Raw genomic sequence first — 57,671 nt, 5'->3', positions numbered from 1 at the left:
TCAAAATAGTTTTATTAAGATGTTTCGTTCTATAGAATCATTTGAATACAGAGGAGATGGCTCACTTAGAGCATGGATTACCCGTATTGCTGTAAACGAGTCTCTGAAGCATATCAAACAGAAAGGAGACTTTAAGTCTTCCGTTGAGGTAGAAGATCTTCCCGATCTTCCCAATGAAGAAGAACCGGACTTTGAGGAAATTCCGAAAGAAGATATTATGAAGTTAATTCATTCTCTTCCAGATGGATATAGAGCTGTTTTCAACCTGTATGTGTTTGAACAGAAAAGTCATAAGGAAATTGCATTGCTGCTGGGAATTGCAGAAAATTCTTCAGCATCACAGTTTCATCGTGCAAAAGGGGTGCTGGTTCAGAAAATAAAGGAATTTAAAATGTCAAAAAAAGCACAATATGAATAACGAATGGCTCGATAACCTGCGAAGCAGAATGGAGAACCATGAAGATGAGGTTCCGGAAGGATTGTGGGATGACATCAGGGATGAATTGTTCTCAGAAGATAGTGAAAATAAACCTACAGGCTTTATTCCTACAATTGATGCTGAAAATAAAGAAGAAAAGATAAAAGAAATAAATGCAGGAAGCAAATCCTGGTTGTACCGTATTGGTGGTATTGCTGCAGCAGCTGTTTTAATCTTTATGATGATGAAAATAGTACCGGAAGAAAACCAGAACAGGCATGTACAGAATCCATCGGATTTTAATAAAAATAAAGATACAAGTCTGCCTTTGAACAATATAGAACAAGAAAAGAGTGGAAAGATTTGGAAAAACTCAAAGGCAGATATTTCTTTAGAACAGAATGATTTTAATACAATAGGTCATTTTGCTAAAAATATAAAGCAGACAACATCTGAAAAGACAGGAGGAAAAGAACCCGGAAATGATGAAAAAGTTCAAGATGTTATACAAGCAGATAAGTTAGAGCAGACGATCTTGATTCCAGATGAAAATAAAACCAAAGAAAAGCCTTTGGCGAATGATAATGTAAAGAATGAAGAGGGAGAAAAGAAAGTAAATGAAGTGGAGAAAGAGCTGCCGGAAAAATATGCAGATAATACCAAAACCAAGCATATAAAATCTAAATCTGAAAAGAAATGGATGTTAAGTATGCTTACAGGAAATGCATCATCCAATTCCGCAGAGCAGCAGTTTCATGGTTATGCCTCTGTAGATGGAAAACCTATGAGTTTTGAGCAGGTATGGACTGCTTCCAGCTATGTAGAAGATCCTTTGACCCAAATATTATTGGCCAATCAGAGTAAGCCGGTAGAAGCAAGGATCAGGCATAAAGTACCGGTAACATTTGGGCTGTCAGTATACTATAATCTAGGCAAAAGATGGGGTATAGGAACAGGAATAAATTATACAAAACTTGCTTCTGAGCTTCATTCAGGAAGTGATGATAATTATATTAAAGGAGAGCAGAAGGTTCACTATATCGGAATTCCTGTTCAGATTAATTATAATGTGATTCAGAAAGGAAGATTTACGGGATATGTTACAGGAGGAGCTTTGGTAGAAAAGCCCATATCCGGAAGTATTACAACAAGTTATGTAGTAAATGATGAAGTAAAAGAAATTTCAGAAGAAAAATTGGATCATAAACCACTGTCGTTTTCAGTAAATACAGCAGTAGGGCTTCAGATGAAGTTGGTCAAAAGGTTGGGGGTTTATGCGGAACCGGGAATTGGATATCATTTTAAGAATGAAAACTCTCCTAACACAATTTATAAGGAAAAACCCCTGCATTTTAATGTAAAATTCGGGATCAGATTGTTGATTGATTAATGCTGATGACTTTACAATAGAAATCAACTTAAATGTCAATATATATGAAAACAAAACTGATTTTTTTAACATTTTTATTGTTTAACCTTCTGAATATAAAGGCGCAGTGTAATCCTGTCATTACCAGCCCAAGATTAGGGGCCATGTTCGCAGATAAGATCCTGTTCTGTGAAAATGAAGATGAAATACTTTCCACTACCCAAACCTATTCAACCTATCAATGGTATAAACAGGAATGGACCTGGCAAAGCCCTAATAATAATCCTTGGGAAGCAATTCCAGGGGCTACCTCACAACAATTGACCATTAATGGAAATGACCAGTTGTATTATTTTAAGGTAGCAGTTACACAAGGTGATTGTGCTGCGGAAAGTGCTGCAGTGATGGCAGATGGATATGTGTATGGCTTACCTGCTATGATGTCCACTTTTGTTCCGGGAACTTATGAGATTGTAGATGGTGGAATAGTGCATGTATGCAATGAGGCTCCTGTGAAGTTTGATAATGTATTTCCCGTAGTATATGGTCCTCATACATGGTTCAAATGTGTTCCAACAACTACGGCTCCTTTTACCGGGGATCCTTGCGTGATTCCTAATGTGACGGGAGATACCTATACTGCTTCTGAACCGGGAGAATATGGTTTTTATGCCTGTACGGAATATTGTCCTAATCAGTGCCAAATGCTAGACCCTTTTGCTTTCGTAAAATTAGAATATAGTAATTGGGAGTTTTGTGGAAACTTAGGAACAGGAGAAGTGAAGCGTAAAGAAAATAAATTAAATATATACCCGAATCCTACGGCGCAGTTTCTTTATATAGGAAAAGAATCTGAGGAGTATAAAGAGGTTGCTATTATGGATATGTCCGGAAAACTGGTTCTTCAGAAAAAGGACCATCAATACAAGCAAGGCATTGATGTAAGCCATTTAGTTCCCGGAAATTATATCATCGTTTCCAAAAGCACCAAAGGAGAGGTCTATAGAAATAAATTTATAAAGAAATAAAGGATTAAATAATCTTTTCGTTAGTTTTTAATAGTGGTTAAATCGGCACAATCTGTTTTGTGCCGATTTTATTTTGGAAAACAAAACCAGACCCAATGATGAGCCTGGTAAAAAACAATGATGTTAGTTGGTTATTTTTATTTCTAAAGTCTTCCGAGAAGGACATTCAAATTATAGCATACGATTTTTGCGGTTGGTCTCTAGGTCTGAGGCTGTAATCTCAATTCCGGATCTTTGAAGTTTAAATCGTAAGACATCATTTTTAGTCACAATGCCATGACGGTAAAACTGTTCCGCCTGTTGAATAAGGTTATCAACTGCTGTGAGATTCTGCTGTACAATTTTTTGGCTTTGAGAAATTTTGTACAGGTCAAAATACATCTGAATCGCAGTGTAAATCACCTCATCCTCAGTAAGAGTCACATTGGTTTTCGCAATTTCAGAAAGGAGTAGGGTAGACTGCCTTGCATACTTCAGTTTAAAACCATTGAAAACAGTTTCGTTAAGCGAAGCATTTCCTACATAAGATTCGGCACTTTTAGGGAGTACCCAGTCAAGAGATCCCAGTTTGATATGGTTGGCGATATTTTCCGTATGAGAAAATGTTCCGCTAACGCTTCCCGTAGGAAGAGACAGGTCTTTGGCCTGGTTATATTTATTGATGGCAAGATCTACAGAAGCTCTTTTCATTTTCAGGGCATTGCTGTTTGAAAGTGCCATTTCTACCGTTTGATTTAAGGTAAGCAAACGAGTTTGTGCATTTCCGGGAATACTCAACGCTGTACCAAGACATAGCAGGAGAGATTTCCAGAGAAGTGGATTGATTAATGTTTTCATTTGTTGTAAGACATAGCTCCGCCAGGCAGGCATTGAGCTTGCTTTAAGAGGTTAGTTATGATGAATAAGATTTAGTGTGTTTCGTGATTGTATGGAAGAACCAATACCGGAGTAGTAGAGTGGCGGATGATGTATTCTGCGGTACTGCCACTGATGAGATGATCTAATCCGGTTCTTCCATGGGTGCCTATAATTAATAGGTCTGCGCTGTTGTCAGCCATAAACTGAATGATTTGTTCCTGCGGATCACCATTAAGAATTGTCGTTGAATGTTCTATCAAACTAAATTTTTCGGTAACCTGCTTAATTTTAGCCATTTGCTTTTCCATCGAGTCATCATTTTCTATCGAAGTATTGGCTAGTGAGGCATTAAGAATGGCTGTATTATTTCTTACAAGAAGGAGCTTCACGGTAGCATTAAAAAAGATGGCCAGTTCAAAGCCCCGGGAAGCAATTCGTGGAGAAAAGAGACTTTCATCCAGGGCGATGACAATAGATTGAATGTTCATAGTTTATATTTAAATCGTGTTGCAAAATTCCGTTATCCAAGGAATAAAAACTTTGACCTGGGTTAAAAAACGATCCTATGATGATTGTTTTTTATGCAATCCAGCCTGATCTTCCGATTCACCAGCCTTCCAATAAGATACAGCATGCAGCGCGCGGGAATCAAGAGTTGTATCAGCTTTGAAATAATCACGAAGTTCTTTTACCGTAGAATATTCCGCAGCTACATACACATATTTTCTTTGCTCATCTTCAGGAAATTTAAACTGTTTGGCCGCTTCTACAAGCTGGCTTCCTTTTTCCGGTGTTGGATTATAAAGCCATTCAATATCTACATTGGCTGCAGAGCAGGAAAGTATTTCATCGTCTTTTCCGAATGTTTCCATCAATACTTTAACGTTTACTCCTTCAGGCAGCTGTTCTACAATTGCGCAGATAACGGGTAGGGCAGTGGCATCACCTACCAACAGATAAGAATCTGCTTCAGGAACTAAAGGTCTTGTACTTTCTTTCATTCCTATCCCTAAAAAATCACCTTCCTGTACGTTTAACGCCCATGCTGATGCAGGTCCGTTGTCTCCGTGTGCTACAAAATCAATGCTCAGTTCTCTGTTTTCAAGATCAATTTTTCGGTTAGTATAGGTTCTTACAATTTCCTGTGCATCTGTCTCATCTACAGGGATAAATATCTTGTTATTTGAACCCGATTTTACATTAGCGAGCATTTCTGCCTGATTGTCATTAATATTGAAAATAACCCTGATAAAATGGGGGGTGAGATACTCTTTATGTTTCACATGAAACACTGAACGTATTTTTTTTGTTTCGGTTGAATTCATTGTGGTTAAATTTTATTGTAAAACATTTTCTGCTAATAAGTTATCCGAAGTGTGCATTTGTCTGTATTCGATGATATCTTCTATGGATAAAACCATTAAATCATGCTTTAATGCAAATACTACAATCTGTGGAAATCTGGACATGGTTCCGTCATCATTCATCAGTTCACATAAAACAGATATCGGTTTTAATCCAGCTAATCGCATCAGATCTATACTCCCTTCCGTATGCCCGTTTCTTCCTAAGACACCATCGTTGTGTGCTCTTAAAGGAAATATATGCCCGGGACGAACCAGGTCTTCTGGTTGGGCATTTTCAGCAAAAGCTGCTTTTACCGTTGCAATTCTGTCGGACGCTGACAATCCTGTTGTAGCACCTTTTCTGGCATCTATAGATACTGTAAAAGGAGTCTGGTATGGACTGGAATTATCTGTTACCATATAAGAAAGCTCTAATTCATCAGCTTTTTCATGGGTAAGACAAAGGCAGACTACACCGCTGCAATACCGGATCATCTGGATCATATCTTCTTCATTCATGTGTTCTGCGGAGAAAATAAGATCACCTTCATTCTCTCTGTCTTCATTGTCAATTAGCAAAACACCTTTGCCAACTTGTAGGTCTTCTATTGCGTTTTCAACTCTTGTTTTGGAATCTGCGCCAAATATTTTTAACATATTTTCCATAAGTAAATATTTAAATTGTATATAATAATCAATGACTATCTGTCTGTTGTTAGTGCTGTAATAGCCAGGTATTCGTATTTCTTATTCTGTATTTCAAATTGGTGATGCAAAGTTGGACATGCCGGAAATGAAAAACTTTGATTTAGGTTAAAAAAGTAAGCTCAATCTTAATTTTTATACTCTAATGTTTCCATTTCATGATAAACAGTAGTGGCCCAAAAGTCTAGTTCCCACTCTTTTTTACGGATTACTTCAAGTGAATATTCACCTATATAATAATTTTTAATAAGTTCTTTCCGTTGGAATTCTATAAGCTGAAGTTCAATATTGAAGTAGGTTTTTCTCCATTCAATCCGGTCAATAGGTTCGGAATTTCCGGATTGATACAGTTCTGTTTCTTCTTTCTTTAATTTTTCAATCATTCCGGAAACAATACCCTCGGTGATTGAGTGATCATTTTTTTTGTTTTCCAGAAAGGAAAGTGATTGATCAATTAATAAGATGTTCAATTCTTTTTCGTTCTTTTTCTCTTCTTCAGCAGGTTTTATAAGCTTTATCAAATGGGGCAACGTAAACCCCTGAATGAGTAATGTGAAAATAATTACCACAAATGTTATAAATAAAATGGTGCTTCTTTGGGAAATCAGGACTCCGTCATTATCTTCTAAAGGCATGGCGAGTGCAGCAGCTAATGATACAACACCCCGCATTCCGGACCACGATAAAATGATATATTCCTTTTTGGCCTGTGAAAAGAATCCTGTTTCTTTTTTGATTTTATTTCCTGAAAATAAAGGAAATGTAAAGATCATAAACAGCCTGATAATGATAAGGATTCCAAAAATGAGAAGGCTATACAGAATTAATATCGGAAGTTCAGAGTGAGGAATGTCTGCAATAATCTGGGGAAGCTGCATCCCCAGAATCAGGAAGACTAAGCCATTCAGAACAAAGACAATAACATCCCAGAAGTGGCTCATCTGTATTCTGCTGCTAGCACTGAAAAGTGAAAAGGAATTCCATGAAAGAAACATGCCTAAAACAACAACAGCAAGAACTCCGGAGCATTCTAAATGTTCAGCCATACTGTATGTGGCAAATGGTAATAAAATAATGACAAAGGTTTCTGCATTGCTGTTTCCGTTCAGAAATCTATGCAGTTTCAGAAATATATATCCTATAACAAGGGCAACAACAATTCCGCCTAAGCTAATGGTTACAAATTGAAATCCTGCGTTCCAGAAAGAAAAAGTTCCGCTTACAATAGCAATCAAAGCACATTTATAAGCAATAAGCGCTGAAGCATCATTCAAAAGACTTTCTCCTTCAAGGATGGTAACCAGCTTTTTAGGTAATGGAAGTCCTTTGGTTATACTGGTAGCAGCTACAGCGTCTGGTGGTGAAATAATAGCTCCTAAAATGAAAGCTAACGGCCATGATAAACCCGGAATGATACTGTAAGCAATGATGGCAATAATAGTTGTTGTCAGAAAGACCAATCCTACTGCTAAAAGTGATATTTTGGAAAATTCTTTTTTGAATTCGGGAATAGATGTATTCCATGCTGCATCAAATAATATGGGTGGTAAAACCACATAAAAGATCATCTCCGGGCTCATATCTATGGAAGGAATCAACCTTGTAAGACTTAAAATAAGCCCTGCTGATAAAAGTAAAAGCGGAAGTGCTAATTTGAGCCTTTCTTTTACTGAAATAATGACGATGAGAATGATAGAGATCCATATAATTTTTTCAAGTTCTGCCATAAGTTTCTTTATTGTGCGGCAAAATTATTGTGCTGACAAAAGCAAAACTTTGATCTGGATCAAAAAACGATGAATCTGAGAAAATATAATTTTAGGAAAAGTATAAAAGTTTTATAATCATTTGTTTATTGGTAATGTTGTACACGACTAGGGTTGCTATAATTTACTTTTGATCCTCATCATTTCAACATTTCTTTTTTTAAACAATATGTCATAAGAAAATAGAAACTTCCTTATGACAGTATATAATGATATTGAATGGGTGTAATTATTCGAGAATATATATTTTCTTATTTTTTATACTGATAACAATTTTATTACCTAACCAATTGATGCTTGTTTTACCCTCATAGATTAAATTTTCTACAAACATTACATTTTGGTCTTTTAAGGTAGCGTATTCATTTGAAATTTGGGAAATGCTGCCTTTGTAGATTTTTGTTTTCACAGATTTATTGAATTCACTTTCTTTTTCAATAACCTGCATATTTTTGGTATCGAGGTTAAGGGTGGAGATTAATTTATCGCTGAACCAGAATGAGTTACTGCCTGCTCCGGAGTCTAGTAATACTTTTATTTTGTATTTATTATTTAAGGTGACATAGGTAAAGATATCTACTGTATCATCCTGTTGTGTAGAAAGAAAAATATCAATTGATTTTGAATAAGATTGGGGAGCCTTGTCAGAAAAACTTATTTCCTGAGCCTTGAAGTCAATCACAAGATCTTGTTTTTCAAATGTTTTTAATGAAATCAATCCGTCAATTCCGGGTATTTTCATATCTACGGTTGAGAAAGGGATATTTTTAAAGCTATTTTTTCCTAGGATGGTTTCCTTGCTTGTAAAAAGAGGAATATCAATACGTTCTCCGGTTGCTCTGAAGCCTGTGAAGAAATTATAAGAAGATGGTTTTTGAGGGAATTTAGCTGCAAAATCATTAAAAAAAAGATTGATTCCAGCTCCGGTATCCAGTATGAAATTTCCTTCTACCCCTTCTATTTTTGCAGGAACAATAATGTGGCCCGAAGGTAAGGTTTTGAATGGTACATTTTGAGAAAATGCCTGAGTCGTCATTGATAATAAAAATGCGAAAAATATCTTTTTCATAATCTTATAATTTAATTTATATTGCTTCTGAGAGCACATCTTGCTGCTCAATATTTCCTTTATCTAATTTAAAAATGTGATCTGCCAATTCAAGAGTTTCTAATCTGTGAGAAACAATAATAATGATAGATCCGGGGAAAAGGAGACGAATGGTTTTAATAATTTCATTCTCCAGTTTTGCATCCAATGATGCTGTAGATTCATCAAATATAAATACAGATGGAGATCTGTTAATTGCTCTTGCAATAGATAGGCGCTGCTTCTGTCCGTCTGAAAATGTTCCGCCACTGAAAGAAATGAGGCTGTCTGGCCCTTTTTCCAATTTTTTTATAGCATCTTCCAGTTGAACATATTTTATGATTTCATCAAGCTCAAACCTGCTATTATCAGTTCCATACTGGATATTATTGCGTATGGTATCATGAAATAATTGGTTTTCTTTTTCTATCAGGCAATATTCGTTCTGCCAATACGTATTTTCTTTGATATTCTCATTGTTGATTAATATCTGACCTTCCGTTGGCTCTGCAAAGCCACATAACAAATTAATGATAGATGACTTTCCACTTCCGCTCTTTCCACTCAGGATGTAGGTTTTTCCATAGTCGAAAGATAAGTTTATTTCTTTTAAAATATCTGTTCCAGAATGATTAATAGATATGTTTTGGAAGATAATTTCATGAATGCTTTGTCTCTCAGGTTCTAATGATTCGTGTACATCCTTTTTTGTTTCATCAAAATACTCTGAGACCCTTTTCATTGAAATAAGTGATTTCGAGAATTGATTATGAGTGGATACAATCTCAACAGTAGGAGTAAACAATCTGTTAAGGTATTGTATGAAAGCAATAAGAGCTCCTACACTCATCGTATTTTGAAAAACTTGATATCCACCATAAGACAACACTAAGACGGGGGCTAAGGACATGAGCAGGGAAGATGCACCGGTATTGAGACCGCTTACAAATGTACCTCTTGAATGTTTTCCAACGAGATCACTATGCTGTTTTTTGATATTAAGCATCTCAAAATGGTTGGTTCCATAGCTTTTAATCACTCTGATATTCTTTATTCTTTCTACAAGATAATTATTGAGATGTCCTTCCAAATGTTGTATTCCTTTAAAATTCTTTTTTATGTGAGGGGCAAAAGCCTTAATCACCAGAACAACGGCAGGAAGTAGGATGAGACTTAATAATGTAAGTTTGTAATCCAGTATAAAAAGCATTATGACTACTCCTATCAGAATAATGATGTTTTTTATTGATCTGATGAGTAATGAAGAAATTGTCAGCTGAATATTATCCACATCATTCATCAGGGTAAATACCAATTCTCCAACTTTTGAGTTCTTAAAGAAAGATACATCTTTATTTAAAATATTGGCAAATGCTTCTTCCCGGATGTCTGAAGAGATCTTCTTGCTTACAGTGGTAGACATTACATCAGAAATCAAAGAGAAAATGACCTGAAGAACATATATTCCTACCAATACTCCTATTAACACCACAAGGTCCTGATAACTTCCCTTAGGAAATACATCATCAATGATGACTTTCAGCATATAAGGGGTTACCAATGTGCCGGCACTTGAAATAATCATCAACACAAAAAGAATAATTTCTTCTTTAACGTAAGGATTGATATATTTTAAAAACCTTTTTAGCAGTTCTTTTTGTGAATTCATATTAATTAAATTTTGATTAATAATTTTCACAGATGCTATCGGAATTTTTAGTTAGAACTATACTCATCTACTTTTTTTCTCATGATTGAGTGCATAGATAAATAATCCCCTTTTCCGTAAGCTGTGAAAAAAACAGGTATTTTTTTGATTCCGTCCATTTTACAGAACTTTTCTATAGCAGAATCTTTGAATGCACCCGTAATCCAGGTTTGTAAGGACTGAGATACAGCAATCAATTGAGACGTTTGAGAGAAGTGACCTGCTTCTAATAATACAACTTTAAAGTTTCTCGGAGTTTTATATTTCCATGCTAAAACTTCAAGATTAGCAGCGAAAAAGATTCCAAATGAACATTTACCACCGAAAAACTGACCCGCTAAACATTCTCTTAGATCCTGATAAGAAAACTCATCGGTTACCTTACATAAAGAATGGGTTTCAGGCTCATACCAATAAACTCCTTTTTCAACTCCTTCAACATTGAATACCGTAATATAAGGCTCAATAATTTGTAAACTTCCTCCTGAAGGGCTGCTTCTTCTTCTAAAAGGTTTGTATTCTTCTTCTTCACCGTGAATATAACCGAAGGTGTAAAAAAGCATATTGCTCAACTGTTCAAGACTTGCTTCTGTATCTTGAAATTCTCTGATTGTTTTTCTCCTTTTTAAGGTATCATAAAAGTCTGTTTGTATAGAAGTAGGTTCTGGTAGTTTGTATACCGTTTCATAGTCTTCTACCTGGCCTCTTCTTGGAAACTCCTGTTTCTTTACTCTTTTGCAAATATCAAGATACTGGCTGGCCCATTCTTCTTCTGTAGAATCTGACATTGATAAAGAGGTATCTTTAGTAATGTAGTTGAACATATGAGCATAATAATGCAAGTAAGGTTCTTCCAGATTGTTGTTTTCGGTAAGAACATCAGCCGTAATAAGATCATTGATAATGGCATTCTCTGCAGTAGGGTGCTCTTCAGTTTGCGAGTAATCAATAAGTGTTTTAAGGTATTCTTTTCTTACACTGTACTCTTTTTTGTCTTTATAATTAAATAAAATGGGCTCGTTGTTTTTAAAGTATACAAAGAAATTATGTGAGATATTCATGATATTAAAGTTTTATTAAAGAAGGAGTGATTAATCATGAGTGAAAAATCACTCCTTCTGTTGGTGTTATTGTTGAGGATAATCTGGTAGGTAAGTACACATCACGTTAATGTCGAAAAAATCGTGATTAATAGGATTTTCTATTTTAGTCATTGTTAAATTTTTTTGATTTTAGTATTTAGTTTAGTTAATTTTTTACTGTAATTATCCACAGATAAGGTTGAAATCAAAAAAATCGTTGTCGATAGGTTTGTCTACTTGAGTCATGTTTTAAGTTTTTGAATTTAATAATTGTTTTAAAAGTTCCTTTGTTCTGTTGTAATTATTTACAGATCAGGTTGAAATCGAAGAAATCGTTGTCGATAGGTTTATCTACTTGAGTCATTTCTTAAAGTATTAGAGGTTAATAATTGTTTTAAAAGTTCCTTTGTTCTGTTGTAATTATCCACAGATAAGGTTGAAATCGAAGAAATCGTTGTCGATAGGTTTGTCTACTTGAGTCATTTCTTAAAGTATTAGAGGTTAATAATTGTTTTAAAAGTTCCTTTGCTCTGTTGTAATTATTTACAGATAAGGTTGAAATCGAAGAAATCGTTGTCGATAGGTTTATCTACTTGAGTCATTTCTTAAAGTATTAGAAGTTAATAATTGTTTTAAAAGTTCCTTTGCTCTGTTGTAATTATTTACAGATAAGGTTGAAATCGAAGAAATCGTTGTCGATAGGTTTATCTACTTGAGTCATTTCTTAAAGTATTAGAGGTTAATAATTGTTTTTTAAAGTCCTTTGCTCTGTTGTAATTATTTACAGATCAGGTTGAAATCGAAGAAATCGTTGTCGATAGGTTTGTCTACTTGAGTCATTTCTTAAAGTATTAGAGGTTAATAATTGTTTTAAAAGTCCTTTTGCTTCGTGTTGATTATCCACAGATAAGGTTGAAATCGAAGAAATCGTTGTCGATAGGTTTGTCTACTTGAGTCATTTCTTAAAGTATTAGAGGTTAATAATTGTTTTAAAAGTCCTTTTGCTTAGTGTTGATTATCCACAGATAAGGTTGAAGTCGAAGAAATCGTTGTCGATAGGTTTATCTACTTGAGTCATTTCTTAAAGTATTAGAGGTTAATAATTGTTTTAAAAGTTCCTTTGCTCTGTTGTAATTATTTACAGATAAGGTTGAAATCGAAGAAATCGTTGTCGATAGGTTTGTCTACTTGAGTCATTTCTTAAAGTATTAGAGGTTAATAATTGTTTTAAAAGTCCTTTTGCTTCGTGTTGATTATCCACAGATCAGATTGAAATCAAAGAAATCGTTGTCGATAGGTTTGTCTACTTGAGTCATTTCTTAAAGTATTAGAAGTTAATAATTGTTTTAAAAGTTCCTTTGCTCTGTTGTAATTATTTACAGATAAGGTTGAAATCGAAGAAATCGTTGTCGATAGGTTTATCTACTTGAGTCATTTCTTAAAGTATTAGAGGTTAATAATTGTTTTTTAAAGTCCTTTGCTCTGTTGTAATTATTTACAGATCAGGTTGAAATCGAAGAAATCGTTGTCGATAGGTTTATCTACTTGAGTCATTTCTTAAAGTATTAGAGGTTAATAATTGTTTTAAAAGTTCCTTTGTTCTGTTGTAATTATTTACAGATCAGGTTGAAGTCGAAGAAATCGTTGTCGATAGGTTTATCTACTTGAGTCATTTCTTAAAGTATTAGAGGTTAATAATTGTTTTAAAAGTTCCTTTGTTCTGTTGTAATTATTTACAGATCAGGTTGAAATCGAAGAAATCGTTGTCGATAGGTTTGTCTACTTGAGTCATTTCTTAAAGTATTAGATGTTAATAATTGTTTTAAAAGTTCCTTTGTTCTGTTGTAATTATTTACAGATCAGGTTGAAATCAAAGAAATCGTTGTCGATAGGTTTGTCTACTTGAGTCATTTCTTAAAGTATTTATGGTTAATATTAATTTGTTCGGTCTACTTCTTCCAGTTTTATTTGTTTGTTGTTTCCTTTTACTTTACTGTTTCCAAATTGATAAGTAACACTGATGTTAAAGGTTCTTGCATCATAATAATTATCAGAATACGTATAGTAATTGGTGTAATGAGCTTTTCCTCTGAATTTCATTCCTTTTAAGATATCCTGGATGGTCATGTTTACTTGTAATTTCTTTTCAAAAAGAGAAACTCTAAGTCCCGATGAAAGGTTGTATATGTTTTCAAAATCAAAGTTTCCTTTGGTGTGAGGTAAAAAATTCAGGAAGTTTAAAAGAAAAGAAAACGTCTTGCTTGAATTCAGATGAACAGTATTGTTCACAGAATAATATAAAGAGTTTGAACTCAATCCTTTTACCTGATCAATAATTCCCTTGGATTCTACATAGGCATAATTTACAGAAGCATACATATCCCATCTTTTGAAAAATGTGTTGGAATAGGTTGCATTGATTCCTAAACTGTTTTCATCATAATTATTGAGATATTTTACAACTCGATTGGTGCCTTCAAGGTCAACTACCTGCCCGAAATTATCAGTACTCATTTGATAATATGCCGTTACAGATAACTTATTGTTAAAGATGTATCCAAGTTCAAAGTTATTACTGAAAGATGGCTTTAGGTAAGGGTTTCCAATTACATAAGCATACGGATCCAAATAAATAGTGGTCGGGTTTAGCGCTCTTGCACTAGGACGTGTAATTCTTTTAGAATAGCTTAGGGTAAGTATATTCTTTTTATTTGCTTTATAAGTAAGATAAAGACTTGGGAACCACTTTCCATAGGTATTGTTTACCTCTGTGCTGTTGCGTGCCACTCCATTCAGAACCGTATATTCATATCTAAGGCCGGCCTTACCCTCCAGTTTTTCTGTGAATGACTTAGAAAATGTTATATAAGAAGCCCAATTATCTTCGTTATAATCAAAAAAATTACTTCTATTGTTGTCATACATTGGTATATCATTATTATTAATAAAGAAATCTAGCCCGGTATTGGTGTTAAAATGGGTATACTTTCCACCAATTTCTCCAACAAATGATTTGAAAGGAAGGTATAAATCCACTTGACCAGAATAGATTTTGTATCTATAGTTTGAATTGATCTGGTAATTTATACTGTTGGCATTAGATTCAGATGCTAAGGAAAAAGGATTATCGTTTCGACTATCAAAAAGATTTCCGCCCAAATATAATTTTTTGCCTAAGCTGTCTAATTTTCTCTCAAAATAAATATTCAACTGATTGTTCTTTGTCTTACTTATATTATAAGAATTTGAAACCACTGTAGAATCAAGAACATTTCCTTGATAATATTTTGATAAATTTTTGGAATCACCATCTGTATCCGTGTCTGAGAAATTGTAGATAGCTCCAACAGATGTTTTATCATTGATTTTATAGTCAATACTATAATTGATATTGTATCCCTTATTTTTATCCAGTCTGTTGTTTTGTGTTTTCAAAATATTCCCGGCATAAATAGATAGGTCCTCAGTAGTTGTCTTTTCATTGTCGAATTGGGACACTCTTAAAGATGTATTAACCTTTTTAGACTGATAATTCAATGAACCATTATTGGAATAACCATTTCTGGATCTCCTCAGATAGCTGGTGGAGATATTTCCACTAAAGCCCATGCTTGAATTCTGTTTCAAAACAATATTGATGATTCCACTGTTTCCCTGAGCTTCATATTTTGCAGGTGGAGTAGTGATGACTTCAATTCTCTCAATATTTTCAGATCGGATGGTCTTCAGGTAAGAAACAAGTTCTTTTCCAGAAAGATTTACAGGTCTGTCATTAATCATAATAGAAACTGCACTTTTACCTATAATTTCTATATTTCCTTCGTCATCCGCTTTTACCATTGGAGTTGCTGCTAATACATCTAATCCGTCTACCCCTTTTGATGCAATAGAATTCTCTGTATTGAATACAAAACGGTCTATTTTTCTTTCAAAAGTTTTCTTCTTATTAACAACCAAAACTACTTCCTTAATTCCGGATACTTTTTCTTTTTCTATGGCTATAGAAATGTTTTGTGAAGCATTATTCAATAAAAATTCCTTAGAAGAATTAGTATATCCACTTGCAGAGGTAATCACATTATAAGTTCCGTGATTAAGTCCTTGTGTGCTGAAAGCTCCATTCTCATCAGTAATCTTTTCTGCAATAACATTGGTCTTACTATCAGAAGAATATATTTTTACTAACGCAAAAGGAACGGATTGCCCTCTTGTATCGGTCACTTTACCATTAAGCATATTCTGTGCATTTATTGCTGTTGCACTAAGAAGTGCGATACACAGGAAACTTGATTTTTTCATTATTTTCTGATTTCTATGCCTCAAAATTATAAAGCACAGAAAGAGAAAAGAATTATTTTCGACGAGATGGATGTTTTATCAGATGAAAATTAAAAAAAAACCGTTAAAGGCGTTCATCGATTAAATAGAGGGATAAAGGTTTTATTATTTAAAAGAATTAAGTGATAGAGGGAGTTAAAGAGTGGTTTCTAAAGTCAATGAATGGTAAAGCGTAGTAAATTTATGATGGGAATATTCCTGCGTTATATTTACTTACTCCATGTTCTGGCTATTTCTAGTTGATTTTGTCTGAATTTCTAATGAGGTGCAGGCTGTCAGATAATAAAAAGGTGTTTTAGATCTGGCTTGTGAAATATTCAATACTCCTATTTTATTAATTATTCAATAATGAAAAGACTCTATATTTATTCTAAAGTATTCATATCGACTAGGTTTCTTTCCTGTTTTTTGCGATATTTATAAAAATGTTTAATGATGAAATTGAATTTTAATAAATTATTTTTACCCTTGATGGTATTCTGTACGCTATGGGTGTATGCTCAAAAAAATGCTGAAAATATTGATGGGGTGTACCAAACAAAGGGTGGTGCTTTAGCAATCAATAAAAATAAAACGTTTCTGATCATAGCTTATGGTACTTTGATAAAAGGGACATGGATTATTGAAAAAAATCTTCTTTATGTGAAGCCTAAAAACCCTGCCAATTGTAATAACTAATAATTAAAAAGATTTTGAATACCTGCTTTTCTTAAAGTTCTCTTTTTATACGTCAAGTTTTGTCGTAGCCTGTATTGATATTTGTAATAACAAAATAACAAAATATGAATACAATAGAACAAAACGATCCATTTACGGGTGAATGGACAGTCTTTTTAGAATCTTCTGTTACTTATAATGGAGTACCCATTACTCTTGCGATGTGTGATGATATTATATACAAGAGTATAAACAATGTATTTTATAGAAGGGTTTTAATTAAAGATACAGTAAATGTAAAATGGTTTGGTGCTGTAGGTGATTCTGTAGCCAATGACACATTATCATTTCAGAAATCTGTAGATTTTTTAAGTACAATAGGTGGTGGTAAACTATTTATACCAAGTGGCAGCTATGCCGTTGATCATATTGATTTTAGGACTAAAGCTTACTCAAATATTGAGATTATAGGAAATAATTCGACACTAATAGGATTAACAAAACATAGAGCCTCTGTAGATGCAGCAGATGGAATTTTTGCTTTTGAAGCTTGTGTATCTAATCAATCAGATGACTCAAACTCAATAAAAAATATTAAAATTAGCGGGCTCAATTTTTTCACATTGAATATTAAACCCCCAACACCAGAACCAGAACCAGGACAAGAGCCAGAACCAGAACCAAAAGTTGATGAGCTTTCTCATCACATTGCAGCACATGGGGTAAGTGATTTTACTGTTGAAAACTGTACATTTACAGGGTTTTTTGGAGATGGAATTGCTATATGTAGAGGCTTGTTTCAGGATGGATATAGAAATGCCTATAATAAAAATGTTACTATAAAAAACTGTAAATTCGATGGGGACAACAAATTTAATCGACAAGCTATTTCAATTTACCATTGTGATAGATTTATAATCGATAACTGTGATTTCTATAGAACGACTGAAGTTGGAATGCCTGGTGCAATAGATATAGAATCCGACGATCCCAATTTAACGATTACCACTAATGGATTAATAACTAACTGTTATTTTAATGATATAGGAGGTATGGGAGCAATTTGTATTTTTTCAAAAAACAGATCTATTATTGATTTTCAACAGAATGAAAGATTAAATTATCAAAGCTTTAAAATTGATAATTGTAAATTTGAAGACGTTCATACCCCATTAACAGTGTATGGTAATTATGAGCCATTAACAAATGATGATAAGGATGATAATGGAGTGTATAGTATAGTATTTCAAAACTCAAATGTTTTAAAGGCCAAAAGAGCGATATATTTTAATGCTGCTTGCAGAGTAAAGGTCTCCAACGTTACTTTTAAAAATATTTATAGTCCTTCTAACTCAGTCTGTGATGGCGGAGCCTATAAAGTTTTATTTGAACAATGTGAATTTGATACTGTTAATAACCCTGCGGGTCTTTCTTTTGTAGGTGGCGGAAAATATATAGATTTTATAAAATGCATCTTTAAAAATTTTACGACCAATGTAATAACTTTTAATGTGTCAAAACCAATTGGTACCATAAAGTATAATCAGTTCTATAATTCAACGAATCCTGGTATGTGTCTTTTAACTAATCCAAGTGTTGATAATCTCAGAAATGCAATAATTGAAGGAAATGAATATCTTGGGAATATCCCTGAAATTGATTTCTATTCAATTATGAATCAAGGGTATTCATATAATTACGATACTGCTGTTATGATACCGTCAAATATTTTGTATCACAAAAGTGAATTTGAAAGTGAAGGCGTTTTTCCAGAAGCTTATCTTGGGAATACAAAAGGATTAGTCAGAAATGAAAGATTAGAAGATTACAATAATAAACCTGTTGTTTATCAGACTTTTTTACCGTATGACCCGTTAGGTGTAAAGTGGACAAGGCAGGCACTTAATGATAGTACATGGACAAGTTGGAAAAAATTAGAAAATTAAATTATTTTTAATTTAAGAAATATAATAGCGAAGATATATGTATTCTTCGCTATTTTGTTTTACCAATCTATATCCTGACTTTATTGAATATCACTATTTATTTTTATTGAGATCCTTTTTCTATAGAAAATTATTAGCATAACTGCCAGATTTTTAAAATAGTATATTAATTATATTTACTTTAAAAACACACCATGCTGATCAAAATTTATGGCAGTGCCATTCATGGCGTTGCGGCCCAGACGATAACCATTGAAGTAAATGTAGATACCGGCGGAGTTGGATATCATTTAGTAGGACTTCCGGATAATGCAATAAAAGAAAGCAGTTACAGGATTTCTGCTGCCTTAAAAAATGTAGGTTACAAGATTCCCGGAAAGAAGATTACCATCAATATGGCTCCCGCAGATCTGCGAAAAGAAGGCTCTGCGTATGACCTGAGTATAGCTGTTGGTATTCTGGCCGCATCAGATCAGATTCTGGCCGAAGAAATTCAGAATTATATCATTATGGGTGAGCTTTCATTGGATGGAAGCCTGCAGCCTATTAAAGGAGTTTTACCGATAGCTATCCAAGCCAGGGAAGAAGGTTTTAAAGGGATTATTCTTCCCATGCAAAATGCCCGGGAAGCAGCTATTGTTAGTGATCTTGAAGTGTATGGAGTAGAAAATATAAAGCAGGTTATTGATTTTTTTAATGAGGGAAAGCCCATTGAAAAAGTAATACTAGACACCAAAAAAGAATTCCAGGAAAGAATTAATGACTTCCCCTTTGATTTCTCAGAAGTGAAGGGACAGGAAACGGCAAAAAGAGCTATGGAAGTAGCGGCTGCCGGTGGTCACAATATTATTTTGATTGGTCCTCCCGGAAGTGGAAAGACAATGCTGGCAAAGAGAGTTCCAAGCATATTACCTCCATTAACATTGAAAGAAGCCCTTGAGACTACAAAGATACACTCTGTAGCAGGTAAAATAGGCACGGAAGCTTCATTAATGACTGTTCGTCCTTTCAGATCCCCGCATCACACCATTTCAGATGTTGCCCTTGTAGGAGGAGGAAGCTATCCTCAACCGGGAGAAATTTCTTTAGCTCATAATGGCGTTTTATTTCTGGATGAAATGCCAGAATTCAAACGAACGGTGCTGGAGGTGATGAGACAGCCTTTGGAAGACAGGGAAGTAACGATTTCAAGAGCTCGATTTACGGTCAATTATCCTGCAAGTTTTATGTTGGTTGCTTCGATGAACCCAAGTCCCAGCGGTTTTTTTCCTGATGATCCCAACAATACTTCTTCTGTGTACGAAATGCAAAGGTATATGAATAAGCTCTCCGGGCCGCTTTTGGATAGGATTGATATTCATATAGAAGTTCAGAAAGTAGAATTTGAGCAGCTTTCAGAAAAAAGAAAAGGAGAAAAAAGTAAAGATATCCGGGACCGGGTTTTGAAAGCAAGGGATATCCAGAATGAACGGTATAAAAATCTCAATATCAGCAGCAATGCTCAGATTGGTCCAAAAGAAATTGAGGCATTCTGTGATCTGGATGAAGCCTCATTCAACCTCATCAAACTGGCTATGGAGAAACTAAATCTATCTGCAAGGGCTTATGACAGAATTCTGAAAGTTGCCCGTACGATTGCTGATCTTGAAGAATCTGAGAGAATACTTTCCCATCATATTTCCGAAGCCATACAATATAGAAGCTTGGATCGTGAATTCTGGAATGCTTAGTAAGAAAGCTTTTAAGTTATTAATTATGCAAATTTTGGGTTCTTTGTTTCTTTTCTTATAGTATGGTTTTCTTGTAATCTTATCGTATTTCAATTATTGATGTTGTAAGTTTATTTTGCTGTAAATCAATTTGTTTTTATAATAATTAATTTTTTTGTGTGGGATAATCTTATAATTATGTAACATTTTATATTTTTATTATGTTAAATTTGACTATTGAATTACTAATCATAATTCATTATGTGGTTTAAATTGTTAATCAATAAAATGATTTTCTTTTGAGGCTTACATGGGAGAATTAAAACATTCTTTTTGAGAGTTATAAATAAAGCATTGTTTTATTTACAGTTCTGTTCAACTGGGCAGATCATCTGATCTTTATCTGCAACAACCGTTTACAAAGTTTTTATCATTACACATTGAATTCATCATTGTGTCTATTCTTTACACCCTGTTATTTACTTATTTTTTATGTTTGAATAATGGGGAGTGTCCATATTTTCAATTAATTAGCTTTGAATGGTGTTGACGGAAAAGTTCTAAGGAAAAGTAAACTTTTAACCAAATCAGATCATTACAATGTCAAATTCAACATCAACATTAGAAACCCAGTCATTGGGAACTGCTGTATTACTGTCTTCCGCAGACAGAGAGAAACTTTTAAATGATTTCAATAAAACCGGATGGGATTATAAAAAGGAAGAAACTCTGGTATCCCTTTTTAGAAAACAGGTTGAACTTCACCCTGATCATGTTGCAGCTGTATACAAGGATCAGGAGATCACCTACAAAGAACTGGATCAGAAAAGTAACCAGCTTGCCAATCAATTAATAAGCAAAGGAATTAAAGAAAATATGTTTGTTCCTGTGTGGCTTGACCGCTCTTTGGAGTGGGTTGTAGCTGTTCTTGGAATTGTAAAAATAGGAGCAGCATATGTTCCTATAGATCCGGCATATCCGGTAAAAAGGGTAGAATATATTCTTTCAGATACTTCTGCTCAAATGATGATTGCCAGCCAATATTTTGGTTCACAGCTTTCGGAGAATATAAAAACTGAAATCATTCAGCTGGATATGATGAAAGATCTGGATTCCTTTTCTTTACAGCAACCGGAAATTGAAATTCATCAGGAAGCATTGGCATATACCATTTATACTTCTGGATCTACCGGAAAACCCAAAGGAGTAATGATTACCCATCAGGCAATTCAACATTTGGTAACATGGCATAACCATTACTTTCATGTGGATCATACCTCACATCTCACTATTGTTGCAGGTTTGGCATTTGATATTTCAGTGTGGGAAACATGGTCCGGACTTACCTCCGGAGCAAAGCTTTTTATTGCTGAAAATGAAGAAAGAACAGACTCCTCTGCTTTAGTAGAATATTTCCACAAAAATCATATTACCCATGGCTTCGTACCAACAGTTCTTGTTCCATCTTTTATAGAGAAGACTAAAAATTACAATGATTTATCACTTAAATATCTTTTCACAGCGGGTGAAAAACTAAAACCAGTATTAACAACAGAATTAAGCTATGAACTCATAGATTATTATGGTCCTACTGAATGTACAGTATATGCTACATTTAGAAAGGTTAAAGATGTAGAAGGTAAATATATCTCTTCAATAGGCAGACCTATAGCAAATACCAAGGCCTATATTTTAGGAAAGAATATGGAATTGTTACCGGTAGGCGCTGTTGGTGAATTGTATATAGGAGGTGACCTTTTAGCTAAAGGGTATCTTAATAATGAAGAACTTACCCATGAAAGATTTATTATTAATCCTTTTAAAAAAGAAGAAAAACTATATCTTACCGGAGATCTCGCCAAATGGCTTCCTGATGGAGAGATTGAATTTTTAGGAAGAATAGACAATCAGATAAAAATTCGTGGATTCCGGGTAGAATTGAGTGAAATAGAACGTACCCTGAGTCAACAGGAAAATGTGCAGGAGGCTATCGTAATTACAAAAGATACAGCTGGGAACAATAAATACCTCATTGCTTTTATTGTATCTAAACCTGGTTCTAAAAAAGATAGTACTTCTGTCAGGAATCTATTGAAAGAAGAATTACCGGGATATATGATTCCTGCCCAGATTATTTTTATTGATAAAATTCCCCTTACAGCCAATGGAAAAACAGATTCTGATTTTTTAAAAAAACTGGCAGATAAAGAAGCAAAAGATCTGGTTTCTTTCGAACCGCCCACTAATGAAACAGAACGGATTATTGCGGATATATGGTCATCAGAATTGGAACGTCCAGTAATTAATATTACAGATAACTTCTTTGATATAGGAGGAAATTCTCTGTTGGTTGCTGTTGTAGCAGTAGCATTGGAAAGAAGACTGGAAGTAAAAGTATACCTGAGAGATATCTATCAGTATCCAGTATTGCAACAGCTTTCAGAAATGTTGATTACCAGGTCCAAAGAAGCAAGAGAAACCGCTCCAATAGAAGATATGGAACCTTATGTAGAGTTGCAGCAGGATGTATATCTTGCTCCGGGAACTGTATTTGCTGGAGGTTTTGATCCTAAACAATTGGAAAATCCATCGGTTATATTTTTAACCGGAGTTACAGGATTTGTAGGAATTCATCTTTTACAGGAACTTTTAGATACAACAAATGCTGATATTTACTGTCTGGTGAGAGCTCAGGATGATTTTCATGCTAAAGAAAAAATTGACCGTTGCTATAAACAATTTGCTGTTCCTCAAAAAGAAGAACAAAAATCAAGAATTATTCCTGTAATTGGCGATCTGGCACTACCATCACTGGGACTTTCAGAAGAGATGTTTAAAATGCTAGCTGGAAAAACAGATTTGATTTACCATTCAGGAAGCTCAGTAAATTTTATAGAACCCTATTCCTATATGAAGGCTCCAAATGTAGAAGGGCTGAGAGAAATTATAAAACTTGCAGGAGCAGAAAGAACAAAATGTCTGGCACTGCTTTCCACAATATCAGTTTATAGCTGGGGCCATATATTTACAGGAAAGACCGTTATGCTTGAATCGGATGATATTGCTCAAAATCTGATGTCGGTAAGCAAAGATATTGGCTATGTAAGGAGCAAATGGGTGATGGAAGCTGTAGCAGATTTGGCTGCAAAAGAAGGATTGCCATTGATCACTTACAGATTAGGGTATGCTATGTGCCACAGTGAAACAGGTGCAAGTGCTCCATATCAGTGGTGGTCAGGTTTAGTGAAAAATTGTGTAGAATTCCAGTCTTATCCGGCCCTGACGGAATTGAGGGAAGGATTAATCACAGTAGATTATATGACTCAGGCTATGGCTCATATTACTAAAAATAAAGAGGCGGTGGGGAAGAAGTTCAACCTAATTGCCAGTCCTGAAACGAACCTCACCTTAGAGGATTTCTTCGGCCTCATGAAAAAGTATTATCCGTTTACATTAAAAAGCCTTCCTTATAAAGAATGGCGAAAACAATGGGAAAATGATAGTAAAAACCGATTGTATCCATTGACGAGTCTCTTTAGAGATAATATGCATGAAGGCTTATCAACCGTTGAGCTATATCAGAATACCTATGTCTGGGATTGTTCCAATGTGCAGCAATTTCTGAAAGGTTCAGATATAAAAGAACCGGTGTTTGATAAAAATATGCTGGATTCATATTTGAAGTACCTTGGTATCCCTATTACAGAATCAATTTAAATTAAATCCCAGGCAGCTTAGCTGCCTGGGATTTTTGGAAAACCAAACTATTCCGTACAAATAGATTTAGGTCGAATCCAACAAACTTTAATTCACAGTTACTTTTATTATACTTTGCACAGCAGGAACCGGATATTGTGTTCCAACTTTAGAAATAGGCATACTTTCACTTTGTGGGGTTCCGCCAAACAAAGCCTGACGATTTCCGGCACCAGGATATTGATCTACTCCCGTTCCTGAATCAAATAAAGAAGTTTTTGAAGTAAGATCACCTTTGAAATTAGCTTCGATACTTTGGTCATTGGCATAGAACCAGTCATTAGAAAAACCAAACATGGTTGCATAGGCAATCTTATCTCCCGGATCAGCTTTGAAGCTGGCCATTACCTTATTTCCTGGTGGCACAGGTGCATTACCTGCAACATAGACCCCTTTTATATTGGGTAATGATTTCAAACTATTCTGAAGTTTGGCTACATTCCCAAACTGGGCAATATCTTTCAATCCCATTCCTGTATCTGTTTTCCCCAGTTCATAAATAGGATTTTTATCCCCACGATAAACAACGATCAATGCGGGAGAAAGCCCCGTCATAATTCCTGTATTAGCCATAAGTTTTGCCTTCATTTTGTCAATATTTCCCATCTGGGCAATATCTGTGATCTCAGGATTAGATAATGCATTAGGAGTGAAAAATGGAGCACTGTTCAGGAGCTGCATGCCATTATAGTTAGATACGGCCCATACTCCCGGAGAAAATGGCGTCTGATTGGCTGTTCCGCCGGAAGTATTGTTAATGGTAAGAGTGAATTCGGATTTTACATCATCATAAGTCAGATTAAGTTTCATCAATTGCGAAGCTGTTACATTAGGAACCTGCATGATAGGCTTGCTCTCAGGCTGCCCGGTCATATTATCTTTAGTTCCATTGTCCCATAATAATACGCTTGAAGAAACATCACCTGTGATAGGAACTCCATTAGAGTCAAAGAGTTTGATGCCTGGCTGTTGAGATGCAAAAAACCAATCTTTTGAAGCACCATACATCGTGGCAAACATAAGGGCCTGCGTTTTTCCTGCACTGAACTTGAATGATACAGACTGCCCTGGCATAATTACCGGAGGAGTTCCTGATCCCTGGAAGCTTCCACTTTGTACAAAATCTTTAGGAGCAACGATATTTTCGAAGGTGATGGTTCTTTGATAAGAGTTGTTCATCATGTTGTTGTCCGAATCGTCGCATGAAAAAAGCGTTAATGCAGCTGTTATAGCTGCCGCAAATACTGTGGTTTTAAAGAATGTCTTTTTCATAAAGTGATTTTTTTAAGTTGTAGTCAAAACTATAGTCGATCACTTTTAAAGATCCTGACAAAAAAATATCAAATATTTTAAAGTATTGAAACCAGCTAGTTTGAGAAAGAACTGTTTTGTAAATAATACGTCGAGTTCTGTCGCTAGAGATAAAGACTTTTGTATCAGAATAAAAAAAATAGAAAATGAATAATTATATGATATTAACTAAGGATTTTGTAGCCAATGAAAGTGTGGTGATAGATCTGACCTCATCAGGATTTGAAAATAGACTGGATTCATTGATTTTTCAAAATCAAAAAGGACAGTCTGCACAATTTCTATGGCAGCCAGATCATGTAAAGAAAAGTGGATATTTTAAAGAGATCATGAATGACCTTGGAGTAAGGGTAGCTCATTATGACGGATTTCTGACTGTTACCAATGGAGGAGGAAAGCAATATTTGGAAGCAGAAGTAAAAGTGTAATGATAAAGAAGGATAATTATACTCCTTTTTTTCCTTCCAGAATCATCTGAATCATTTTAACTTTTCTGTTTTCTCTTGTTTCAGACTTTTTAGCTTCTTCAATCCATCGGATATATTCCTTTTTGTGGGTATAGCTCATTGTGTCGAATAATACTTTTGCATCAGGGTTTTCATTAAAGATCAAGGCAATGTCATCTGCAATTTCAACAATTCTTTCTTCTTTATCTTCAATAAGAGAGACAGAAACCTCATCGCCAAAAGTTTTTCCAATTTGCTGCCTGATTTCTTTGGTCAGTCCCAAAATATGGCAGTCTGATTTCATTGTAACCAGACTCCCCCTGTATTCAACCTTGCCATCAAATAGAGCTTTTATTTTTACCTGTCCTTTTTTGTTGAACAGCTTTTCTGTGGAAAATGGAAACTCTACAAAAGCAGCATTCATGTCTCCATTCTGTTTTATAATGGCTGTGAATAATATAGGCTGAAAACTCATTGTAAATATTTTAATATTCAAAAATAAAAAAACCGTGAAAATTACTTTCACGGTTTCAAAAATATATCAGATAATATTATTTTTTCTTTGTTTTCTTAGGTAATGTTGTAGTACCTGAGTTTTTAGTTTTTGTATCAGCCGGAGTATTTGCATCTCTTACAAGCTTTAATTCATCAACTAATCTTCTTGCACCAGCAAATTTATCAATGGTCCAAAGAACGAAACGAACATCTACGTTAATTGTTTTTTGCCATTCAGGCTCGAATACGATATCTCCGCTTAATGCTTCGCTGTTTCCATCAAAGGCAATACCAATAAGGTTTCCGTCTCCATCAATTACTGGAGAACCAGAGTTTCCACCTGTAATATCATTATTGGAAAGGAAGTTTACAGGCATATAACCTTTTGCGTCAGCATACTGTCCGAAATCTTTAAGGTTGTAAAGATCAATCACTCTTTGAGGCAGATCGAATTCTTCATCACCTTTCTTGTATTTTCCAACAAGGCCAGACATGTCTGTATAGTAGTTATCAGTAACCCCGAAGTAGTTTCTGTCTTCTCTGATAGGAAGTTTGTCTACTGTTCCGTAAGTTAATCTCATTGTAGAGTTTGCATCCGGATAGAATTTCTTCTCAGGCATAGCTTTCATTAATCCAGCTAAGAATAGGCGGCTGTTTTTTGCAAAATTGTCATCTATCTTTACATATCTTTCAGCACTCATTTTCTGATCTGCACTGATGCCGTTTGCTGCTTTCCAAAGTGGATCAGCATCAAGTTTTAATGCATCAGGATTCAATAAGAAGTTTGTTGCAGAAGTTTTGTTGGCAAAAATAGAAGAATAAGCTAAGTTAGAAACTGTTTTAGCATCTAATCCTAAGATGGTAGCAGAAGCAACTTCTGGGTTTTTTACTCTAGCTTGGTAAAGGCTTGTCATTGCTGATAGCATTTCTCCTTCCAATGGAGTACTGAAGTTTTCATAAGCTGCTTTAATCGCCGCTTCTGTTTTAGTCTTCATTGCTAGTCTTCCTTGCATATCCTGAGCTGCATAAGTTTTTAAAACAGAACCTAATTGTAAAGCAAGAGAAATATATTTGGCGTTTCTAGAAAACTGAGTAGCATAGTTTCTTTCAACATTTCTGTCTGAAGCTTGTTTGTAATATGCCTCAATGTCTAATAAAATACCATCATAAGTTTCATTTCCTGGCTTTGCAGACCATTTTTTATAAATGTCTTCAATTTTTTGTTTGTCAGAAATTGTTCCGTTTTTGTTAACAGCGTCAATCGTTCCTTGTCTGTTTTTCCAATAGTTCGCTACAGAAGCATATTGAGAAGCATAGTTAAGCTGGGTCGCTTTATCTTTATCCATATACTTCTTCATTACATCCATTGCTGTTTTAGAAGCTTCAACCCAAGCCGGATAGTCTTTGTTTACCATCTGCTGAATTCCATAAGAAGTAAGGTAACGGTTTGTTCTTCCAGGGTATCCAAGGATCATGGAGAAATCACCAGGCTTAATTCCTTTAAGAGAAACCGGTAAGAAATGCTTAGGTTTCATAGGAACGTTACTTGGAGAATATTCTGCAGGATTTCCCGCTGCATCAGCATACACTCTGAAAACAGTGAAGTCTGCAGTGTGTCTTGGCCACTCCCAGTTGTCAGTATCACCCCCGAATTTTCCTAATGATGAAGGTGGTGCTCCTACTAATCTTACATCTTTATAATCTTGGTATACGAAATAGTAGAATTCGTTTCCGTTGAAGAAATCTTTTACCACTACAGTATATTTCCCGTTTTCAGAGTTTTCTGTCTGGATGGCTTTCGTTTCAGCGTCAATCACAGCTTTTCTCTCTGCTCCGGTCATATTGTTGTTGAGCTTGGATGTGATTCTTTGAGTAGCATCATCCATTCTTACTAAAAATCTTACATAAAGATCCTTTGCATTGAATTCGTCTTTCTGTTTCATTGCCCAGAATCCGTTCTTCAAATAGTCTTTTTCCGGAGTAGAGGCCGCAGCTACAGCTCCGTACCCACAGTGGTGGTTCGTGAATAAAAGTCCTTTATCAGAAACAATCTCTCCTGTACAGAAGCCACCAAAACTTACGATGGCGTCTTTTAAGCTGGAATTGTTTACTGAATAAATTTCTTCAGGCGTTAGATGTAGACCCTCTTTTTGCATATCAACACCGTTAAGTCTTTTGACAAGCATAAGCAGCCACATCCCCTCATCCGCCCTCATCTGAGCAAAGCTCAGTAAGAAAGTGAATAGTAGAAATAGTCTTTTCATTTTATAAAATAATTTTTGTGTCGCTAATTTACTAATTTTTATGAGATTCTGCCCAGGAATGGTATGAAAATGGGATGATAATCAGCATGAAAAAAATATTATTTCCGCTTTTGACAATATTATTTTTAGGGCTTGTGGTAAATTGTTCTGCTGTACCAGATAAAGATACTTCTTTACAAAGACAATGGATGCTTGTTTCCTTTGATGGTTTTTCTAAAAATCAGCTAATCGATCATAAAGCTGAAATTAATCTGACGGGGAAGAGGGAAAAAGGCAAAATTTATGGAAGCGCATACATGGGTTGTAACCAGATGTCTTTTACTTCTGAATTTAAAAAAGGAGGAAAAGTGAAGATTTCTCAAGGAGTAAGTACTTTGAAAGGTTGTGAGGATATGGCTCTGGAAACTTCTTTTCAGAAAAAATTTGAAACCATGACGAAATACTCTGTGGAAGGGCATTTTCTTACGTTGTCTGACAATCACGGAAATAGTATGAAATTTGTAGCTGCTGATTGGGACTAACGATTCGAACTTTAATAATACAAAAGTCCGCTGTTCAGCGGACTTCTTTTTGTTTGAAAAATCTAGTTTGGTTATCAGTTTTTGGGATTATTAGTTTTTTAGGGCTATTAGTTTTTAGGAATTGTTTTTTTAATTTCTTCTAAAGTTGCATTATTAGGGAGCCCAATAATTGTTTTTGTGTTCCTAGAATGTATAGTATTGTGATATGCCTGCCTGTTGGGAATTGTTTTTTTTATTTCTTCCAATGTTGCCGTATTGGGAAGCTGTTTTCCGGAGTCGCTGGAAGCTTTAGATTTTTGTTCCTGTTTTTTTACTTCCAGTCCCTGGTCAGAAGTTAATCCTGTATGTGGAGTTTGCTTTTCTAAATCTTCTTTGGCCTCCTTCATGAGCTTTGCTTCCTGCTCTTTTATTTGCTTCAGGGCCTGTGTCTGATCTTCCATTGGAACAGACTGTTTATTTTCTTGAGCATACGTAAAGGCGCTTAAGAATAATAACGGGATGATATATGCTGTTTTCATAATGGCTTATTTTATATTGACTAGTACTTGAATTTTACCAACCTCTTTTTGATTGAAATCCTGAAGGGCTTTTCCGATGACCTGTCCTATTTTTACCTTTTTAAGATTAGCCTTCATGGCAACACCTGTTTGGGAGGAGGTGACCAAAAGATCTCCTCTTTTTATTTTTCCGTTTTCAAGACATACCTTGGTAGGGATAACACCGATGACTCCCATTGGAACTTTACCGGAAAGATCAGTATCTATATGTTCTTCTGTTAAAAGTACACCAGGTTTGGTGGCGTATATTCCGGCTACAAGATTAGAGTAAGGGGTTGAAGATTTCTCTACTGTTCGGTCAGAATTTGTAGAAATTACCAATATATCACCGGGTTCATATTGAGAAGTTGCTCCTTCTACATCAAATGCTTCGGCAACGTCTGCACCGCTATTTTGTGTTCCGCCATTGAAAAATCCTGTTCCTGCTTTATTGATACGGGCTACATTCACAGATGCACTTTGATAGATCGCAATATTACCTGAAGGCCCCTGATGATTAATCAATAGAGTAGAGCCTGTACCGGTTGTCGTTACATGTACTACTGGTTGCCCGTTACTATTGTTGAAGTTGGCAAACCTACCTGCTTTACCAGTACCAAAGTTGGGTATAAAGCCAGAAATCGCATTACCAGATCCGTCACAGGATGCCTCAATGCCATCACCATTTCCCCCTGCATTAGCCGTAATCCCATTTCCGTTTCCATCTGTTAGAGCTAATACTGAAGGCCCGTTTCCTGAAGTATTTGATGCGTGAAATAAACCAGCATAGCCGCCTGTTCCGGAGGAAACACCATAGATGCCTGCTGTTCCGAAATTAGCAAATTGTGAAGTGACTTCTCCTTTTACTGCAGCAGAGGTTCCTGTTACTCTATCAACTTTGAAATTCCCCGCGATACCATTTCCAACCGTTTTTACCGTTATAACATCACTGGTGTTAGCATCGTTGAATATTTCAAATCTTCCGGCTCTTCCGGTAGAAAAGCTGGGAACCCATGCGTAGAGAGCATTTCCTGCCCCATCAATATTAGTTTCTACACCGTTTCCGTCTTTGCCGGCATTGGCCGTGATGGCATTTCCGTTTCCGTCTGTCAAAGCGATCAATGATGCTCCGTTACCTGCGGGATTTGATGCATAGAATAAACCTGCTCGGCCCCCGGTTCCCGAAGAGACGCCAAATACTGCAGCAGCTCCAAAGTTTCCGAAAATAGTATTCACTTCTCCTCTTACAGCAGCCCCCACACTGTTGTTGTTATCAAGTAAAAAAGAAGCTGCATTTCCTTTTGTGTTATCTGGAATATTTCCATTTCCGTTAGATACCACTTCAAAAGTATTCGCGTCAGTATTAGTATTGTTAAAATTTTCAAACCTACCAGCTCGTCCGGTACTGTTATTGGTACCTACTTGTCCATACACTCCTATTCCTGTTCCGGATGTATTGGTTGCAATAAAACCTCTTACCCCATATCCGCCACCGTCATTTCTACCCACTACAGCTCCGGCTATATCACTGGTTGTTCTCCCTACTACAGCTTCACCTGCGCCGTTGTTATCAGCAACTACACCAGCAGAGGTTTGGGCACTGGTAATCCCATGAAGAGCGAAACCGGCACCTGTGGAGCTTCTTACTCCGGCACCATTTCCTGTTGTTGTAACATTTACAACTGTTCCGTTTCCTACTGTAGAAATACTAAGAGCATTGTTATTATTGGCATTATTGAAGATCGATATACTTGCCGGGATTCCATTGTTACTGGTAGCTGTAAGTCCTGTGCCTGTATTGCTGTTGGCATATACGCCTGTTCCGTTAGCACTTGCATTTCCATATACACCCAATCCGTTAGGAGTTACACCATATACACCCCATCCACTTCCGGCTTGACTTCCGTAAACCCCTACACCAAGTCCTCCTGTTCCGTTATTGATTCCCCGTACTGCAGAAGAAAATCCTCCTGGGGATGCACTGGTTACAATTCCTCTTACCGCTGCAATATTGGATGTTGTAGTGTTGTTATTTCCTTCTAGTGAAGTTCCGTCTCCATCGTTCGTTAAAGAGAATAGAGTAGAAGGATTATTAACAGTATTGGTGTAAGGGATTGCAAAACTACCCCCACTGCCTCCTGCAGATTTTGCATACATGGCATAGGGAACACTTAATAGCTGGCTGGTTCCTGCTATGGTATAGTTTGTGCCGCCTGAAGGGTCAGTTTCTGTTTTCAAATAATAATTTCCCAGAGTCCAATCGATAGAAGGGAATGTTCCAGACAGTATAGTTCCGGTTCCTATCTCCATGTTGATAAGGCCGTTAGCATTTGTATTTCCGGTAAGCCGCTCAGAATACACAAGAGTGCCTGCAGGAGATCCTTGTAATAGACTTACTTTGACAGCAATTGTCTGATTGTCAAGTAACTGTCCTGATCCGTTTCTTATGACAGCCTGATAGCTCATTTTTTCAGGAGCCTGTGAAAGTCCCATAAAGAGACCAGACAGAATCCAGAACAATAATAATATTTTTTTCATGGTGATTATTTTTTGATGATTTTAAATGTTTTTAGGTTTTCTCCATGTTGGGTAATTCTGATGATATAGGTAGCAGAAGGGATATCGGAGAAATTGAGCTCAGATTTTGGCTGTGAGATCAAATCTTTTCGGATTAATTTACCCTGAGCATCAAATAGCTGGTATTCTGCACCTTTAAAATTATTTGTAGTAAAGTCCAGGTATAGGTAATCTTTGAAAGGGTTAGGATACAGTAAAATATCTTTCAGGTCTGCTGCTGCTGTTTCACGAGTGGTAAGTGCAGTGATTTCATAAGGTTGTTGAACGCCTTCCATAACTTGGTCTCCGCTGCCCTTATAAAGATAGGCTATTTGCCCGATACTGTAGGATACAGAGCCATTGCCGCCTGAAATATCCAATCCTGTTGGCAATACTGCAGATTGAGCTTTCAGGGATGAGATGGAAAAGGCGAGCAAGATGAGAGAATAGATAGATGTTTTTTTCATGGATAACAGTTTTTAAGGTGATAAAGTAAAGTCTTTCCATAAGAAATTTGGGAAGACTAAATTACTGCCTATCCTAACCTGATTGCCGAAAAATAGACCAACGGCAGAAATAATCGACCAATGGCATTTTGTGAATTATTATTGAATTGTAGCCACCTTTTTATGGCTCAAAGAAAGATAGATTATTTTTGTAAGTTCTGCCGATGGGCAGCTTTATATCGTGAATCAGTTCTATTTCATGACAACTTTTTCCACGGATGAGGTGTTTGGGAACGGCATAACTTCTATGTATTCTGATAAAAGAATCAAAAAAGCTTTTGTGCAGAAGATTTCCTAAAGAATCAAGGATACAATGTTTTTTTTCCAGAGTGATGATCCGTGTATAATCTTTGAGAGCTTCCAGATAAAGAATATCTGTTTTTCTAACCTGAAAGATATTCCCGCTTTCTTTTATTTTAATAAAATCATGCCCTAGTATCGCATCATAGCATTCACATTTTTCTTTTACTTTAAAGAATTCGAAGAGTCTCTGCATAGAGTAGTGGAAGCGTTCAGAAGTGAGGGGCTTGGTAATAAAATCCAATGTATTGATCTCAAAAACACAGGCCGCCAGTTCAGGATGGGAACTTACGAAAATACAGGCAGGAATTCTGTGAGCTAGTTTTCGGAATTCCAGCCCGCTCATGCCTTTTAAATTGGTTTCGGTGATTAGAAGATCGATGGGGAGTTCGAGATAAGGAATTGCCTTTTCAGCCGAATCAAAAGAAGCGACAATTTCTACGTTCTCGTACTGTTTAAGATAATGCTGAAGAACCAGCCTGTCCAGTTCATCATCATCAATAATCATACATCTAATATGGGTCATCATGATCTTCTGGAAATTATTTTAAGTTAAACGTTTATAAAACAGAAAATTATTACATAAAGTTAGGAAATTTTTGGAAAACCATCACGAGATGAACTTAAATTTATATTAAAAAATGATTTTAACTAAAAATTGATTTTGTTTTTTTTCTGAAAAATATTATCTTGTAAAAATCATAAACATAGACAGAACTTAATGTTAGAAAAAAAAGAACATAATTATGAGAAAGCGGTCTTGGTAGGGATTATTACTCAAAATCAAGATGAAGAAAAACTGGTGGAGTACATGGATGAACTTGAGTTTTTAGCTTTCACGGCTGGAGCAACCGTACAAAAACGCTTTACCCAAAAATTAACACAACCTGATTCCAAAACCTTTATTGGAAGCGGAAAAGCACTCGAAATAAAAGAATATGTAAAAGAAAATGAGATCGGAACCGTAATTTTTGACGATGAGCTTTCTCCTTCGCAGCTTAAAAATTTAGAAAGAGAAATGGAGGTTAAAATCTTAGACCGTACCAATCTTATTCTTGATATTTTTGCACAAAGAGCACAGACTTCTTATGCGAGAACTCAGGTGGAGTTGGCTCAATATCAATATCTTTTACCTCGTTTGACGAGAATGTGGACTCACTTGGAGCGTCAGAAAGGGGGAATCGGGATGAGAGGTCCTGGAGAAACAGAGATTGAAACTGACCGTCGTATCATTCGTGACAGAATTACTCTATTGAAAGATAAGCTGAAAACCATTGATAAGCAGATGGCCACTCAGCGTAATAACCGCGGAAAAGTAGTGCGTGCAGCTTTGGTAGGATATACGAATGTTGGAAAGTCTACCTTGATGAATTCTATTTCAAAATCTGAGGTCTTTGCTGAAAATAAATTGTTTGCAACATTGGATACCACTGTTCGTAAAGTTGTAATCGGAAATCTTCCGTTTCTGCTTACTGATACTGTAGGGTTTATTAGAAAATTGCCTACTCAGCTGGTAGAATCATTTAAATCTACGTTGGATGAGGTTCGTGAAGCCGATCTTTTGATTCATGTGGTTGATATTTCTCACGAAAGTTTTGAAGATCATATCAACTCTGTTAATCAGATATTAATGGATATCAATGCTCATCAGAAACCGATGATTATGGTGTTTAACAAAATTGATGATTTTAGCTATGAAAAAAAGGATGAAGATGATCTGACTCCTAGTACGAAAAAGAACATTTCTCTCGAAGAATGGAAAAAAACATGGATGGCTAAATCAAAGCATCCTACTGTTTTCATTTCTGCTTTAACGAAGGAAAACTTCCCGGAAATGAAAAAGATGATCTATGATGAGGTCATGAAGATCCATATTTCGAGATTTCCATACAATGATTTCCTTTTCGAGTACTTTGATGACGAAGAGGAAGAAAACAACAATTAATGAAATATCATTTTTTCCTTTTATTCATTCTGTTTTCGGTTTTTGGTTTCGGCCAGAAATCAAAAGTAGATTTTAAAGCCATTGAGAAAAGTCTCAAAAGGTCTGATTCTCCGTACAATTATGATAAACTTCTTTTTAAATATAAAGGCTATCCGAAGTCTTTGGATAGTATAGAAGCCCAGTATCTTTACTACGGAAGGAGTTTCAGAGAAGACAAAATAAGTACCTCAGACGAGGCTTTCAAAAGTTTGGCGGAAGCTTTCAAACAAAACAATTTTGAAGAGTGTATCAAGCAAGGAAAAGCGATGTATGATAAAGATCCTACAAACCTAGATATTCTGCTCATTTTGCTCAGAGCTTATGATTCATTAAAAGATGGAAATAACTTTATGCATCATCTGAGCCAGTTTCGGGCTTTGGCAGATGGAATCAAAAGTTCGGGTGATGGAAAGTCTGAAAAAACTGCTTATCTCGTGAATTCAGTGGGAGATGAATACATTTTGCTGAATATTCTAAATATAGGAAATGAGTATACAAGAGGATCAAGGCCTTCAAAGGACGGAATGTTTGATATCTGGGAAAAAGACGGTCAAAAAATATACATCAAGGTCCTTTATTTAGACTTATAAATTAATTTTAAAAAGAACACTTAGTGGAATTATATTATTCATTTTCAGCATTAATCGTATTAGCATCCATATTTGCCTATTTGAATTACAGATTTTTAAAACTTCCGAGTACCATCGGAATCATGGTGATTGCCATTGTGGTTTCCATTTTTTTGGTCATGTTCGGAGAAACTGTGCTTCCAAGAACATTTGGACATCTTCATAATCTGATGAACAGTATTGATTTTACAGAGGTTCTGATGGGTGCTATGCTTAATTTTCTTCTTTTTGCAGGAGGAATTCATATTAATATTAATGATCTCAAAGAACAGTTCCGGCCTGTATTGATATTTTCTACTGTGGGAGTTGTAATTTCTACTTTCGTGGTAGGTTTTGGAATGTTTTATCTCCTTCCTTATGTGGGAATTAAGCTTCCGTTTATTTACTGTCTTGTTTTTGGTGCTCTGATTTCTCCTACCGATCCGGTAGCTGTTCTGAGTGTACTGAAACAGGCTAAAGTTTCTAAATCACTAGAAACAAAAGTCGCTGGTGAATCCCTTTTTAATGATGGTATGGCAGTGGTAGTTTTTACAGTAGTGCTGCAACTAGCTGTTGGAAAAGAAGTAGATCTGGGAGTAGAAAATATTGCGTTGTTATTACTTCATGAAGCTGGAGGAGGTCTTTTATTGGGAGTTCTGCTAGGGTGGGTTACTTCAAGATTAATGCGTGAAGTAGATGATTATATTATTTCCGTATTGGTAACACTTTCTGTGGTGATGGGCGGTTATCTTATTGCAAGACAAATGCACATTTCCGGGCCATTAACGATGGTAGCAGCAGGATTGTTTATGGGGAATTTTAACCGTAATTTCAAAATGAAATCTGTTACCCAGGATTATCTTATCAAATTCTGGGAATTAATTGACGAAATTCTGAATGCCGTATTATTCTTGTTCATAGGATTTGAGCTTTTAATGATTAAAGATCTTAAACATTTTATGATTCCTGGTTTACTGGCTATTTTTGTAGTGCTTTTTGCCAGATTTATTTCGATTTGGGGGCCTACGAAGTTTACTTCCTTGAGAAGAAGTTTTAGCCCACAAACTGTAAAAGTATTGGTTTGGGGTGGAATTCGTGGTGGTGTTTCCATTGCATTGGCAATGTCTATCCCTAAAAGTGAGTATAGTGAGATTATTTTGAGTATCACATATTGTGTAGTTGTATTCTCTATTGTTGTTCAGGGGCTTACAATAGCCAAAGTGGCAAACCCTACACAGATTGCCAGGGAGGAAGAGCAAAACGATGTTATTTCAGATCATTAGATTTTTTTAATTTCGTTATAATAAATAATTATTGATGTAAATTTGATAAAATAAATAGGGAAAATGTTTTTTTTTGTAATTTCATTGTAGCTAATAATTTAATAATGAAATCACAAACAACTACCTTTGGCTATCCCTTTGAGCTCAGACAAAATCCACATTTAGAATCTTTAGAGAAACAAGTTTCATTATGGATTGATGAATGCAAATGCTTACCGGAATCATTGAAAAAAAATTATCAAAAATCAAAATTCGGAAAGTTTACGACGAGTTATTACCCCGCAGCCAATCTGGAGCAAACCATGATTATTGGAAGGTGGGTTTGGGCATCTTTTGCTTTTGATGACTTATACGGAGCCAATTCTTTAGAAGATTTAAGAGATCAATGTCAAAAAGTAATAGAAGTTTTAAAAGGCAATATCCTTGATTATGAAAACGAAATTTTTGAAGCCTATGGAGCTGTAAGGGATAGTGTACTGCCTTTAGCTAATGAAAATTGGATGAAAAGATTTATCGAACATCATCTATTTTGGTTTGACGGAATGGAACAGGAAACGATCTATAGTTATCATGATGTAGTCACTTATCCATCTTTGGAAGAGTATAAAATTATACGTGAAAAAGTTTCAGGAGGAAGAACAGTCTGTGATCTTTTGGAAATTGTTTCCGGATTTATCATGCCTGATGAAATTTTTTATCATCCCACCATTTTCAGAATTCGTCAATTGGTTAATTTTCTACTGGGATGGTTTAATGACCTTCATTCTGTTGCTTGGGAATTGGAAAGAAATGAAGCCACAAATTTGGTGCTGGTGATCAGGAATGAACAAAATTGTACATTAGAAGAAGCGTATGACAAGGCGGTTGAAATTCATAACAACGACTTGTCGGAATTTATCAGGATCAAACAGAATCTACCTGATTTCAAGCAATATAATGAGGATGTGAAAAGATATATCTATCATTTAGAATTATTATTAAAAGGCCAGGAGCTATGGTATTTTGAAGGTACGGAAAGGTATGCTTCTGTATAAAATAAATGATACTCATTTCATTAAAAACATTTTTCACAAAATAAGACGGGAGATAAAACCTACACGGACAAGTATACATTCCGCGGAAGTTGAATTTTGACTTTTATAGATTTTAATTGTATTATTGTGAATATCTATTAAAAAAAATACTTAAACAAAGCCAGATGAGTGATTTAATAAAAGAAATTAAGGAAGCATTAATGGCTTTATCAATCCCGGAAAAAGCTGTTTTTTTTCCAAAATTTTTTAAAACAGGAAAAGGAGAATATGGAGAAGGAGACTTGTTTTTGGGAGTAAAAGTGCCGGATCAGAGAACTGTTGCCAAAGAATATTACTCAAAAATCAATTTAAAAGAACTAGGTAGGCTTCTTTCTTCAAAATATCATGAACATCGGTTAACAGCTCTTTTTATTCTCATTTCAAAATTTGAAAAGACAAAGGATAAGGTGGTAAAAGATGAAATTATTGAATTTTATCTTAGCCATCTTCAGTATGTTAATAATTGGGATCTGGTAGATTCCAGTTGCTATAAGATTCTAGGCAGATATGCATATGAAAATGGGAAAGACAACTTGTTGAGAGAGCTCTCCGAGGCAGAAGACATGTGGCATAAGAGAATTGCTGTGGTAGGTACTATGCATTACATCAAAAAAGGTGATTATAATCTTACTAAGGAATTCGTAACCAAAAACCTTAAACATACTCATGATCTGATGCATAAAGCCAATGGCTGGTTACTTCGGGAAATGGGCAATAAAAACGAGCAGGAGCTCATCAGCTATCTGAATGAACATTATAAAGAAATGCCGAGAACCTGCCTGCGGTATGCTATTGAAAAGCTGGATGAGGATCTGAGACAGGATTATTTAAAAGGGCGCATTTAAAAAAAATAAAAACATAAAATGGTTAAATTTTCGTCTGAAAAGTACCGGAAAATAGCTATTTATATTCAAAAAACTAAAGATCATAAGGATTTAAGGTCAGAATTAAGTAATTTTGTGGCTTTAAACCAATCATGAAACATTTTCTTAAATTATTTCTTCTATTTTTCCCATTGTTACTTCTGACAAGCTGTTTTGACATTCTGGATAAAGTGAATCTAAAAGCAGATGGTACAGGAGAATATACAATTATTCTTAATGCCAGCAAGAGTAAAACGCGGCTTGCATCCATCTCCAAAATGGAAACGATCAACGGGAAAAAAGTTCCAAAACGAGCTGAAATTGAAAATAAAATTAATGAAGCGGCTAAAATTTTTAAAGGCACCCCTGGAATCAGTAATGTAAAAACATCCATGGATTTTGATAATTATATCATCAAACTGAGTTGTAACTTCAAGAAAATTGAAAACATCAATGCTGGTCTGGAGAAGTTGAAGGCTCAGAAAATATTAGGCAAAATGGTCCCAACTCAAGTTTATAATCAGAACCTTGAAAAAAAGACATTGGCAAGAAATAAAGTCAATACGTTCAAAGAAGATTATGATAAAATGAGTAAGGCGGATAAGGAAGTTTTTAATGATGCAAAATATACTTCCGTCATGCAGTTCGAAAGCATGGTAAAATCTCAGACCAATAGTACTTATATACTTTCCGCTAACAAAAAAGCACTTAAGCTGGAGGCTGATATCCTGGATCTTATCCTTCAGAAAAAGCAAATACAAAACACAATTATTTTCCAATAATTTCTAAACTATAGTCATGAAATCTATCCTAATAAAAACACAGAAAATTATTTTCGTACTCTTTGGCTTTATATTGGCTTTTGCTCAAAACAGTATGAAACTTCCATCAGATGCCGTATTTTATATGGAAGTCAACGGAAAAGAGCTTAATAATAAAATCAATTGGAATAAACTGAACCCATTGCTGCATGAACTCAGCAAAAAAGATAAAGAAAAACCTTCATGGACAGATTATTCCAAAACAGGAATTAAATATGATGCTGTTCAGTATCACTATGCAAGCTTTAATGATTCCATAAAGTCATATAATACTCATTTTATCATTGATAATAAAGAAAAGTTCCAGGATTTTGTAAATTCTATGAAGAAAAAAGGACAGGAAATTTTCAATAAAAAAAACTATTCTTATGTAGATATTGATGATGATATTTTTGTAGCGTGGAATGGGAGTCGCGCAGTTCTCAGTATGATCAGCTATACCAGACCTTATAAAGATCTCTGGACTGCAGATGCTGTTACAGACAGTACTGCTGTTGCTGTTGCGGATTCAGCTGTTGCTGTAGATGCTACAGATGTTTATACTGATGAACCGGAAAAGCCTTTCAATTATAAAGATGAGATCAAAAGTCTGAAGGAAGATATTAAGTATCTGCAAGAAAGCATTAAAGATAATAACAAAGAGATCGCAAGAATTCAGAAAGATATTAAATATCTGCAAAAGCATCATCAATATCCCAAAGAAAAAGAGAGTGCTGAGAGCCTTGAAAATGAAGGAGAAATGCCTGGTGAAACTTATGATGATGAATATGAAAAAGCCTATCAGAAAGAACAGGATTCTATTCGCAGAGAAAATTTCAAAGTTGTACAAAAGAATGCTGAAGACAGGTTTGATCAATATTTCAGATCAAATTTAGAGATTGATGTTCCTAAAGAAATGTTGTCATTCAGGGACGCTCGTTCCGATGTTTTTGTTTACACAGATTACGGAAGAATTGTAAATGAAGGGATCTATGGTAAAATGACCAAGTATTATACGTATGGACAGCTCTTCAAAAACATGTACAATTCTAACCATTCATATAATCTCTATTTTGATAAAGACAAAGTAAGACTGGTGAATAATTATCAGCACAAAAATTCTGAAATACAGAAGAGTATGTCTGCTATTTATAAAGGGAAGAAAAACAAGAAGCTGCTGGAGCTTATCAATGAAAAAAGTGTAGGTTACTATGCCATGAATGTGAACGGGGCCAAATGTTTTGATATGATGTACAGCCTTCTTCAAAATTCAGGAGTAAATGAGTACAAAAAAGAAATGGAGCTCATCATGGAAACCATGAAAATTATTCTGGATGAAGAAGCTATTGCCAAAATAGCACCAGGAAACGGGATTTTTGTTCTGAATGAGTTGAAATCCAAAAAAGTAGAGTATACAGATTATGAATACGATGCCGATTTCAATGAAAAAGAAGTTAAGAAAACCAAAGATATTGCTGTTCCTAACTTCACGTTTGCTTTTGCAACAGAGAATGAAGGCTATTGGAACCGTATTTTTGATATGCTGGCTGCCAATAAAAAATTGTCTAAAAGATTCTCTAAAAAAGGAAGCCTATACACTTTTAAAGAAGAGAAAGAAGGCGGATATATAGACCAGCTATTCTTTACTGTGAAAGATGGTGTTGTGTATCTGATGAGTTCTGCAGATAATATTTTACCAGTAAACCAATCTGATATTTCCAGAAAATGGGCAAAAGATTCCGCTAAATATCCTTTGTCAGGAAGACTGGATCTTCAAAAACTTTTAACCGGTTTAGATAAAGAATTCAAAAGCCCTAAAGAAAGAAAAACGTTGGATGCTATCAGAAAAAATGTAGGAGAATTGTTTTATAAAACTGAAGTAAAAGCCGAAAGTATCCAAACGGAAATGAATTATAATATCAAAGATACTTCTGAGAACAGTCTAATGTATTTCTTTGATGTATTCGACCAGGTTTTTAAAACAAAAGAAACAGAAAAGAAATCCCCAATCTTATAGATGAAAAAGAAGATTATTGTCCCATTACTTTTATTACTCGCTATTGGGGTGTATTTTGTGGCTTTTTATAAAGACAAACGTCTCAAATACATTCCTGGGAACGCTGATGCAGTGGTTTTAATCGATACAAAGAAACTAATGGGACAATACCTCTTCAACTGGGCCACACACCCTTCAAGCTGGTCTGGAAGTAAAACCGAGAGTAAAAGTTCAGCTTCACTGAATGATTCAGGGATCAGAATTCCGGATTTTTTACAGATTTTTCATGTTAAAGACACTCGATTTTCTGAATGGTACAGCATTTTAGAACTCAAAGATCCTCAAAAATTTATTATTTTTTTAAAGAAACAGAAGTTTACAGATAAAGGAAATAACCGCTTTCAGAAAGATCAGGTTTTCTTCATGATAAAAGGAGATCATTGCATTATAGGAACATCTGAACTCGCTTTTGAAACTATTCAGAAACAACTTCTTCTTACTTCTACAGCTCCTGCCTGGAATGCAGATCAGTTTATTCAAAATACATTGGGAAGCCTTTCTTTTATCTCAGGACAGAAAATTCAAAACTTTTCAATTGAATTACATGATGACGAAATTGAAATCAAAAATAATTCAAATCAGGAAGTTTTTAATTCAATTGCTTCAAAACTTCAGAAAAGAAACAACTTTCTGGAGATGGAATTAGATCAGAATAACCTAAGAAAATTCACTTATTTTTTAGATAAAGATATGGCCGATTCTTTACGGGCTACTTCTTTTAAAGCTACTACCAGCCTCGAACAGGTGAATGACACCATCATAAGTTATGAATATGATGACAACTTTAATGAAGTTGAAAAAAAGACCTTCCAGAAGATTGTCCTGCCTAATTATAGTATTGAAATTCAAAGTAAGGATCCTGAAAGAATATGGGGATATTTCCAGTCTAAAAAGTGGATCAACGAAGAAAATCAATTCACTCAAATCCCTTTTCAACCCAATAAGATTAGCCAAAACAGTGAAGGTGTTGTTATAAAATCAACCCGAAAACCGGTATTATCTTCACCTCTATTACAAGAAAACTATATCATGGTCAGAAACAGCACTCTGTTGTATTCATCTTTAAAAACACTGAGTAATAAAGAAAAAAAGATCATTTCTGATATCGATTACGTCCTGTATGGGAATAAATCACAGGATTATTGGGTGAAAATAAAAGCGAAAAAAGGAAATTTACCCCTAATTTTACGATGGTAACTGGTAAATATATATCGTTTAATGGCTCCATCAGAAATTGCATTGCTCAAAACGTGCACGCATTATTTTTTACATTTTGTGTTTCCGGTGTTTATAGCACTGGTGTTTTATCCTAAAAACTGGAAGAAGGTATATCTTATTTTATTGGCTACAATGCTGGTAGATCTGGATCATCTTTTTGCCAATCCCATTTTTGATCCATCAAGAGAAAGTATTGGTTTTCATTTTTTGCATTCTTATTATGCCATTGCGGTGTATTTTTTGCTGTTATTTTTCAAAGGAAACGTCAGAATTGTTGCTATTGGGTTGTTGTTTCACATGTTGACAGATTATCAGGACTTTAACTTCTGGCCTCATTAAAATATTATTAATATTTTCTTTTAATATTGAAAATATTATAGATTTTTTGTATTTTGTAGTCACTATATGAGACTTAAAGAACTTTTACACTACACTTATATTTTTCCTGTCCTTGCGGTAGGTTACTACTTTTCCGGACTGATGGGAAGTGGCATTATTTATGATATTATTGCAGGTATTTTACTCATTGGGAGTGTTTTATCGGCAGTTCACCATGCTGAAATGGTAGCTCATAAAGTGGGAGAACCTTTCGGAACAATTATCCTTGCCCTTTGTATCACCATTATTGAAGTAGCCCTTATCATCTCACTGATGGTTGCCGGCGGAGATCAGGCGATCACGCTGGCCAGAGATACCGTTTTTGCTGCTGTTATGCTTATTCTTAATGGTATTTTGGGAATCTGTATATTGGTTGGAGGCGTGAAATATCATGAACAGTTCTTTGCCAGAACTTCTGCTACCACCTATTTGGTGAGTACAGTTTCAATTCTCATCCTTACCCTGGTTCTTCCTAATTTTACATCAAGTGTCAATGGACCATTCTACAACCAGGCACAGCTTATTTTTGTATCTATTGCCTGTCTGGTCATCTATGGTGTTTTCCTGATGGTACAGACGGTAAGACACAGAAGTTATTTTATAGTTCCTGATGAACATCCTGAAGAACATTATATTCCTACATTAACTAAGACACTGATCAGTTTTGGCTTTTTAGTTGTTTGTCTGGTCATCGTTGTTTTAATGGCAAAAGGACTTTCTGATACTATTGAAGGAATGGTACAGAGTGTAGGGGCTCCTAAATCTTTAGTAGGAGTAATTATCGCTGCAGTAGTTCTTCTTCCCGAAGGTGTTGCTGCAATACGAGCTGCAAGAGCCAATCAAATCCAATCTAGTTTAAATCTGGCATTAGGTTCAGCACTGGCAAGTATTGGTTTGACAATTCCAGCAGTTTCAGTAGTATGTATTATGTATGATATCCCGTTGGTCCTTGGGTTAGATAAGAAGGATATTATTCTGCTTTCACTTTCTGTATTTATCGTCATGCTTTCATTGAGCCGAGGAAAAACAAATATCCTGTACGGAACGGTTTTATTAGTAAATCTGGCAGCCTATATCTTTACGGTAATTGTTCCTTAAGAGAGGCGTAGGAGAACTCAAACCCCGTTAAAGTCTTCTTGCTAAGTCCATTTTAAAGGCCATCAGCTTGGCAATATTCTCGGATTTGTAGATCGCCATATCCGCATTTTCACCTACAAAATTCTCCTCAATGGTTGTTCTCCATAGCTCCAGCCATCTGTTGAAGTGTTTTTGCTCCATAGCCTGTATTTCATTGATCGGAAAATGGACGCCCATAGGATTTCCCTTATAGGACATCTGGCCAAAAAGAATAGACTCCCAAAACGAATACATTTTTGGAAGGTGCTTATCCCAGTCTACTTTCGCAATATCATTGAAGAAGAAACTAATGGTTTCATCCTTTACTACTTTGGCATAAAATGAATTTACCAGGTGTTCAATATCCTCTCTTGATTCAAGCTTTTTCATACTCCAAATTTACGGCTAAATCAAATTGAATAAGTAATGCTTTGATTGATAAAATTCATGAAAACAATATTTTATCTTTGTATCCGGAAAGTGGGGTAGATTAATGGTGAGCAACTAAGCAATTCAAAAAAACAAATGATAAGATGACAAGAGGATTCAGAAAAAAAATCCGTCAGAAAAACACGGAGAATAGTGGTTTCGGAAGTAATGCCTCAGGAAGATTCATCAATAAAGATGGTCTCCCGAATGTAAAAAGAACGGGTGTGAATGTTTTCAACAGCCTGAGTTGGTATCATACGATGCTGAATCTGTCTTCATTTCGTTTTATCTCGTATCTCGTTGTGGCTTATATTCTGATCAACCTTGTATTTGCGATGATTTATTATCTGATAGGAGTAGAGCATCTTACAGGAATAGATAAAAGTGATCCTCTGAACGAGTTTATTGATGTTTTCTTTTTCAGTTCACAAACCTTTACTACGGTAGGATATGGAAGAATCGCTCCTGTAGGTTTTTTAGCCAGTCTGGTGGCTACTTTTGAAGCTTTTCTGGGATTGCTTACCTTTGCTATTGCAACGGGGCTTTTTTATGGGAGATTTTCAAGACCGAGAGCATATTTAAGGTTTTCTGATATTGCAGTGATCGCCCCTTTTGAAGAAGGTACAGCTTTAATGTTCAGACTAGCACCCTATAAAAATAATGCGTTGACAGATGCTGATGTCATTGTTTCTACAGCGATTGAAGTGATTGAAAACGATGTTCCCAAGAGTAACTTTTATAGGCTGGAAACGCATTTAAGCAAGATCAATACTTTGGCCCTGAACTGGACGGTTGTTCATAAAATCAATGAAAGTTCCCCGTTTTATGGTTTCTCTGAAGACGATTTTAAAAGTACAGATATTGAGATCATTGTTCAGGTAAGAGCTTTTGATGAAGTATTCTCTAATACGGTAGTTCAAAGATCTTCCTTTGTGACGGGAGAAATTGTATACGGAGCAAAATTTGTCCCAATGTATTATCCAGATAAAAAGAACCTTGCTACCATTTTAGATCTGGATAAGATTAATGAATATAAGAATATAGATCTTCCTGTGCAGACAGGAAATAAAGAATAAATGAATTTAGATTTTTATAAAAAGCAAGCTTTACAAAAGCAGAAAGAGCATAAAAAATTTTTGGACGGATTAAAGAAAAAGCCGCCCAAAAACCTGGATTATGTAGTGCAGGAAACCCATGATGAAGTTTTTGAAGAAATTGACTGCTTACAGTGTGCCAATTGCTGTAAAACTACGGGCCCATTATATACTGAAAAGGATATTGAGCGTATCGCTAAGCATCTTCGTATGAAATCTGCCGATTTTGAAGCTAAATTTTTAAGAGTGGATGAAGACAATGATAAAGTATTGCAGAATCTTCCATGCTTTTTCCTGAACAGTGATAATACTTGCTCCATTTATGAAGTAAGACCAAAAGCATGCAGAGAATATCCTCATACGGATCGTAAAAAAATTTACCAGATCAATAACCTGATGCTGAAGAATACAGTGATCTGCCCGGCTGCTTTTGAATTTGTAGAGAAGATGATGAAGAATATAGCAAAGTAAATTCTAAGATAAAAATCAAGGAGATTAGAAATAGATGTCTTGGCAGGAAGTAGTTTAACAAACAATCCTTGTCAAGGTTCTAAACCTTGACAAGGATTTCGGAAAAAAAGACTGGATAAAACTAATAATAACTGTTAAAGCATTTAATATTAGTTCCAAAAATAATAAAAGACTAAAAAAGTCGTTCTTTGAGCCCACAGAGGCTCTTTTTTATGATTTAATTTCCTTTTTCGTATTTATAAATTCCTCTTAAAAATTGATAAAGTCCGTTAAATAAGTTACTTACGTATAATTTTTATAAATGATGTCACGTTTAGTTTAAACAATCATTTAAATATTACATTATGAAAAAGTTATTTTTAACAGCTGCATTTACATTAGTTGGAGTAATAGCAGTATCGGCTCAAACCCAGACTCAGACCCAGAAGCCTGCTGAAAGCACAACTAACCCATCCGCTACAACCCAAACGCAGCCACAGACATCGGAAACCAAATCAGATTGGAATTCTACCACAACCGGACAAAATCAAAGTACAACTAAAGTGGAAGCTTCAACAGCAGCACCTGCTGCTGATGCAACTGTGAGTACAGGAACTACGATGGAAGCCACTAAGCCTGCGGAAGCAACAAAAGAAGAGAAGAAATCTAAGAAGAAAAAGTGATAGTACTTTAGCAAACACTAGTCTGAATCCTGGAATCTTATATTTCAGGATTTTTTCTGTTCAATTTCTCTGATTCTGAATGCTACAATCTTATTAATCAGATCTAGCGGAATATTTTCATCTATTGGAAACTGCACGGCTCCTTTAGAAAACTTGTAATTCATCTTTTCAAAATCTTTTTCAAAATTTTTGATTCCTTCAGCACCGGGATAAAACCCGATATGCTTTTTGTAAGCTGCAAAATATACCAAAGGCTTTCCTTTATGTTTAAAAGCCGGCATCTGATAGCCAATGTATTCTTCAAGATCAGGAATTTGGGAGTGAATAGCTTTCCTTAGTTCAAACAACTGTTCCTGAACATTAATCGGGAATAAAAGGATATAATCATCAATATTTTTAAAGGTGTTTTTCATACCTATAAAAATAAAAAAAGCGCTGCATATAGCAGCGCTTTCTCCTTTCACTTTTTACTTTTTTCCCATTATCCCGGGAACAGGCTATATCAAAAAAGGTCGGGAGTTTTTCCCAACCTTTATTATTTTTTGTTACACAACTCCTTGAGCTAACATTGCTTCTGCTACTTTTACGAAGCCCGCAATATTTGCACCCTTTACGTAGTTTACATAACCATCTTCGTCTTTTCCGTAGTCTCTACAAGCTTTGTGGATACCGATCATGATTTCCTTTAATCTTGCGTCAACCTCTTCAGAAGTCCAGTTAAGACGGATAGAGTTCTGAGTCATTTCTAATCCTGAAGTAGCAACACCTCCAGCGTTGGAAGCTTTACCAGGAGAGAATAATACTTTATTGTCTAGGAAATAGTTGATTGCGTCTAATGTAGAAGGCATGTTAGCTGCTTCAGTTACACAAAGACATCCGTTTTCAACTAATTTTCTTGCGTCATCTAAATCTAATTCGTTTTGGGTTGCAGAAGGGAACGCTACATCACACTTCACTTCCCAAGGACGTTTTCCAGCGTGGAATTCAGCAGATGGATATTTTTTAGCATAGTCCTCAGCTCTGTTGTTTCCAGAAGCTCTAAGTTCTAATAAATAATCAATTTTTTCTCCGCTGATACCGTCTTTATCATAAATATATCCGTCAGGACCAGAAAGCGTTACCACTTTTGCTCCAAGTTCAGTTGCTTTTTTGATAACTCCCCAAGCTACGTTTCCGAAACCTGATACTGTTACTGTTTTCCCTTGGAAATTCTGTCCGATAGTTTTAAGCATCTGCTCAGCGAAGTATACTACTCCGTATCCTGTAGCTTCAGGACGAATTAATGAACCTCCATAAGCAAGACCTTTTCCTGTAAGAACTCCGGTGAATTCGTTTCTGATTTTCTTGTATTGTCCGAATAGATAACCGATTTCTCTAGCTCCTACACCGATATCTCCTGCAGGTACGTCTGTTTCAGGACCAATGTGCTTGCATAATTCTGTCATGAAAGCCTGGCAGAAACGCATTACTTCCATATCAGATTTACCTTGCGGATCGAAATCTGAACCTCCTTTACCACCACCCATTGGAAGAGTAGTTAAAGAGTTTTTAAACACTTGTTCGAAAGCTAAGAACTTAAGAACTGATAAGTTTACAGTAGGATGGAAACGGATTCCTCCTTTGTATGGACCAATAGCAGAGTTCATTTGGATTCTGAAACCTCTGTTAACCTGAATCTCTCCTTTATCATCAACCCATGGAACTCTGAAGATAATAATTCTTTCAGCTTCAGCCATTCTTTCAAGCAGCTTCATTCCGTTATATTCTTTTCTCGTAGCAATGAATGGAATTACAGTTACGGCAACTTCTTTTACAGCCTGTAAGAATTCCGGTTCGTTAGGATTTTTTGCTTCAATTTTTGCAATAAACTCTTGGATTTTCTGGTCAATATTATATTGTTCCATATATTAAGGTTGAATATTATTGTCAACAAATTTAATTTTTTTTTCAAGATTCACAACACTCTATTTTAACATTGTTAAAAATTAAATAATAATGATCTGAAATATTATTAAATTAATAATTTGTGATTAAAATTTATTAAAAATTAAATGTTATGTATGAAATAATGCAGTATTAAGAAATCATTAATTCTTAATTTGCGATAAATTGTCTCCCAGAAAACGATTTTACTTTCCCTAAAAGTTCTAATTCTAAAATTATCGGTAAAATTTTGTGTGCAGGTATGGCAATTTCCTGGGCAAGATCATCTAAAGAAATCTGTGGATTTTCTTTAATAAATTGATATATTTCGCTTTGATTATCAGTTAATTGTGTTATGGTTTCACTATAAGGAAATAGCTCAGCAATTTTTTCTTTTGGATTATTAAAACCAAGCATGCTTATAAGGTCTTTAAGGGTAGAAATAGCAGTTGCTTTGTTATGCAAAATCAATTGATTACAACCTTGACTATGAACATCGGTGATTTTTCCTGGAAGTGCAAAGACCTCTCTGTTATAATCGTTAGCAAAAGCAGCTGTGCTTACAGATCCGCCTCCAAATCCTGTTTCCACAACAATCGTTGCGGGAGAAAGGCCAGCTACAATTCTGTTTCTTTGAATAAAGTTTTCCCGATCCGGTTTTCTTGTTGAATTGAATTCTGTCAATAAGGCACCTCCTTCCTGAATAATTTTCTCTGACAATTTTCTGTTTTTGGCTGGATATAAAAATTCGAAACCATGAGCAAGAACAGCGATGGTCGGTTTCTGACTTCGGATAGACTGTTCATGAACTTCTTTGTCTACTCCTAAAGCAAGACCGCTCACAGAAACATATTTTGAAGATTGAGTGGCATCAAAAAAGTCTCCGATAAATTGTTTGCCGTAAGCTGTCATATTTCGGGTCCCAACGATGCTTATTTTTTGAAGAGATACATCAATATTTCCTTTTTGGTAAAGGATAGAAGGAGCATCTATGCATTCATTAAGAAGGGTGGGAGCCTCATCAAGATGTCTTAACCTGATTCGGATATTGTTCTTTTCGCAAAACATGAGTTCTTTTTCAGCAAACTTCAGATGGTTTTCATTTCCAATATCAGCAACTGTTTTTTGTCCTATACCTTCTAATTTTCTGTATTCTCTTTTTGCTTTTTTCCATGCATTTTCAGCACTTCCAAAGGTTCTTACAAGTTTATGAAAATTGATGTCACCAATCAGACTGCTTTCGCGTAAAGCAATAGCATATAAATATTCTTCGGAGATCATGTGCGTTTTTTATCAAATGTATGAATTAAGTTTTATTTTTCTCTTAATTCATCCAAATGATCCCATATGTCATCTCTTTTTTTGTATGGAAGTTCCATAAAATCTTCCGGGTGATTTTCCTTGTATTCCTGCCAAAGCTTATCATCTTTTTCGCTATAATAATTAGGATATTCCCAGATGAATTTTTTCTTTTTTTCTCCTACATTTTTAAAAGCAAAAGCAATAATACTTCCTATAATAGCTCCGGAAAGGTGAGCCTGCCATGAGATTTTACTTGGCTCCTGCATATTATAGAACAGTTCTTCAGGAAGCATTCCCCATATCAAACTTCCATAGTATAATACAACGAGTAATGAAATGGTCAAAAGCTTCATATTCCATTTAAAAACACCACTAAAGAAGAGGAAAAAAGCCAATACATAGACTACACCGCTGGCTCCGATGGTACAGGTATACATATATTCACCCGTCATGATGTCAATGGGAGGGAGCAGCCATACCAAAAGTCCCGTTGCAATCCATCCGATAAAGAAAACTTTATTGGCAACCAAGGGATAGAATTGGTATAGTAAAAACATCAATGCTGCCATGGGAATAGAGTTTCCTATAATATGGTCTATATTTCCATGCAGCAGTGGAGAGGTCAGAATTCCAAGCAGCCCTTCGGGGACTAGGGGAATAATGGCTCCGAAGCAACTTCCAAAAAAGCCGTGCATCTGTAAAAAAAATCCGAACCACATTGCAGAAAGCATCAGCAAAGGGTATATAATCGCTCTTTTGGAAATTACATTTTTAAACATAAAGGTTGTACGTCAAATCAAAAGCCAATGATAAATTTCGGAAAATTTGGCGATGATAGTATTTCTACCTAGCTGATTTTAAGACAAAAGGTATCAAATTTAACTTTTGAACCAATTATTTTGGCACTGATTTTATTGAAGTATTTTGTTGCCAATAGGTTGAAATGATAAAAAGTAGATTGTTTAAGGCTAATTTTAGCTTTTAAAAAAATTATATTAATATTTTTGCATTGAAAATTATTAAGAGTAATGAAGAAGTTTTTATTGATTCTTTCCATATTTATGGGGATTTATGCAAGTGCACAAGAAGAATTGAAAAAAGATTCCGTAGTGGTAGACACAGTGAAATACTGGTCTGTGTTAGGAAAAAACACTGTAATGATTAATCAGGCTGCCTTTTCGAATTGGGTTGGAGGAGGAGCCAATAACGTAGGCTGGCTTGCTGGTGTTAATTATAATATTACCTATGAAAAAGACAATGATCTTTGGGAAAATATTATTATTCTTGGATATGGACAGAATGATACCAAAGGATTGGGGATAAGAAAGACCCAGGATGTCATTAACGTTTCCACCAACTATGGGAGAAAGTTTTCCAAAAGCTGGTATTTCTCTTTAGGGACTGGTTTACAGTCTCAGTTTGCTCCGGGATATGAAGATGGTAATAATCCGGAAGCTAAAAAAATCTCAAACTTTATGGCACCGGGCTATCTGAATGTCGGTATGGGTATCACCTACAGGCCAAATGATGACTTAACGGTAACTTTACGTCCTACCAACGCCAGATGGACGTTTGTATTGGATAAAGAGCTTCAGCTTGCCGGAAATTACGGTCTGAAAAGTGATGGAGCCACTTCATTACTGCAATTCGGTTTCCTGGGAACCGCGATGTATAAGCTTAAAATTATGGAAGATATTCATTTGACAAATACCGCTTCTGTCTTTTCGAATTATCTGGATCGTCCGGACAGGCTTGTATTGGCCTACGGAGCACTCCTGAACTTAAAAGTTAATAAATATATTTCATCTAATATTTCATTAGACTTGCTGTATGATCATAACCAGATTGAAAAAACACAGTTAAAACAAACACTGGGAATTGGCTTCGCTTATACTCTGGATAATGGAGTAAAACGTTCTGATCGTAAAGACAGCCAATGGTGGATAAAGAAATAAATGAACAATCAAAATTCAATAATAAAAGCACTTCAGAAATGAGGTGTTTTTTTGTTTTTAAAACTTCAGGTTTTTAAGTTGCTTTAAGTTTGCTATGTATTGGGCGGTTATTTAAAAGGTTTATTTTCATTGTGTTGCTTCTGTATATGTCGTTTGATTCAATTCATTTCAAGGTGAGTTTTATTCAGGCGTAAATTATTATTTATACATTTGTAGGAAATCGTTAATTATGAAAAAAGTTTTATTAATCGCTTCCATTTCTTTTGGGGCTATGTCTATGGCGCAAGAAGCCAAAACTGATGCTCCTGCAGCAGATACTGTTAAAGCCTGGTCCATCCAGGGACAAAATACTTTAATGCTTAATCAGGCTGCTTTTTCCAATTGGGTAGGGGGAGGAGCCAATAACGTAGGATGGCTTGCCGGTGTCAATTACAACCTTACTTATGAAAAAGGGAAAGACCTTTGGGAAAACATTATTATTCTTGGTTACGGACAAAACAACACACAAGGTACTGGAGTAAGAAAAACCCAGGATGTTATCAATTTATCTACAAACTATGGTAGAGAATTCGCTAAGCACTGGTATTTTTCTGCAGGTGCAGGTCTTCAGACTCAATTTGCTCCAGGGTATGAGGATGGGAACAATCCTGATGCCAAGAAAATTTCAAACTTTATGGCTCCAGGCTATCTAAATCTGGGAGCAGGGGTTACTTACCGTCCTAATGATAATTTTACTGTGACAATGCGCCCAGCGAACGCCCGATGGACTTTCGTGCTGGATAAAGATCTTCAAAAAGCAGGAACTTATGGACTTAAAAATGATGGAGATTCTTCTCTTTTCCAGTTCGGTTTCTTGGGGACAGCTATGTACAAGCTGAAAATTATGGAAAACATTACTTTGCTTAATACAGCTTCCGTATTCTCAAACTACCTGGATCATCCGGAAAGATTAGTTCTTGGGTATAGTGGCGTTTTAAGTATGAAAATCAATAAATATATTTCCACAAATGTAACACTGGATCTATTATATGATCACAACCAGATATGGAAAACCCAGTTGAAACAAACATTAGGAGTGGGTCTGGCTTATAATTTTGATAACGGAAAGAAACGTTCAGAAAATAAGGATAACCAAAGTTGGTTGAAAAAATAAGAACGGCAATAGTTTATCACAAAAATAAAAAAGCACTTCAGAAATGAAGTGCTTTTATGTATCAATATATATAAAGTTTAAAATTCTATATCTACTTCTAATTTCTCTGCTAAAAGCTTTGAAATCTTCTCTTTTAGTGGTTCAATATCGATATTTTGCATCGCATCATTAGCAAATGCATATAGAAGTAATGCCTGAGCTTCTTTTTTAGAAATCCCTCTCGCTCTCAGATAGAACAGGGCATCTTCATTAAGCTGGCCTACTGTACATCCGTGAGAACATTTTACGTCATCTGCAAAAATCTCTAACTGAGGTTTAGTATCAATACTAGCACCCTCACTTAGTAATACGTTATTGTTCTGCTGGTAAGCATTGGTCTTCTGAGCAATTTTATCAACAAAAACTTTTCCGTTGAAAACTCCGTGAGCATTACCATCAAAGATTCCTTTATAGTTCTGGTAACTTTCACAGTTAGGGAAATTGTGGTGAACCGCTGTATGGTGGTCTACCAACTGGTCTTTTCCGATAATTGTGATTCCGTTCATGAATGAATTGATATTAGATCCATTCTGAATGAAATCAAGGTTGTTTCTTACCAGTTTTCCTCCGAAAGAGAAGGTATTTACAGTGGTTAAACTGTCTTTCTCCTGTTTTGCAAAGGTATTGTCTACAAGGTAAGATGTATTGTTATCGTTCTGAAGCTTGTGCCAGTCTGCCTTTGCATTTGGATAGGTGAAGATTTCCGTCACAGAATTGGTGAACACATACGTGTCATCAAAATTATGGTGGCTTTCAATAACCTCAACTTTTGCTCCTTCTTCAACAATTAATAAATTTCTTGTATTGTAGAATGTATTTTCTTCCTGATTCTGAGAAATGTAGAAAACATGGATTGGCTTTTCAATCACTACATTTTTAGGAACTTTCAAAAAGAAACCATATTTGCAGTACGCAAGGTTTAAGTTCGTGAAAGCTAGATCTTTGGAAGCAATTGTATTGAAATACTTTTCAAATACCTCTTTATGTTTGTCATCATTCAATGCGTAATTGAATGAAAGGAACTCTACATTTTCAATAGAAACTTTAGAAAGTTCTTTGTGAAGTTTACCGTTTACGAAAACAATCCAATCAAAATTTTCTTCACCAAGGTGCAATTCATCAAACTGCTCTTTAGTGATGTTGTGGTTTTCTTTCGGGAAGAAGTTGTAGCTTTTTTCCGTGATCTCCTTTAGATTGGTATATTTATATTCTTCGTCTTTTTTTGTCGGAAAACCAATACCTTCAAACTTCTGAAGAGCAGCTTTTCTATCGTCATCCAGAAATCTGTGACGAAGGCTCTCCAAAAACTCGTTATGGTTTTCGATGATTTGTTCTTTTAATGCCATTACTGGTATATCTGTGGTTTGCACCATTTTTTCTTTTTATTTTGAACTAAAAATATTGCTATTCCGAGGAACAGAGAATCCAATTTTTAATATTAGAGATTTTTTTTGCTACGCTTATTTACCGTGAAAATTTTAATCTCTGAAATACTACTTCTTAGTTAAGAAGCCAGTCGTATCCTTTTTCTTCAAGCTCTAATGCTAAAGATTTATCACCTGTTTTGATGATTTTTCCGTTAGCTAAAACGTGAACGAAATCAGGCTGAATATAATTAAGCAATCTTTGATAGTGAGTAATCAAAAGAACTGCGTTTCCTTCATTTTTAAAAGCATTTACCCCATCAGCTACAATTCTTAGAGCATCAATGTCTAGTCCTGAATCTGTTTCATCTAGGATAGCCAATTTAGGGTCAAGCATCATCATTTGGAAGATCTCGTTTCTTTTCTTTTCACCTCCGGAGAATCCTTCGTTCAGTGATCTTGAAAGGAAATCTTTTTTGATTCCTAATTTTTCAGATTTTTCACGGATTAATGCAAGCATTTCTTTTGCCGGCATTTCTGCCAATCCGTTTGCTTTTCTTGTTTCGTTTAAAGCAGCTTTGATGAAGTTCGTTACAGAAACTCCCGGAATTTCCACTGGATACTGGAAAGAAAGGAAGATTCCTTTGTGTGCTCTGTCTTCCGGAGCATCTTCGATGATATCTTCTCCTTGGAAAATAATTTCTCCACCTGTCACTTCGTAATCCTCTTTTCCTGCGATTACAGAAGAAAGGGTAGACTTACCAGCTCCGTTTGGCCCCATAATAGCGTGAACTTCTCCTGGTTTTATTTCAAGGTTGATCCCTTTTAATATTTCTGCGCCATCTTCAATTTTGGCGTGAAGGTTTTTAATTTCTAACATTTTATTTGCTTAAACAAATTATTTTTGAATTCTATATACTAAACTTTCAGGTTGACCAGGAACATCATTCAGAGTCCCGATTTTGATCATACCTGCCTTTTCCAAAACTTTAACAGAAGCTAGATTACTGGGACGGACAATGGCGAATATTTCTTCTTTATTGTCTCCATTCAATCCAAAATCTATAGCTTTCTTTGTGAATTCTGTAGCATATCCTTTCCCCCATGCCTGGGAAGCAAAACGATAGCCTAAATTCAATTTTTCTTCTTCTCCGTAGAGTCTGTAGCTCAGTCCGCCAAAACCAATTATATTTTCAGGATTGTCCTTTTCAACAATTGCCCAGCTTCCAAAATGATGGTTTTCCCAATGATCAAGCATTCTGGTAAATGTACTTTCTGCTTTTTCAAAACTCATTGGCCCGCTTGGATTATGAATATTGGTTTCAGGGTCATGATTAATTTCGAAGAATCTTTCAAAATCTTCTTTTGCAGGTTTTCTTAAAATTAATCTTTCTGTAGCGATCATATCTTGTTATCCTACTGATCCTTCTAATGAAATTTCAAGTAGTTTTTGTGCTTCAATAGCAAATTCCATTGGAAGCTTATTTAAAACTTCTTTACTGAATCCGTTTACGATCAATGCAATCGCTCTTTCTGTGTCAATACCTCTTTGGTTACAGTAGAAAATCTGATCTTCACCAATTTTTGAAGTGGTTGCTTCGTGCTCTAATTGAGCCGTAGGATCTTTGATTTCAATGTAAGGGAAAGTGTGTGCTCCACATTCGTTACCCATCAATAAAGAGTCACATTGAGAGAAGTTTCTTGCTCCTTTTGCAGAAGGCATTACTTTTACCTGTCCTCTGTATGAGTTTTGAGATTTTCCTGCAGAAATACCTTTTGAAATGATCGTTGATTTAGTATTTTTCCCAATGTGGATCATTTTTGTTCCTGTATCTGCATATTGGTGATTGTTTGTTACAGCGATAGAGTAGAACTCTCCGATTGAATTATCACCTTTAAGGATACAAGAAGGGTATTTCCATGTTACTGCAGAACCTGTTTCAACCTGTGTCCATGAGATTTTTGCATTTCTTTCACAAAGACCTCTTTTCGTTACAAAGTTGAATACCCCACCTTTTCCTTCTTCATTACCTGGGTACCAGTTTTGTACAGTAGAATATTTAATTTCAGCATTATCCAGAGCGATCAATTCCACAACTGCTGCGTGAAGCTGATTTTCGTCTCTTGATGGTGCTGTACATCCTTCAAGATATGAAACATAGCTTCCTTCATCTGCAATCACAAGCGTTCTTTCAAACTGACCTGTTCCTGCCTGATTGATACGGAAGTAAGTGGATAGCTCCATTGGACATTTTACTCCTTTAGGAATATAGCAGAAACTTCCGTCAGAGAATACTGCGGAGTTCAATGCTGCATAGAAGTTATCTCCTCTAGGAACTACTTTACCAAGATATTTTCTTACTAAATCAGGGTGGTTTTTAATTGCTTCAGAGATTGAACAGAAAATAATTCCTTTTTCTGCCAATGTATCCTGGAACGTAGTTTTCACAGAAACTGAATCTATTACGATATCTACAGCTACTCCTGAAAGTCTTTTTTGCTCCTCAATATTAATCCCTAGCTTTTCGAAAGTTTTCAATAATTCAGGGTCCACCTGATCAAGGCTTTCCAATTCCGGCTTAGCCTTTGGAGCGGCATAGTAACGGATAGCTTGAAAATCTGGCTTTTCATATTTGATATTAGCCCAGTTAGGCTCTACCATTTTCAACCAGATTTTGAAAGATTCCAAACGCCATTCAGTCATCCATTCCGGTTCCTCTTTTTTAGCGGAAATGGCACGGATGATGTCCTCATTTAAACCAATCGGGAAATCTTCATAATCAATTTTGGTTTCCCAACCGAATTCATATTTTTTATTTTCTAGATCGACTCTTAAATCGTCTTCAGTATATTTACTCATTATAATTTTTTAGATTTCAGATTTAGACCTCATATTTTCTGATGTCTAGGATCTTATGTCTTTTCTCTAAAGACTAAATGATTCTCCACATCCACATGTTCTGGATGCGTTCGGGTTGTTAAAAACAAACCCTTTTCCGTTCAATCCTCCTGAATATTCAAGAGTGGTTCCTGCTAAATAAAGAATGGATTTTTTATCGATGATAATTTTAATGTCATTATCTTCAAAAATCTGATCTGTGTCTGTTTTTTGGTTGTCGAACTTCAAAACATACTCTAAACCAGAGCATCCGCCGCTTTTCACCCCAACTCTTATATAATCTTCAGCAGGGT

50 protein-coding genes (2 of these 50 running past the window's edge) are annotated in these 57,671 nt (G+C 35.4%); 24 read left to right on the top strand and 26 right to left on the bottom strand.

Annotated elements, in window-relative coordinates; genetic code table 11:
• The 3 genes in view from AC3HD6_RS07125 to AC3HD6_RS07115 are tightly spaced (at most 44 nt apart) and all read left to right on the top strand, a layout consistent with a single transcriptional unit that may run on beyond the window.
• Nucleotides 1-418, top strand: the 3' portion of a protein-coding gene (locus tag AC3HD6_RS07125; RefSeq protein WP_488895719.1) for an RNA polymerase sigma factor. 149 nt of this gene lie to the left of the window's left edge; the window shows 418 of its 567 coding nt (coding positions 150-567); its start codon lies off the left edge, out of view; it ends in the stop codon at nucleotides 416-418.
• The gene (locus tag AC3HD6_RS07120; protein WP_488895718.1) at nucleotides 411-1,808 is read left to right on the top strand and encodes a porin family protein; all 1,398 of its coding nucleotides are present in this window, start codon (nucleotides 411-413) and stop codon (nucleotides 1,806-1,808) included. Before AC3HD6_RS07125 ends, AC3HD6_RS07120 begins: the two co-directional genes overlap by 8 nt.
• A 44-nt stretch (nucleotides 1,809-1,852) precedes the next feature.
• Nucleotides 1,853-2,815: a T9SS type A sorting domain-containing protein gene (locus AC3HD6_RS07115; RefSeq protein WP_488895717.1), complete on the top strand. Its 963-nt coding sequence runs from the start codon at nucleotides 1,853-1,855 to the stop codon at nucleotides 2,813-2,815.
• A gap of 171 nt (nucleotides 2,816-2,986) precedes the next feature.
• Here AC3HD6_RS07115 and AC3HD6_RS07110 read toward each other — a convergent pair whose 3' ends face one another.
• The 9 genes from AC3HD6_RS07110 to AC3HD6_RS07070 form a co-directional block, all read right to left on the bottom strand.
• Entirely contained in the window at nucleotides 2,987-3,652 is a 666-nt protein-coding gene (locus tag AC3HD6_RS07110) for a TolC family protein (RefSeq protein ID WP_488895716.1), read from the bottom strand.
• Between the two features lie 71 nt (nucleotides 3,653-3,723).
• On the bottom strand, nucleotides 3,724-4,161 hold the full coding sequence (locus AC3HD6_RS07105) for a universal stress protein (RefSeq protein WP_488895715.1): 438 nt from the start codon (nucleotides 4,159-4,161) through the stop codon (nucleotides 3,724-3,726).
• Nucleotides 4,162-4,236: 75 nt separating this feature from the next.
• Complete coding sequence (locus AC3HD6_RS07100) at nucleotides 4,237-4,998, bottom strand: siderophore-interacting protein (RefSeq protein WP_488895714.1); 762 nt, start codon at nucleotides 4,996-4,998, stop codon at nucleotides 4,237-4,239.
• A 12-nt stretch (nucleotides 4,999-5,010) separates the two neighbouring features.
• Complete coding sequence (gene ribB / locus AC3HD6_RS07095; protein ID WP_488895713.1) at nucleotides 5,011-5,685, bottom strand: 3,4-dihydroxy-2-butanone-4-phosphate synthase; 675 nt, start codon at nucleotides 5,683-5,685, stop codon at nucleotides 5,011-5,013.
• Nucleotides 5,686-5,852: 167 nt separating this feature from the next.
• Nucleotides 5,853-7,451 (bottom strand): Na+/H+ antiporter, encoded by a 1,599-nt coding sequence (locus AC3HD6_RS07090; RefSeq protein ID WP_488895712.1) that lies wholly within the window; start codon nucleotides 7,449-7,451, stop codon nucleotides 5,853-5,855.
• A 268-nt stretch (nucleotides 7,452-7,719) separates the two neighbouring features.
• Entirely contained in the window at nucleotides 7,720-8,559 is an 840-nt protein-coding gene (locus AC3HD6_RS07085) for a retropepsin-like aspartic protease (protein WP_488895711.1), read from the bottom strand.
• Between the two features lie 16 nt (nucleotides 8,560-8,575).
• On the bottom strand, nucleotides 8,576-10,246 hold the full coding sequence (locus AC3HD6_RS07080; protein WP_488895710.1) for an ABC transporter ATP-binding protein: 1,671 nt from the start codon (nucleotides 10,244-10,246) through the stop codon (nucleotides 8,576-8,578).
• A gap of 47 nt (nucleotides 10,247-10,293) precedes the next feature.
• A complete protein-coding gene (locus tag AC3HD6_RS07075; RefSeq protein WP_488895709.1) occupies nucleotides 10,294-11,346 on the bottom strand; it encodes a SagB/ThcOx family dehydrogenase in 1,053 nt (350 codons plus the stop codon).
• 1,956 nt (nucleotides 11,347-13,302) lie between these two features.
• Nucleotides 13,303-15,666: a TonB-dependent receptor domain-containing protein gene (locus tag AC3HD6_RS07070; protein ID WP_488895708.1), complete on the bottom strand. Its 2,364-nt coding sequence runs from the start codon at nucleotides 15,664-15,666 to the stop codon at nucleotides 13,303-13,305.
• Between the two features lie 471 nt (nucleotides 15,667-16,137).
• Between AC3HD6_RS07070 and AC3HD6_RS07065 the strand changes: the two genes are divergently transcribed.
• From AC3HD6_RS07065 to AC3HD6_RS07050, 4 genes are all read left to right on the top strand, one after another.
• Nucleotides 16,138-16,383 (top strand): hypothetical protein, encoded by a 246-nt coding sequence (locus AC3HD6_RS07065; protein WP_488895707.1) that lies wholly within the window; start codon nucleotides 16,138-16,140, stop codon nucleotides 16,381-16,383.
• Between the two features lie 104 nt (nucleotides 16,384-16,487).
• Complete coding sequence (locus AC3HD6_RS07060; protein ID WP_488895706.1) at nucleotides 16,488-18,308, top strand: glycosyl hydrolase family 28-related protein; 1,821 nt, start codon at nucleotides 16,488-16,490, stop codon at nucleotides 18,306-18,308.
• Nucleotides 18,309-18,502: 194 nt separating this feature from the next.
• Nucleotides 18,503-20,038: a YifB family Mg chelatase-like AAA ATPase gene (locus AC3HD6_RS07055; protein ID WP_488895705.1), complete on the top strand. Its 1,536-nt coding sequence runs from the start codon at nucleotides 18,503-18,505 to the stop codon at nucleotides 20,036-20,038.
• Between the two features lie 579 nt (nucleotides 20,039-20,617).
• Complete coding sequence (locus AC3HD6_RS07050) at nucleotides 20,618-23,734, top strand: non-ribosomal peptide synthetase family protein (RefSeq protein WP_488895704.1); 3,117 nt, start codon at nucleotides 20,618-20,620, stop codon at nucleotides 23,732-23,734.
• Between the two features lie 87 nt (nucleotides 23,735-23,821).
• Here AC3HD6_RS07050 and AC3HD6_RS07045 read toward each other — a convergent pair whose 3' ends face one another.
• Complete coding sequence (locus AC3HD6_RS07045; RefSeq protein WP_488895703.1) at nucleotides 23,822-25,045, bottom strand: spondin domain-containing protein; 1,224 nt, start codon at nucleotides 25,043-25,045, stop codon at nucleotides 23,822-23,824.
• A 185-nt stretch (nucleotides 25,046-25,230) separates the two neighbouring features.
• Here AC3HD6_RS07045 and AC3HD6_RS07040 point away from each other — a divergent pair, with 185 nt between their 5' ends.
• On the top strand, nucleotides 25,231-25,512 hold the full coding sequence (locus tag AC3HD6_RS07040) for a hypothetical protein (protein WP_488895702.1): 282 nt from the start codon (nucleotides 25,231-25,233) through the stop codon (nucleotides 25,510-25,512).
• Between the two features lie 16 nt (nucleotides 25,513-25,528).
• On the opposite strand, the gene AC3HD6_RS07035 is transcribed toward AC3HD6_RS07040, so the two are convergent.
• Together AC3HD6_RS07035 and AC3HD6_RS07030 are read right to left on the bottom strand one after the other, a co-directional pair.
• Nucleotides 25,529-26,005 carry a DUF1905 domain-containing protein gene (locus tag AC3HD6_RS07035; protein ID WP_488895701.1) on the bottom strand — a complete coding sequence of 159 codons (477 nt, stop codon included), beginning with the start codon at nucleotides 26,003-26,005 and terminating at the stop codon, nucleotides 25,529-25,531.
• Nucleotides 26,006-26,081: 76 nt separating this feature from the next.
• On the bottom strand, nucleotides 26,082-28,289 hold the full coding sequence (locus AC3HD6_RS07030) for a S46 family peptidase (RefSeq protein ID WP_488895700.1): 2,208 nt from the start codon (nucleotides 28,287-28,289) through the stop codon (nucleotides 26,082-26,084).
• Nucleotides 28,290-28,375: 86 nt separating this feature from the next.
• Between AC3HD6_RS07030 and AC3HD6_RS07025 the strand changes: the two genes are divergently transcribed.
• Nucleotides 28,376-28,810 (top strand): META domain-containing protein, encoded by a 435-nt coding sequence (locus AC3HD6_RS07025; protein ID WP_488895699.1) that lies wholly within the window; start codon nucleotides 28,376-28,378, stop codon nucleotides 28,808-28,810.
• A 107-nt stretch (nucleotides 28,811-28,917) separates the two neighbouring features.
• On the opposite strand, the gene AC3HD6_RS07020 is transcribed toward AC3HD6_RS07025, so the two are convergent.
• The 4 genes from AC3HD6_RS07020 to AC3HD6_RS07005 all read right to left on the bottom strand — a co-directional run bounded on the left by AC3HD6_RS07020 (nucleotide 28,918) and on the right by AC3HD6_RS07005 (nucleotide 33,237).
• Entirely contained in the window at nucleotides 28,918-29,328 is a 411-nt protein-coding gene (locus tag AC3HD6_RS07020; RefSeq protein ID WP_488895698.1) for a hypothetical protein, read from the bottom strand.
• 6 nt (nucleotides 29,329-29,334) lie between these two features.
• On the bottom strand, nucleotides 29,335-31,884 hold the full coding sequence (locus AC3HD6_RS07015; protein ID WP_488895697.1) for a beta strand repeat-containing protein: 2,550 nt from the start codon (nucleotides 31,882-31,884) through the stop codon (nucleotides 29,335-29,337).
• Nucleotides 31,885-31,889: 5 nt separating this feature from the next.
• Nucleotides 31,890-32,369, bottom strand: a complete 480-nt coding sequence (locus AC3HD6_RS07010; RefSeq protein WP_488895696.1) for a T9SS type A sorting domain-containing protein — start codon at nucleotides 32,367-32,369, stop codon at nucleotides 31,890-31,892.
• 160 nt (nucleotides 32,370-32,529) lie between these two features.
• Nucleotides 32,530-33,237: a LytR/AlgR family response regulator transcription factor gene (locus tag AC3HD6_RS07005; protein WP_488895695.1), complete on the bottom strand. Its 708-nt coding sequence runs from the start codon at nucleotides 33,235-33,237 to the stop codon at nucleotides 32,530-32,532.
• Between the two features lie 192 nt (nucleotides 33,238-33,429).
• On the opposite strand from AC3HD6_RS07005, the gene hflX reads away from it, so the two are divergent.
• The 10 genes from hflX (at nucleotide 33,430) to AC3HD6_RS06955 (ending at nucleotide 44,069) form a co-directional block, all read left to right on the top strand.
• Nucleotides 33,430-34,653: a GTPase HflX gene (gene hflX, locus AC3HD6_RS07000; protein ID WP_488895694.1), complete on the top strand. Its 1,224-nt coding sequence runs from the start codon at nucleotides 33,430-33,432 to the stop codon at nucleotides 34,651-34,653.
• Nucleotides 34,653-35,282 (top strand): DUF4919 domain-containing protein, encoded by a 630-nt coding sequence (locus AC3HD6_RS06995; RefSeq protein WP_488895693.1) that lies wholly within the window; start codon nucleotides 34,653-34,655, stop codon nucleotides 35,280-35,282. The genes hflX and AC3HD6_RS06995 overlap by 1 nt, the downstream gene beginning before the upstream one ends.
• 23 nt (nucleotides 35,283-35,305) lie before the next feature.
• Nucleotides 35,306-36,583 (top strand): cation:proton antiporter, encoded by a 1,278-nt coding sequence (locus AC3HD6_RS06990; protein ID WP_488895692.1) that lies wholly within the window; start codon nucleotides 35,306-35,308, stop codon nucleotides 36,581-36,583.
• Between the two features lie 104 nt (nucleotides 36,584-36,687).
• Nucleotides 36,688-37,617 carry a terpene synthase family protein gene (locus AC3HD6_RS06985; protein WP_488895691.1) on the top strand — a complete coding sequence of 310 codons (930 nt, stop codon included), beginning with the start codon at nucleotides 36,688-36,690 and terminating at the stop codon, nucleotides 37,615-37,617.
• A gap of 164 nt (nucleotides 37,618-37,781) precedes the next feature.
• Nucleotides 37,782-38,501, top strand: coding sequence for a DNA alkylation repair protein (locus tag AC3HD6_RS06980; RefSeq protein WP_488895690.1), 720 nt, complete (start codon nucleotides 37,782-37,784; stop codon nucleotides 38,499-38,501).
• Nucleotides 38,502-38,632: 131 nt separating this feature from the next.
• Nucleotides 38,633-39,301 (top strand): hypothetical protein, encoded by a 669-nt coding sequence (locus tag AC3HD6_RS06975; protein ID WP_488895689.1) that lies wholly within the window; start codon nucleotides 38,633-38,635, stop codon nucleotides 39,299-39,301.
• A gap of 16 nt (nucleotides 39,302-39,317) precedes the next feature.
• Complete coding sequence (locus AC3HD6_RS06970) at nucleotides 39,318-41,336, top strand: hypothetical protein (RefSeq protein WP_488895688.1); 2,019 nt, start codon at nucleotides 39,318-39,320, stop codon at nucleotides 41,334-41,336.
• Complete coding sequence (locus tag AC3HD6_RS06965; protein ID WP_488895687.1) at nucleotides 41,337-42,572, top strand: hypothetical protein; 1,236 nt, start codon at nucleotides 41,337-41,339, stop codon at nucleotides 42,570-42,572.
• A 21-nt stretch (nucleotides 42,573-42,593) separates the two neighbouring features.
• Complete coding sequence (locus AC3HD6_RS06960; protein WP_488895686.1) at nucleotides 42,594-42,932, top strand: DUF6122 family protein; 339 nt, start codon at nucleotides 42,594-42,596, stop codon at nucleotides 42,930-42,932.
• A 66-nt stretch (nucleotides 42,933-42,998) separates the two neighbouring features.
• On the top strand, nucleotides 42,999-44,069 hold the full coding sequence (locus AC3HD6_RS06955) for a calcium:cation antiporter (protein WP_488895685.1): 1,071 nt from the start codon (nucleotides 42,999-43,001) through the stop codon (nucleotides 44,067-44,069).
• Nucleotides 44,070-44,096: 27 nt separating this feature from the next.
• Here the strand turns inward: AC3HD6_RS06955 and AC3HD6_RS06950 are convergent, their stop codons facing one another.
• On the bottom strand, nucleotides 44,097-44,477 hold the full coding sequence (locus AC3HD6_RS06950) for a group III truncated hemoglobin (RefSeq protein WP_488895684.1): 381 nt from the start codon (nucleotides 44,475-44,477) through the stop codon (nucleotides 44,097-44,099).
• Nucleotides 44,478-44,620: 143 nt separating this feature from the next.
• On the opposite strand from AC3HD6_RS06950, the gene AC3HD6_RS06945 reads away from it, so the two are divergent.
• The 3 genes from AC3HD6_RS06945 (at nucleotide 44,621) to AC3HD6_RS06935 (ending at nucleotide 46,743) form a co-directional block, all read left to right on the top strand.
• Nucleotides 44,621-45,592: an ion channel gene (locus AC3HD6_RS06945; RefSeq protein WP_488895683.1), complete on the top strand. Its 972-nt coding sequence runs from the start codon at nucleotides 44,621-44,623 to the stop codon at nucleotides 45,590-45,592.
• A complete protein-coding gene (locus tag AC3HD6_RS06940) occupies nucleotides 45,593-46,081 on the top strand; it encodes a YkgJ family cysteine cluster protein (RefSeq protein WP_488895682.1) in 489 nt (162 codons plus the stop codon).
• Between the two features lie 344 nt (nucleotides 46,082-46,425).
• Nucleotides 46,426-46,743, top strand: coding sequence for a hypothetical protein (locus AC3HD6_RS06935; protein WP_488895681.1), 318 nt, complete (start codon nucleotides 46,426-46,428; stop codon nucleotides 46,741-46,743).
• A gap of 44 nt (nucleotides 46,744-46,787) precedes the next feature.
• Here AC3HD6_RS06935 and AC3HD6_RS06930 read toward each other — a convergent pair whose 3' ends face one another.
• The 4 genes from AC3HD6_RS06930 to AC3HD6_RS06915 form a co-directional block, all read right to left on the bottom strand.
• Nucleotides 46,788-47,156 carry an iron chaperone gene (locus AC3HD6_RS06930; protein WP_488895680.1) on the bottom strand — a complete coding sequence of 123 codons (369 nt, stop codon included), beginning with the start codon at nucleotides 47,154-47,156 and terminating at the stop codon, nucleotides 46,788-46,790.
• A 132-nt stretch (nucleotides 47,157-47,288) separates the two neighbouring features.
• Complete coding sequence (gene gdhA / locus AC3HD6_RS06925) at nucleotides 47,289-48,647, bottom strand: NADP-specific glutamate dehydrogenase (RefSeq protein WP_068940834.1); 1,359 nt, start codon at nucleotides 48,645-48,647, stop codon at nucleotides 47,289-47,291.
• A gap of 190 nt (nucleotides 48,648-48,837) precedes the next feature.
• On the bottom strand, nucleotides 48,838-49,947 hold the full coding sequence (gene dprA, locus AC3HD6_RS06920) for a DNA-processing protein DprA (protein WP_488895679.1): 1,110 nt from the start codon (nucleotides 49,945-49,947) through the stop codon (nucleotides 48,838-48,840).
• Nucleotides 49,948-49,979: 32 nt separating this feature from the next.
• Entirely contained in the window at nucleotides 49,980-50,747 is a 768-nt protein-coding gene (locus AC3HD6_RS06915) for a rhomboid family intramembrane serine protease (protein WP_488895678.1), read from the bottom strand.
• A 249-nt stretch (nucleotides 50,748-50,996) separates the two neighbouring features.
• On the opposite strand from AC3HD6_RS06915, the gene AC3HD6_RS06910 reads away from it, so the two are divergent.
• Together AC3HD6_RS06910 and AC3HD6_RS06905 are read left to right on the top strand one after the other, a co-directional pair.
• Nucleotides 50,997-51,923, top strand: coding sequence for a DUF3078 domain-containing protein (locus tag AC3HD6_RS06910; RefSeq protein ID WP_488895677.1), 927 nt, complete (start codon nucleotides 50,997-50,999; stop codon nucleotides 51,921-51,923).
• A gap of 229 nt (nucleotides 51,924-52,152) precedes the next feature.
• On the top strand, nucleotides 52,153-53,076 hold the full coding sequence (locus AC3HD6_RS06905; RefSeq protein ID WP_488895676.1) for a DUF3078 domain-containing protein: 924 nt from the start codon (nucleotides 52,153-52,155) through the stop codon (nucleotides 53,074-53,076).
• Between the two features lie 77 nt (nucleotides 53,077-53,153).
• Here the strand turns inward: AC3HD6_RS06905 and sufD are convergent, their stop codons facing one another.
• The 5 genes from sufD to AC3HD6_RS06880 form a co-directional block, all read right to left on the bottom strand.
• Nucleotides 53,154-54,461, bottom strand: a complete 1,308-nt coding sequence (gene sufD / locus AC3HD6_RS06900; RefSeq protein ID WP_488895943.1) for a Fe-S cluster assembly protein SufD — start codon at nucleotides 54,459-54,461, stop codon at nucleotides 53,154-53,156.
• Between the two features lie 154 nt (nucleotides 54,462-54,615).
• Nucleotides 54,616-55,359 carry a Fe-S cluster assembly ATPase SufC gene (gene sufC, locus AC3HD6_RS06895; RefSeq protein WP_129057977.1) on the bottom strand — a complete coding sequence of 248 codons (744 nt, stop codon included), beginning with the start codon at nucleotides 55,357-55,359 and terminating at the stop codon, nucleotides 54,616-54,618.
• Nucleotides 55,360-55,377: 18 nt separating this feature from the next.
• The gene (locus tag AC3HD6_RS06890; protein WP_488895675.1) at nucleotides 55,378-55,884 is read right to left on the bottom strand and encodes a GNAT family N-acetyltransferase; all 507 of its coding nucleotides are present in this window, start codon (nucleotides 55,882-55,884) and stop codon (nucleotides 55,378-55,380) included.
• 6 nt (nucleotides 55,885-55,890) lie between these two features.
• Nucleotides 55,891-57,339, bottom strand: coding sequence for a Fe-S cluster assembly protein SufB (gene sufB, locus AC3HD6_RS06885; protein WP_068940815.1), 1,449 nt, complete (start codon nucleotides 57,337-57,339; stop codon nucleotides 55,891-55,893).
• 66 nt (nucleotides 57,340-57,405) lie between these two features.
• Nucleotides 57,406-57,671 carry the 3' portion of a HesB/IscA family protein gene (locus AC3HD6_RS06880; RefSeq protein ID WP_047098035.1) on the bottom strand. 64 nt of this gene lie beyond the right edge of the window, so only the last 266 of its 330 coding nucleotides appear in the window; the start codon falls outside the window, past its right edge; the stop codon is at nucleotides 57,406-57,408.

This window comes from Chryseobacterium sp. II3a (genome assembly GCF_057815135.1).
This window is presented reverse-complemented; position numbering and strand designations above follow the sequence as displayed.

Bases quoted from the DNA above. Each gene is read 5' to 3' on its own strand.
- AC3HD6_RS07120 (WP_488895718.1), top strand. From the start codon at position 411: ATGAATAACGAATGGCTCGATAACCTGCGAAGCAGAATGGAGAACCAT.
- AC3HD6_RS07115 (WP_488895717.1), top strand. From the start codon at position 1,853: ATGAAAACAAAACTGATTTTTTTAACATTTTTATTGTTTAACCTTCTG.
- AC3HD6_RS07110 (WP_488895716.1), bottom strand. From the start codon at position 3,652: ATGAAAACATTAATCAATCCACTTCTCTGGAAATCTCTCCTGCTATGT.
- AC3HD6_RS07105 (WP_488895715.1), bottom strand. From the start codon at position 4,161: ATGAACATTCAATCTATTGTCATCGCCCTGGATGAAAGTCTCTTTTCT.
- AC3HD6_RS07100 (WP_488895714.1), bottom strand. From the start codon at position 4,998: ATGAATTCAACCGAAACAAAAAAAATACGTTCAGTGTTTCATGTGAAA.
- ribB (WP_488895713.1), bottom strand. From the start codon at position 5,685: ATGGAAAATATGTTAAAAATATTTGGCGCAGATTCCAAAACAAGAGTT.
- AC3HD6_RS07090 (WP_488895712.1), bottom strand. From the start codon at position 7,451: ATGGCAGAACTTGAAAAAATTATATGGATCTCTATCATTCTCATCGTC.
- AC3HD6_RS07085 (WP_488895711.1), bottom strand. From the start codon at position 8,559: ATGAAAAAGATATTTTTCGCATTTTTATTATCAATGACGACTCAGGCA.
- AC3HD6_RS07080 (WP_488895710.1), bottom strand. From the start codon at position 10,246: ATGAATTCACAAAAAGAACTGCTAAAAAGGTTTTTAAAATATATCAAT.
- AC3HD6_RS07075 (WP_488895709.1), bottom strand. From the start codon at position 11,346: ATGAATATCTCACATAATTTCTTTGTATACTTTAAAAACAACGAGCCC.
- AC3HD6_RS07070 (WP_488895708.1), bottom strand. From the start codon at position 15,666: ATGAAAAAATCAAGTTTCCTGTGTATCGCACTTCTTAGTGCAACAGCA.
- AC3HD6_RS07065 (WP_488895707.1), top strand. From the start codon at position 16,138: ATGATGAAATTGAATTTTAATAAATTATTTTTACCCTTGATGGTATTC.
- AC3HD6_RS07060 (WP_488895706.1), top strand. From the start codon at position 16,488: ATGAATACAATAGAACAAAACGATCCATTTACGGGTGAATGGACAGTC.
- AC3HD6_RS07055 (WP_488895705.1), top strand. From the start codon at position 18,503: ATGCTGATCAAAATTTATGGCAGTGCCATTCATGGCGTTGCGGCCCAG.
- AC3HD6_RS07050 (WP_488895704.1), top strand. From the start codon at position 20,618: ATGTCAAATTCAACATCAACATTAGAAACCCAGTCATTGGGAACTGCT.
- AC3HD6_RS07045 (WP_488895703.1), bottom strand. From the start codon at position 25,045: ATGAAAAAGACATTCTTTAAAACCACAGTATTTGCGGCAGCTATAACA.
- AC3HD6_RS07040 (WP_488895702.1), top strand. From the start codon at position 25,231: ATGAATAATTATATGATATTAACTAAGGATTTTGTAGCCAATGAAAGT.
- AC3HD6_RS07035 (WP_488895701.1), bottom strand. From the start codon at position 26,005: ATGAGTTTTCAGCCTATATTATTCACAGCCATTATAAAACAGAATGGA.
- AC3HD6_RS07030 (WP_488895700.1), bottom strand. From the start codon at position 28,289: ATGAAAAGACTATTTCTACTATTCACTTTCTTACTGAGCTTTGCTCAG.
- AC3HD6_RS07025 (WP_488895699.1), top strand. From the start codon at position 28,376: ATGAAAAAAATATTATTTCCGCTTTTGACAATATTATTTTTAGGGCTT.
- AC3HD6_RS07020 (WP_488895698.1), bottom strand. From the start codon at position 29,328: ATGAAAACAGCATATATCATCCCGTTATTATTCTTAAGCGCCTTTACG.
- AC3HD6_RS07015 (WP_488895697.1), bottom strand. From the start codon at position 31,884: ATGAAAAAAATATTATTATTGTTCTGGATTCTGTCTGGTCTCTTTATG.
- AC3HD6_RS07010 (WP_488895696.1), bottom strand. From the start codon at position 32,369: ATGAAAAAAACATCTATCTATTCTCTCATCTTGCTCGCCTTTTCCATC.
- AC3HD6_RS07005 (WP_488895695.1), bottom strand. From the start codon at position 33,237: ATGATGACCCATATTAGATGTATGATTATTGATGATGATGAACTGGAC.
- hflX (WP_488895694.1), top strand. From the start codon at position 33,430: ATGTTAGAAAAAAAAGAACATAATTATGAGAAAGCGGTCTTGGTAGGG.
- AC3HD6_RS06995 (WP_488895693.1), top strand. From the start codon at position 34,653: ATGAAATATCATTTTTTCCTTTTATTCATTCTGTTTTCGGTTTTTGGT.
- AC3HD6_RS06985 (WP_488895691.1), top strand. From the start codon at position 36,688: ATGAAATCACAAACAACTACCTTTGGCTATCCCTTTGAGCTCAGACAA.
- AC3HD6_RS06980 (WP_488895690.1), top strand. From the start codon at position 37,782: ATGAGTGATTTAATAAAAGAAATTAAGGAAGCATTAATGGCTTTATCA.
- AC3HD6_RS06975 (WP_488895689.1), top strand. From the start codon at position 38,633: ATGAAACATTTTCTTAAATTATTTCTTCTATTTTTCCCATTGTTACTT.
- AC3HD6_RS06970 (WP_488895688.1), top strand. From the start codon at position 39,318: ATGAAATCTATCCTAATAAAAACACAGAAAATTATTTTCGTACTCTTT.
- AC3HD6_RS06965 (WP_488895687.1), top strand. From the start codon at position 41,337: ATGAAAAAGAAGATTATTGTCCCATTACTTTTATTACTCGCTATTGGG.
- AC3HD6_RS06960 (WP_488895686.1), top strand. From the start codon at position 42,594: ATGGCTCCATCAGAAATTGCATTGCTCAAAACGTGCACGCATTATTTT.
- AC3HD6_RS06955 (WP_488895685.1), top strand. From the start codon at position 42,999: ATGAGACTTAAAGAACTTTTACACTACACTTATATTTTTCCTGTCCTT.
- AC3HD6_RS06950 (WP_488895684.1), bottom strand. From the start codon at position 44,477: ATGAAAAAGCTTGAATCAAGAGAGGATATTGAACACCTGGTAAATTCA.
- AC3HD6_RS06945 (WP_488895683.1), top strand. From the start codon at position 44,621: ATGACAAGAGGATTCAGAAAAAAAATCCGTCAGAAAAACACGGAGAAT.
- AC3HD6_RS06940 (WP_488895682.1), top strand. From the start codon at position 45,593: ATGAATTTAGATTTTTATAAAAAGCAAGCTTTACAAAAGCAGAAAGAG.
- AC3HD6_RS06935 (WP_488895681.1), top strand. From the start codon at position 46,426: ATGAAAAAGTTATTTTTAACAGCTGCATTTACATTAGTTGGAGTAATA.
- AC3HD6_RS06930 (WP_488895680.1), bottom strand. From the start codon at position 47,156: ATGAAAAACACCTTTAAAAATATTGATGATTATATCCTTTTATTCCCG.
- gdhA (WP_068940834.1), bottom strand. From the start codon at position 48,647: ATGGAACAATATAATATTGACCAGAAAATCCAAGAGTTTATTGCAAAA.
- dprA (WP_488895679.1), bottom strand. From the start codon at position 49,947: ATGATCTCCGAAGAATATTTATATGCTATTGCTTTACGCGAAAGCAGT.
- AC3HD6_RS06915 (WP_488895678.1), bottom strand. From the start codon at position 50,747: ATGTTTAAAAATGTAATTTCCAAAAGAGCGATTATATACCCTTTGCTG.
- AC3HD6_RS06910 (WP_488895677.1), top strand. From the start codon at position 50,997: ATGAAGAAGTTTTTATTGATTCTTTCCATATTTATGGGGATTTATGCA.
- AC3HD6_RS06905 (WP_488895676.1), top strand. From the start codon at position 52,153: ATGAAAAAAGTTTTATTAATCGCTTCCATTTCTTTTGGGGCTATGTCT.
- sufD (WP_488895943.1), bottom strand. From the start codon at position 54,461: ATGGCATTAAAAGAACAAATCATCGAAAACCATAACGAGTTTTTGGAG.
- sufC (WP_129057977.1), bottom strand. From the start codon at position 55,359: ATGTTAGAAATTAAAAACCTTCACGCCAAAATTGAAGATGGCGCAGAA.
- AC3HD6_RS06890 (WP_488895675.1), bottom strand. From the start codon at position 55,884: ATGATCGCTACAGAAAGATTAATTTTAAGAAAACCTGCAAAAGAAGAT.
- sufB (WP_068940815.1), bottom strand. From the start codon at position 57,339: ATGAGTAAATATACTGAAGACGATTTAAGAGTCGATCTAGAAAATAAA.